The sequence below is a fragment of the Pseudomonas sp. JH-2 genome (assembly GCF_036231725.1).
In the GTDB taxonomy this organism is placed as follows: domain Bacteria; phylum Pseudomonadota; class Gammaproteobacteria; order Pseudomonadales; family Pseudomonadaceae; genus Pseudomonas; species Pseudomonas delhiensis.
Genome location: NZ_JAZAQP010000052.1, coordinates 1 through 46,758 on the forward strand (window position 1 = coordinate 1; position 46,758 = coordinate 46,758).

The following is a 46,758-nucleotide window of genomic DNA, read 5'->3' on the forward strand; positions in this document are numbered from 1 at the left end:
AACTGTCTATTGGGTTTGGGTGTAGCGCGCCGCTCCGAGTGCGTTGATGTTTCTTGTTTCGCCCCCTCGGGCGAGTCCCTTTTGTCAAACGGTGGAAGGCCACCCCCGCAAAAAGGAACCAAAAAGGCTTGCCCCGCATACGGGCCCGATGAAGCCGGGCTACCCTCACGAATTCCCCCGCCACGGAGGCCCGCCCCGACAGCACGTCCCTGTGCTGATCGGGGCTCTAGCGACATCCATGTCGCATGACCTCCTGAGCGCCGGTTTCGCTCGGCCTTCTGAAGGGGCGTTCCGGTGCGCGCGGTTGTTTCTCTGGAAGTCCCAAAACCAGAACAAGAGCCGCTGCTTTTCGTAGGAGCGAGCTTGCTCGCGAACCCTGACTCGGCCCCCTCCCTAACCCTCCCCCGCAAGCGGAAGAGGGGACTGTTCGGCGTGAAGCGAAATCCGAAGCTCCCGGGTTCCCACGTAGGGCGCATAACGCCTACGGCGTTATCCGCCGTTTTCAACGACGGATGATCGCGGACGGCTACCACGGCGCCCCCGTCAAAAAGGAAAAAGCCCCGACCAGCGGGGCTCCGTCCTGCACGCCGGCTCTTGGGGCCGTTACAGCGAATCCAGGTAGCGCTCCACGTCCAGCGCCGCCATGCAGCCGGCGCCGGCCGAGGTGATGGCCTGGCGGTAGACGTGGTCGGCCACGTCGCCGGCGGCGAACACGCCGGGGATGTTGGTGGCGGTGGCGTTGCCGTCGCGGCCGCCGTTGACCACCAGGTAGCCGTCCTTCAGTTGCAGCTGGTTCTCGAGCAGCGAGGTGTTCGGGGTATGCCCGATGGCCACGAACAGGCCGTCCACCTGCAGTTCCTCGGCGCCGCCATCGTTGTTGCGCAGGCGCACGCCGGTGACGCCCATGTCGTCACCCAGCACCTCTTCCACCTGGGCATTGAGCTTCAGGGCGATTTTCCCTTCGGCGATACGGGCACGCAGCTTGTCCTGCAGGATCTTCTCGGCGCGGAAGGTCTCGCGGCGGTGCACCAGGGTCACCTTGCTGGCGATGTTGGCCAGGTACAGCGTCTCCTCCACCGCCGTGTTGCCGCCACCGACCACCGCCACTTCGCGGTTGCGGTAGAAGAAGCCGTCGCAGGTGGCGCAGGCGGAAACGCCCTTGCCCATGAACGCCGCTTCCGAAGGCAGGCCCAGGTAGCGGGCGCTGGCGCCGGTGGCGATGATCAGCGCGTCGGCCGTGTAGGTGCCGCTGTCGCCCTTGAGCACCAGGGGCTTGCCGGCCAGGTCCACGGCGTTGATGTGGTCGAAGACGATCTCGGTCTCGAAGCGCTCGGCGTGCTCCTGCATGCGCTGCATCAGCGCAGGGCCGGTGAGGCCATGGGGGTCGCCGGGCCAGTTGTCCACCTCGGTGGTGGTGGTCAGTTGGCCGCCGGCCTGCAGGCCGGTGATCAGCAGCGGCTTGAGGTTGGCGCGGGCGGCATAGACGGCGGCCGAGTAACCGGCGGGGCCGGAACCCAGGATGATGACGCGGGCATGACGAACTTCAGGCATGGCTGACTCCTCGTCGAACAAGAAAAGGGAGCTGCCAAGGTACCTGGGGGAAGGTTGGGAGGCGCGGCAGCTCCCACAGAACGCACAGATCGCGAGGAAGGCAGGGCCGTCAGGAGCGAGCGGCGCTGCCGTGGAGTCACCCACGGCCTGAAGTCTGTCAGACGTTTCCCAAAGTCACTTTGAGATAAGTCAGGGACATTCCGCTTCGCCGGCCGATCCGTTCGCGACTGGGGATTGCCGCGCAGCGTAAGGCCCGCCACGCCGCGAACGAAATGCCCAATCTCAATGCCCCCGATAGAGGCCGGCTATCCCCCGCGGCAGGCCAACTAGACTCAGTATTCGTCCCCTCTCCCACCTGCGCGCCCGGCATGACCCTGAGAAAACGACTGCTCCTGCTGTTCCTGCCGCTGCTGGCCCTCAGCCTGCTGGGCATCTGGCTGCTGTCCGAGCACATCCTGCTCGAACGCTTCGACCGCGACGACCGCCAGCGCCTGTACGACGAGGTGCGCGTGCTCGACAACCGCCTGGCCTTCGAGAAGCAGCGCCACCTGGACCTGCTGCGCAGCTATGCCTGGTGGGACGCCAGCTACGGCTTCGTCTCGCACCCCACGCCGGGGTTCGTGCGGGAGAACCTGGACATCGACATGCTCGGCAACCTGGGCTTCGACTTCGCGCTCTACCTCGACCGCCGGGGCCGCGTGGTCACCCAGCGCTGGGACGAGGCACGGCTCGCCGCGCCCCAGGCGATAGCCGGCGCGCCCAGCCCCGAGCGACTGCGCCAGGACCTGCTGCGCCGCGCCCTGGAGCTGGGCGTGCTGGACCTGCAGGGCGATCCGTCGCGCAGCCTGGCGCAATGGCTGCTGGTGGACGGCACCCCGCTGCTGCTGCTCAGCCAGCCGATCAGCGACAACCTGGGCCGCGCCGAGCCGGTCGGCGCCATCGTCGCCGGCTACCTGCTCGACCAGCGCCACATGCGCGCCCTGCAGGAGCAGATGGACGCGCGCCTGCAGGTGCAACCCGGGGTGACGCCCGGCGACGGCTGGCGCACCCTGCACCTGCCGGGGCGCAACGGCGGCACCCTGCTGAGCCCGCGGCGGGTGCTCGACGCCGATACCCAGCAGGTCACCCTGCTGTTCCTGGACGCCACCGACACGCCGCAGTTCAGCCTGGCCATCGGCAAGTCGCGGGTCGCCTACCAGCAGGGCCAGGAGGCCATCCGCCTGTTCCTCGGCATGACCTTGCTGATCAGCCTCACCGCCCTGCTGCTGGCCTACCTGGTCCTGGAAATCTGGGTGATCCGCCGCGTGCAGCGGCTCAACCGCGGGGTGGCGAACATCGGCGCCGACACCGGCCCCGCCCGGCTGGCCGACATGGGCCGCGACGAAGTCGGCCAACTGGCCTGCGAAGTCAACCAGATGCTCGAACGCCTGGAGCGCAGCGAGGCCCGCGACCGCGCCATTCTCGACAGCATCCGCGACGGCTACTTCGAGATGGACGGCGACGGCTTGGTGCTCACGGTAAATGCCGCCTTCTGCCGCCTGCTCGGCTACACGGCCGAGGAAGTGGAAGGCCACTCCTACCGGGAACTGCTCGACGAACAGGACGTGGCGCGCGCCCGCGGCCTCTACCAGCAGGTGCGCGACGGCGAGCAGGAAACCACCTTCGCCGCGCCCTTCAAGCGCCGCGACGGCCAGCGCGTGATCTTCGAGACGAAGGTCTCGCCGATCACCGACGCCCAGGGGCAGTTCCGCGGCTTCCGCGGCATCCTCCGCGACATCAGCCTGCAGGTCGCCTACCAGCAGCGCCTGCTCGACCTCGCCTACCGCGACGCGCTGACCGGCCTGGGCAACCGCAAGGCCTTCGGCGAACAGTTGCCCCTGGCCCTGCAGCGCTGCGCGCAAGGCACCAGCGTGGCCCTGCTGTACGTAGACCTGGACCACTTCAAGCCGGTCAACGACCGCTTCGGCCACGCCGCCGGCGACGCCGTGCTGGTCGCCGTGGGCGAGCGCCTGCGCGGCAACCTGCGCCAGCCGGACATGGCCTTCCGCCTGGGCGGCGACGAGTTCGCGGTGGTCCTCGAAGGCGTGGACTGCGACAGCGCCGAGCGCCTGGCCGGGCGCCTGCTGGCCAGCCTCAACCAGGACTACCACGCCGGCGAGCAGCGCCTGGAGTTCCTCTCCGCCAGCATCGGCATCGCCCTCTACCCGGCCGACGCCGGCGACGCCGAAGGCCTGATCCACGCCGCCGACAGCGCCATGTACCGCGCCAAGCAACAGCGCAACCACTACAGCCGCTACCGCGCCTGAACCCCACACAACAGGCAAAACAGACGGCTCGCGAGCGTGCGCCGGCCCTGCTAAGGTCGCAAGCTGGTTTCCTACGGAGATGTTCCATGTCCACCCTGAGCGGCCCGCAATACCTCGGCGAAGGCCTGAAACTCATGATGCGCCCGGGACTGCGCCTGTTCGTGCTGCTGCCCCTGACGATCAACCTGCTGCTGTTCGTCGGCCTGATCGGCTTCGCGGTGAACCAGTTCAGCCACTGGGTCGACTGGCTGATGCCCAGCCTGCCGCAGTGGCTGGACTTCCTCCAGTACATCCTCTGGCCGCTGTTCGTCCTGCTGGTGCTGCTGATCCTGTTCTTCAGCTTTACCCTGGTGGCCAACCTGATCGCCTCGCCGTTCAACGGCTTCCTCGCCGAGAAGGTCGAGGTGGTGGTGCGCGGCCAGGACGACTTCCCGGCCTTCAGCTGGGCCGAACTGGCCGCCATGGTGCCGCGCACCGTCGCCCGCGAACTGCGCAAGCTCGGCTACTTCCTGCCACGGGCCATCGCCCTGTTCGTCCTCAGCCTGATCCCCGGCCTGAACATCATCGCCACCCCGCTGTGGCTGGTGTTCGGCGTGTGGATGATGGCCGTGCAGTACATCGACTATCCGGCGGACAACCACAAGCTGGGCTGGAACGAAATGCTCGCCTGGCTGCGCAGCAAGCGCTGGGCCTGCATGGGCTTCGGCGGCATCACCTACCTCGCGCTGCTGATCCCGGTGGTCAACCTGGTCGCCATGCCCGCCGCCGTGGCCGGCGCGGTGCTGTTCTGGGTGCGCGAGGAGGGGGAGAAGGCGCTGGTGAAATAACCCGGGCGCATCGTCCTTCCCTTCTCATCCTGCAGCGGCGCCCCCCGTTGCGGGATGCCCCTTCCTCCCCAGTCCATGCCTGCCACTTCTTCCCCTCCTCGTGGCGCCGCCTTGCGCTGAATCGCAACTTATTCGCAGCCGCTTTCGCGTTCCGTTCGCGCTCGATGTTTTTCTGGCGCCATAAAACTGCCCCTCATCAAAGAATTTCGAAAAGACGGGTTTCAAGCCGGACGGTCAAGAAAATCGGCTGACTTATATCAATTGGTTTTTTCCTCCTCGCTCCAAAGAATATTCCTACACCACCGCCTCACCAGAAGCCTCGTGGTGGCGCGGCACAGCTGCGCACCCAGCCTGCCTGGCCAGTCCAGGCCCCATCGTCCAACGCTGGCGGATCGGCATCGGCAGCCCGCAGCTGCCGCATTCCTTCTCCTCGTGCCCTGACGCGCGTTGGCTCAAGCCCCGCCCTTCCGCGAAGCGGCGGTGCAAGGAGGTGAACCATGCGATTCCAGAAGACAGCCCTGGCGCTTCACGTCGCCTTGGCCGCGGCCCTGTCATTGCCCATGCAGGGGGCCAACGCCGGCTGCACCGGCGATGCCGCCAGCAGCACCCTGACCTGCGACGTGCCCTTGTACTTCGGCAACCCCGCCGGCTACGACAACGTCGTGATCAACACCACCGCCAACGGCTCCACCGGCGGCAGCTCCGGCCTGGCCGGCTTCGGCATCTACGGCAACAGCTCGACCTACAACCTGAAGAACCTGCTGATCACCACCACCGGCTCCACCGCGGACGCCATCCAGGCCAACATCGGCACCAACAACATCCGCGCCGACTCGCTGACCATCGTCACCAGGGGCTCCTCGGCGGACGGCATCAATGTCACCGAGAACGCGATCAACTCGACGGTCACCATCGGCGACGGGGCCTCCATCACCGCCGAAGGCACGGGCATGGGCGTGCGCGCCAACACCTCGAAGAACGGCGGCAAGAACCAGATCGTGATCGGCAAGGATGCGCACGTCACCACCCATGGCGGCGCCTCCAACTGGCTCGACGGCACCGGCTACGCCGTGTACGCCGGCAACCGTGACCTGAGCGCGAGCAGCTACAAGGGTGACGCCGAAGTCACCCTGGGCGACGGCAGCGTGATCCTCACCAAGGGCAACGCGGCCCATGCCGTCTATGCCAACCGTGGCGGGGTGATCAACCTGGGCGACACCAGCATCGCCACCGAGAAGAACAACGCCTACGGCATCTACGCCCAGACACTCAGCGATGCCAATGGCCCCCGTGGCGGCGTGGTCAACCTCGACGGCGACACCCGCGTCAACGTGACCGACGGCAACCGGGCCCTCTACGCCAGCGGCGCCGGCTCGCGGATCAACAGCGGCCAGGCCGCCATCTACCACCTCGACAGCAGCGCGGCCAGCGACCAAGACGGTCGCCTGGGGGCCAGGCTGCTCGCCGACCAGGGCGGCGTCATCGACCTGAAGATGGCCGCCGGCTCCTACTTCAACGGCAGCACCGCCACCGCCAGCGCCGGGGAGATCCACCTGGCCATCGAGGGCGCCAGCCGCTGGGACCTGAGCGCCGACTCCAACCTCAGCTCGCTGAACCTGGGTAGCGGCGCCACCCTGGCCTACCTGCGCCAGGGGGACGCGAGCGACTACCAGTACAAGACCCTGACCGTGGACGGCGACTTCACCGGCGGTGGGCGCCTGGTGATGAACACCCACCTGGGCGACGACAACTCGGCCACCGACCGCCTGGTGGTCAATGGCGACACCTCCGGCGACACCCGGGTGACGGTGAACAACACCACCGGCACGGGCGAGCAGACCATCGAGGGCATCCGCATGATCGAGGTGGCCGGCTTGTCCGCCGGCGAGTTCCAGTCCGACCGGGTGACCGAAGGCGGCTACGAATACCTGCTGCGTCGTGGCGGCACCTTCGTCGGCTCCACCGGCTCGGACAAGGACTGGTACCTGACCTCCTACAAGCCCACCGTCGATCCCGAGCCGGAACCCGAGCCCGAACCTGAGCCGCAGCCGGAACCGGGGCCCGATCCCGAGCCCGGCATCCCGCCCATCCCGGAGCCCCCGGCACCGCCGGCCCCGCCCAGCGACGGGGACCGCATCCGCCAGCCGGAGGGCGGCGCCTACACCGCCAACCTGGCGGCAGCCAACACCCTGTTCCTGCACCGCCTGCACGACCGCACCGGCAACCTGACCTACGTCGATCCGGACACCGGCGAGGCCAGGACCTCGATGCTGTGGCTGCGCAGCGTCGACGGCGCCAGCCGCTGGAACGACAGCACCGGCCAGCTGAAGACCGAAAGCAACCGCTACGTCATCCAGCTCGGCAGCGACCTGCTGCGCTACAGCAACGACAAGGGCGACTGGGTGCTCGGGGTACTGGGCGGCTACGCCAACGGCAATTCCACCAGCCGCTCGCGGATCACCGGCTACAGCGCCAGGGGCGAGATCGATGGCTACAGCCTCGGCCTCTACGGCACCTGGTACGAGGACCGCGACGACGAGAATGGCGCCTATGTCGACACCTGGGTGCTGTACAACCGCTTCGACAACGAGGTGCATGGCGAGCAACTGGCCAAGGAGCACTACGACTCCGACGGCATCACCGCCTCCGTCGAGGCCGGCAAGACCTTCCGCGTGGCCCGCACCGAGAAGGCCAGCGTGTACGTGCAACCCCAGGCGCAAGTGGTCTACATGGGCGTCAAGGCCGACAGCCACCGCGAGGCCAACGGCACCCGCGTCACCGGACGCGGCGACGGCAACCTCATGACCCGCCTGGGCGCCCGCGCCGCACTGCGCAGCAATGACGCGCAGGGCTTCGCCGGCACCTATGGCGTCGAGCCCTACCTGGAGGCCAACTGGATCCACAACTCCGACGACTTCGGCGCGAAGATGGGCAACACCCGCTTCGACATGGACGGCGCCAACGACATCCTGGAGGTCAAGCTGGGCGCCACCAGCAAGCTCAACAGCCGGGTCAACGTCTGGGGCGAAGTGGCCCGCCAGCACGGCGACAACGGCTACCGCGACCAGGCCTTCACCCTGGGCCTGAAGGTCAACTTCTGAGCCGGCGGGTACAGGGGCAGGGCTCGCCCTGCCCTTCCGGCATCCCCCAGGCGGCGGGATGCCGGCCGCTACAACCCATCAGCCCTGAGGCAGTAGGTCTTGCCGTTCATGTCCTTGCAGGGCCAGTTGTCCTCGATGTAGCTGTCCGGACGGAAGCAGAAACCGTCGTTCTTCACCCAGAAGACCTGCCAGCCAGAACCGGACCTGCGTAGTTGGCTGCAGGTTTGGTAGTCCATGGCGGCAAGTGCAGCAGTGGTACCAATCGCCAATGCAGGCCCTACCACTATCATCAATACGGCACCAACCTTGAACAGCCATAACGCGATCTTGAACCAGACCGGACTTCGCGAGGTTAGAGGTTTTCTAAATAGCAGCCCGTGGAAACCACCAAGTAAGGTCACGGGGCCCAATAGCAGCCCAGCAATCATGAAGAAGGCCGGATAGACCGTTTCGACTATGGGAGCCTGTCGCCAGAGGCGAAGATAGATCGGAAACAACATTTCAATGCATATCAGCAAGCTCCCGACAATTATTGCCAGCCCAACCAATATCAGAGCGAAGCCGATAGGGCGTAGCCATCGTTCAGAAATGGGAGTCACCGCGTCTTCATTGAATCTCATGGGCTGGATTAGAGCTTTGGTAGATTGAGGTTTTCCAAGATACGCGTCCGAAAAGGCACCTCGGGCACCAAACCAGGTGGTACGCGTTTAAGCAACCAGTTCCTGGCCTCATCGACCGCCTGGTCCACAGCAGCATCGATCACTTCACCGACAGCACGTTCGGCATAAGTTCTGACGTTATTTACATCCAACGCCTCGAATCGAGCTGTAAGCGAGGAAGCATTGTCCACCGCGAAATGGAGAGAGTCTCTCACACGCCGTTTAATACCATAGCGTTGGTCCAGTAAATTCAACCCGACACCAACACCAAATACCACTAATGCCCCAACCAACACAGGAAGGACAGCAAATCCAAACATCACACTAATACCTGTAGCAACCGCATACCCAACCGCCGAAGCGATCCCCGCCTTGACCAACTCGACGCCAACGCCACCAAGCAAATCCAACATGCTCAACTGGTCGTTGAAGTACCACTCAAGGACCTCCAGCCCCACTGCCACGTAGCAGGAAAGCCTGAAGCCACTGAGGGAGCTGCCGCGAATGCCGTAACGTCCTACGCCCATCTGGACCAGCTTGGCATTGTCGACGGAATAGCGCGTGCCGGTCAGTATCCGGCGCAGCCCCGGGTAACCGGACAGGACGACGTACTGCCTGCCTTGGTAGAAGGTATATCTGATCCGAGTATTGAGGCCTCCGAGGTCCCGTACCAGCCGGACGAAGTTCACCGTGTCGAATGAACCCAGCGCAACCGGGACGCCCCAGGGGGTGCTCGCGAACGAATGAAACGGGCTGTCAAGATAGGCCCCTGAGCCATCGAACGGCCCGTTGGCTTGGCACAAGCCAGGCGCCCCGACCGGGGGCAAATGACTGGTCGCATGATCGCGGGCCAGTTGGTTGGCCTGTTCGACGGTGAGGAACAGGAGTTCGCGGTGGTTGGCGTCCAGCGAACGCCCCAGCTCGTCCAGTTGAGCGGTGGTCAGCCCCATGGGTGCTCCAGCGGGTGATTCGGCCTTCCCCGTTCGGCGGGTGAGGGAAGCACAACGAATTACTCGCTGGTGCCGGGCATCGGCTGCCGGGCGTTTCCTGCTGGACTGTAGGGTTTTGCGCTAAATGCGGCATCGGCCCCGGCGCGTACCGGGGCGCTCTTTCTTCATGCGCTGAAACGCAGTGCCGCGGTCAGGTCGCCCATGGGCTGCTGGCCGCGGGCGCGCATGGCGTCGTCGCGCAGTTTCAGGCCGTCGAGCTTCTCCAGGTCGAACACCCGGGTGATCAGGCGCAGGATGGAGCCGGTGTCGTAGACACTGTGGTCCACCGTGCCGTGGCGCGCGAAGGGCGACACCACCAGCGCCGGAATGCGCGAGCCGGGGCCCCAGCGGTCGCCCTGGGGCGGCGCCACGTGGTCCCACCAGCCGCCGTTCTCGTCCACGCTGATGACGATCACCATGTTCGGCCATTGCGGGCTTTCCATCAGGTGCTTCACCGCGCGCACGATGTGGCGGTCGCCGCTGGCCACGTCGGCGTAGCCGGCGTGCATGTTGAGGTTGCCCTGGGGCTTGTAGAAGGTCACCGCCGGCAGCGTGCCGGCGCGGGCGTCGGCGAAGAAGCGGTTGCTCGACGGGTCGTCGCCCAGGCCGCCGTCGCGCAGGCGCTTCGCGCGTTCCCCGGGGTGTTCCGGGCCCTGCTGGACGAAGTAGTTGAACGGCTGGTGGTGGTACTGGAAGTTGGGGATCTTCGGGATGCCGGCGGAGTTCCTGTACTGCTCCAGGGTGGCTTCCCAGGCGCCGGCGTACCAGGCCCAGTCGACGCCCTTCTTGCTCAGCTTGTCGCCGATGTGCTCGTGGCGCTGCGGCACCATCACGTTGGGCTGGCCGGGCAGCGCGTAGTCCGGGCGCTGGGGGTCGCGCTGCACGGTCGGCCAGAACGGCGGGAGCATGGTGTTGACGCCGTAGCCGTCGGGGGTCAGGGCGCTGGGGCCGAACTTCGGTGCGCCGCCGCTGACGCTGGCCGGCGAATCCTCCAGGGGTTGCAGGCGCGGGTCGGCGGGGTCGTCGCTCATCAGTTGGGCGATCTGTGTGCGGGCCGGCGAGTCTTGCACGTCCGGGTACACCGGCGGGGTGGCCGCCACCAGGTACTGGTGGTTGAGGAAGGAACCACCGAAGGCGCCCTGGAAGAAGTTGTCGCACAGCACGAAGTCCCGGGCCAGGTCCCACAGGCGCAGGCTGTAGGGGCTCTGCGCGTAGTAGCCCATGGGCAACGCGCCGGAGTCGGCCCAGGCGACGAACATGTCGTTGCGCCCGCCGTTGATCTGCATCTGGTTCTGGTAGAACACGTGCCAGAGGTCGCGGGTCACCAGGCCCAGGGGCAGGTCCTCGCCCTGCGGGCCCTTGAGCGCGAAGGGCGCGTTGGCCAGGTTCTCCTGGTACTGCACGCCCTCGGCGTAGCTCACCCCTTCCAGGCTCTGGCCGACCTGCAGCACGCCGCCGTACACCGGCGGCAGCTGGTCCAGCAGGCTGCCGTCGCGGTCGCGCTGCCGGTAGTCGGCCGGCTGCAGCGACGACAGCGGTTTCTCCACGCCGGGGAAGTCGCCGAACAGGTTGTTGAAGCTGCGGTTCTCGGCGTAGATCACCACTATGGTCTTCACCTGCTCGCGCAGCGCCCGGTCCAGCTCGGCGCCGCTCAGCTCGCGCCCGGTTTCGGTGGCCCGGGCCGTGCCCTCGCCCACCAGGCCGACCAGCGCCGCCCCGGCCCCCAGGGCCGCGGCACCGCCGAGGAAGCGGCGGCGGCCGGCGTCCGCCAGTGGCTGGGCAAGGTCCTGCCCGGGATTCTGGTCGCGCTTGTCGCTCATCGTCGGCTCCCTGTTATCGGAAATCGCGGCTATCGGAAATCGCGGCACTCTAGCAGCCCCGTGTGACAGCCGGGCGAAGGCTCTATGACAGGCCTTTCCCAAAACCTTGCGGGAAACGCCCGAATCGTCCGTCACATTTCCGCAATCCAGGCGTCACACCCGCTACACCGGCCAGGCGGAGACTGCCGTTCATGAGCACGACTCCCCTGCGCATCGCGCTGATCAGCGAAACCTTCCCGCCGGAGATCAACGGTGTGGCCAACACCCTCGGGCGCCTCGCCGCCGGGCTGCTGCAGCTCGGCCACCGGGTGCAGGTGGTGCGCCCGCGGCAGAGCGTCGACGACGGCCGCCACAGCGACGACGAGCTGCTGCTCACCCGCGGCTGGCCGCTGCCCGGCTACCCCGGCCTGCAATGGGGCCAGTCGTGCCTGCACAAGCTGCTGCGGCACTGGCGGCGGCTGCGCCCGGACGTGCTCTACATCGCCACCGAAGGCCCGCTCGGGCTGGCCGCCCTGCGCGCCGCCAGGCGCCTGCGGATCCCCGCCCTGAGCGGTTTCCACACCAACTTCCAGCAGTACGGCGCGCACTACGGCCTGGGCCCGCTGACGCGCCTGGTGACCGCCTACCTGCGCTGGTTCCACAACCGCACCCTGCGTACCCTGGTGCCCAGCGCCAGCCAGGCGCTGGAGCTGGAACGCCGCGGTTTCGCCCACCTCGCCCAGCTGGCGCGCGGCGTGGACGGCCAGCTGTTCCAGCCCGGCCGCCGCGACGACGCCTTGCGCCGCGAGTGGGGCCTGGGCGAGCAGGACATCGCCGTGCTGCACGTCGGCCGCCTGGCCGCGGAGAAGAACCTCGGCCTGCTCGGCCGTGCTTTCGATCAACTGCGGGCAGCCCACCCACAACTGAACCTGCGCCTGGTGATAGTCGGCGACGGCCCGCAGCGCGCGCAGCTCGCCCGCGAATTGCCCGGGGCGGTGTTCTGCGGCCTGCAGCGCGGCGAGGAACTGGCCCGGCACTACGCCAGCGGCGACCTGTTCCTCTTCCCCAGCCTCTCCGAGACCTTCGGCAACGTGGTCCTGGAGGCCCTGGCCTCGGGCCTGGCGGTGGTCGCCTACGACCAGGCCGCCGCGGCCCAGCACATCCGCCACGGGCACGACGGCGCCCTGGCGATTCCCGGCGACGAGGCCGCCTTCATCGATGCCGCCAGTTGGCTGCTGGAAGACCGCGAGCACCTGCGCCGGGTACGCCTGAACGCGCGCCAGCACGCCGGCCGCCTGGAATGGCGCGGCATCGTCGAACGCTTCGAGGGCTACCTGCTGGAGGCCGTCCGCCAGCCGCTGCCGGCGACGGCCGACGGCACCGGCGCGCTGGGCGCCGATACCGTGCGCAAGTGATCAGGCGAAGGGCTTGGGCTCGGCGGCGAAGGACAGGCTCATGGCCCCGGCGCCGAGGTTGATGCCCCCGGTCGGGCTGAGCATGCCCAGGTGCATGGCGATGCCGCGTTCGCCACAGGCCTTCTCCAGCGCCTCGAAGCCTGGCAGGTCGCGCAGCGCCGAAGGGTCGCCGGCGTAGCTCAGGCCGACGTGCGGGGCCAGCAGCTCGCCGGCCTCCACCCGCGCGCGGGCGAAGTTGAGCAGGCGCTCGGCGGATTTCTCGTAGTTCGGCGACACCGACACCGGCTTGTCCTCACCCTGCACCAGGCTCAGCACCGGCTTCATGTCGAGCATCGAGCCGATGCCGAGGAAGGCGCCGCGCAGGCGGTCGCCGATGCTGCTGCGGTCGCCCTTCTGGAAGCCGCGGCGGCGCACGTGGCCCAGGTCGTTGGCGACCAGGAAGGTGTTCATCTGCTGGCTCAGCTGTTCCAAGCGCGTGCGAATGGCGTTGGGGTGCTGGTCCTCGCCGAGCAGGCGCGCGCCTTCGGCGGCCAGTACCGCCAGGCCGGCGAACACCGTCTGGCTGTCCACCACGCGCAGCGCGAAGGGGCCGGCGATGCCGGCGGCGGCGCGGCGCTCGCGGTAGCTCTGCAGCAGGCCGAAGGAGGCCTGGGTGGCATTGTCGAAGATCGGGCTGCGCGCGCTGCTGACGGTCAGGCAGATGACGTAGTCGAAGTCGGTGACCAGTTGTTCGAGGAACCAGGCCTGGGTTTCCGCAGCGGTCAGCGGCTCGCTGCCGTCCTCCGGGGCGACCTTGGGCAGGTCCTCGGAATAGAAGCGCAGGGTGGTCTCGGGGTCGCGGTCATCGATGATCCGGCGCTGGCCCAACCGGATACCGATGGGCAGTACGCGGATATTGTTAGCGGCGAGGAATTCGGGGGGCAGGTCGCAGGTCGCATCCACCACCAGGCCAATCCGCATGGCTTAGCTCCTTTGGCCGTGTGCCGGCCTATTGTTGTGTTGGCGGCCCTACAATGCCCGTTTCCGACCTTCAAGTCAGCAGATCGGAAGGCCTGCTTCGGAAAAGATTTGTAAATACGGCAGAAATGCCCTTAGGAATCTGACGAAAGAAACCGCCCGGGGATGTCCCCGGGCGGTTTCGTCGATCCGTGGCGATCAGGCCAGGGACATCAGCGCATCGCGGCTGAACGGCTTGATGTCGGCCAGGCGGCCGTCGCGCACCTTCAGCGCCCAGTCCGGGTCCACCAGCAGCGCGCGGCCCACCGCCACCAGGTCGAACTCCTGCTTGCCCAGGCGCTCCAGCAGGCCTTCGATGCCCGAGGGCTGGGCCACTTCGTCGGTCTTGCCGAAGAAGGCGAGGAACTCGCTGCCGTCCAGGCCGACGTTGCCCACGGTGATGGTCGGCTTGCCGGTGAGCTGGCGCGTCCAGCCGGCCAGGTTGAGGTCCGAGCCTTCGAACTCGGGAATCCAGAAGCGGCGGGTCGAGCAGTGGAAGATGTCCACGCCGGCGTCCGACAGCGGCTCGAGGAAGGCCGCCAGTTCTTCCGGGGTCTGTACCAGGCGTGCGCCGTAGTCCTGCTGCTTCCACTGCGAGAAACGGAAGATGATCGGGTAGTCCGGGCCCACCGCCTCGCGTACGGCGCGGATCAGCTCAATGGCGAAGCGCGAACGGTTGGCCAGGCTGCCGCCGTATTCGTCGGTGCGCTTGTTGCTGCCGTCCCAGAAGAACTGGTCGATCAGGTAGCCGTGGGCGCCGTGGATCTCCACGCCGTCCATGCCGATGGCCTTGGCGTCGCGGGCGGCCTGGGCGAAGGCGGCGATGACTTCCCGGATGTCCTCTTTGGTCATCTCGTGGACCAGCTCCTGGCCGTCCTTCACCTTGCCGCTGGGGCCGTAGCCGGGGACGCTGGCGTCCGGCTCCACGCCCAGGCGGCGCACGGAACCGACGTGCCACAGCTGCGGGACGATCTTGCCGCCTTCGGCGTGCACCGCGTCGACCACCTGCTTCCAGCCGGCCAGGGCGTCCTCGCCGTAGAAGCGCGGCACGTTCGGGTAGCCGTTGGCGGCCTTGTGGCCGACGGTGGTGCCTTCGGTGACGATCAGGCCGACGCCGGCGGCGGCGCGGCGGCGGTAGTACTCCACCACCTGGGCGTGGGGCACGCCGCCCGGGCTGAAGTTGCGGGTCATCGGGGCCATGACCACGCGGGTCGGCAGCTCCAGGTTGCCGAGGCGGAAGGGTTCGAACAGGCTCTCTACGGATGCGCTCACGAAAGTTCTCCAGGGGCGGCCGGGTGGCCGGGCGTCCCGTCAGTGGGTTGCACGATGTTCAGGCCGCCAGCACCCGCTCCAGGCGGGCGATGAAGGCTTCCATGGGTTGCAGCGAGCCGCTGGTCTTCAGCCGCCCCAGCACGCCCTGCCAGGCGTTGGCGATGAAGGCGGCGAGGTTCTCGCAGTCCTCGTCCGCCGCCAGCTCGCCGGCGCGCTGCGCCTGGGCCAGGCAGTCGCGGAGGATGTCGGCGCCGCGCTGGAGGATGGCGTCGACCTTGGCGCCGATGGCCGGCGACAGTTCGGCCATCTCGAAGCTCAGGCTGCCGATGAAGCAGTGGTACTCGGCCTTTTCCTGGCGGGCGAAGTGCGCCATCAGCTCGGCGTAGTAGCCGAGGATGCGCGCCCGCGGGCCCAGCGCCGGGTTGCCCAGGGCTTGGGCGTAGCGCTGCAGGCGCGGGCCGTAGATCTGCTCCAGGGCCTGCAGGGCGAAGTCTTCCTTGCTGTCGAAGTAGTGGTAGAAGGAGCCCTTGGGGATGCCCGCGGCCTGGACGATGTCCTGCACCCCGGTGCCGTGGTAGCCGCAGCGGGTCATGACCGCCGAGCCCTTGGCCAGGATGAGGTCGCGCTTGTCGAGTCGGATGCGGGTGTTCATGGGGCGCAGGATATGACCGGTCGTCTCGCCCTGCCCAGCACTATTGATGGCGGTGATTCCGCGCCACAACCGGCGGCCTCAATGCCAGCTGACGTGCTGCTCCAGCGGGAAGCGCAGGCGCGGGTTGTACACCCCGCGCTCGCTGGCCCGGCCCACCGCCAGCAGCATGATCGGCACGGCCCGCGGCGGGATGTCCAGTACGCGGCGCAGGCGCACCTCGTCGAAGCCCTCCATGGGGCAGCTGGCGTAGCCGTGGCTCTGCACCGCGAGCATCAGGTTCTGCGCCGCCAGGGCCGTGGATTTTACCGCCCACAGGCGCATCTGCCCATGGCTGTTGGGCGTGCGCATCAATGGCCGGCGCAGGCCGGCCAGGCGCACCAGGCAACGCTTGAACAGGCCGCGCAGGCCAAAGGCGCCCTGGTCGTACTGGAAGGGCGCGGCTTTCGCGTAGAACTTGCGCACCTGTTCCGGCACCTGCGGCTCCGGCCACTGCTCGACCACCTGGCGGCAGGCCTCGCGCCAGGTGTCCGGGCGCGCCAGCACGGCGATCAGCACCGGCGCGGTGCGCGCGGCGTTCTGGTTCAGGCAGACCTCGTGCAGGCGCTGGCGCAGCGCCGGCTCGCGGATCACCTGGAAGCTCCAGGGCTGCAGGTTGCAGGAGTTGGGCGCGAGGGTCGCCAGTTCCAGGCAGTCGCGCAGCACCGCGTCCGGCACCGGCTCGTCGGTGAAGCGGCGCACCGAGCGGCGCTGCTCGATGAGCTGGCGCAGGGCGGCCGGCCCGCAGGCAAGGTCAGGGGTTTCGGCGACGAATCGGGTCATGGCGGCGTCCTCGGTCGGTCCGGGGATTAAACCCGGCCAGCGGCGCCGCGCACAGGCGTAGGAGAGAAATGCCGGCAGGATTGGCGCAAGCGCCCTCACCTGCCGGGGCGCGGGCTCAGCCCAGGGCCTTCTCGATGGCCTGCACCAGGGCCGGGTCGTCCGGCGTGGTGCGCGGGCTGAAGCGGGCCAGCACGCGGCCGTCGGGGGCGAGCAGGAACTTCTCGAAGTTCCAGGTGATGTCGCCGGGGAACTCGGCGCCCTCGCCCGCCAGCAGGCGGTACAGCGGATGGCGCTCGGAGCCGTTGACCTCGAGCTTGGCCGACATCGGGAAGCTGACGCCGTAGTTCAGCGAGCAGAACGACTGGATTTCCGTCTCGCTGCCCGGTTCCTGGCCGGCGAACTGGTTGCAGGGCAGGCCCAGGACCACGAAGCCGCGGTCGCGGTATTGCTGGTAGAGCTTCTCCAGCCCGGCGTACTGCGGGGTCAGACCACACCTGGAGGCGACGTTCACCACCAGCACCACCTTGCCCTTCAATGGGGAGAGCGGCAGATCCTGGCCGTCCAGGCCACGCAGAGTCAGATCGTGAAAAGCGCTCATTGGAGTACTCCTTGAATGAAATAGGCACACGAAGTGCCGTGCGCCCGGCCGGACAAGTCGTCCACGCAGCGCATCCCAGTCGGTTCGGGAAAAAGGCCCAGCATCCGTGCATGCGAAAGGCGCCCTCAGGCGCCTTTCACGGGTACAAGCTTAGCAGCTCCGACCGGGTGTCACCGGGCCATCAATCGGCCCGACGAAACACCTCAGTGGTGGTGGCCGCCTTCGCCATGGATGTGGCCGTGGGCGACTTCCTCGGCGGAAGCGTCGCGCACGTTGACCACCTTGACCTTGAAGTTCAGGCGCTGGCCGGCCAGCGGGTGGTTGCCGTCGACGGTCACGTCGTCGCCGTCGATGTCGCGGATGGTGACGATCTGCATGCCGCCGTCCGGCGCCGAAGCGTGGAACTGCATGCCGACCTGCAGCTCGTCGACGCCTTCGAACATCTCGCGGCTCAGGGTGGCGACCAATTCGGCGCTGTATTCGCCGTAGGCTTCGCCCGGCTCGATGGCGACGTCCAGCTCGTCACCGACCTGCTTGCCTTCCAGGGCCTTCTCCAGGCCGGAAATGATGTTGCCGGCACCATGCAGGTAAACCAGCGGAGCGCCGCCGGCGGAACTGTCGATGACCTCACCTGCGTCGTTGGTCAGGGTATAGTCGATGGAAACCGCCTTGTTGGCTGCGATCTGCATGGGGAAGAACCTTTCGGAAAAAGAAGTTGAGCGGGCAAGTTTACGCCGGGCCGGGGATGAAAGCGACCCGAAGGCGGACGGATGGCCCGTGCGCGAGCCGCCGCGCCTGCTTGACTTCCATCAGGACGAGGACGGCCACTGGGTGGCAGTGTTGTCCTGCGGCCATACCCAGCACCTGCGCCACCAGCCGCCCTGGCAGTCGCGCCTCTGGGTGCTGGACGCCGAGGCGCGCGCGGCGCTGCTCGGCCGGCCCTTCGCCTGCGGCTGGTGCGCGCGGGCATCCCTCCCCGACAAGGACTGACAAGCATGGCGGCACGCAACATCCTGGTAATCAACTGCGGCAGTTCCTCGATCAAGTTCGCCCTGGCCAGCGAGGACAGCGAGGGCTTCGTCCTCCACGGCCTGGCCGAGCGCCTGGGCGAGCCCGGGGCGGTGCTCGGCTGGGTCCGCGGCGGCCAGCGCGACAGCCTGGAGCTGGGCGACGGCGCCGGCCACGAAGCGGCCCTGGCGCGCCTGCTGCCGCTGGTGGAGCAGGCCGTGAAGGGCCCGCTGCACGCCATCGGCCACCGCGTGGTGCACGGCGGCGAGCGCTTCACCCAGGCCTGCCGGATCGACGCCGAGGTGCTCCAGGCGATCCGCGACACCGTGCCCCTGGCGCCGCTGCACAACCCGGCCAACCTGCTGGGCATCGAGGCGGCCATGGCGCTTTATCCACGGCTGCCCCACGTCGCCGTGTTCGACACCGCCTTCCACCAGAGCCTGCCGCCGCGCGCCTACCGCTACGCCCTGCCGGAGCCGCTGTACCGCGAGCAGCACGTGCGCCGCTACGGCTTCCACGGCACCAGCCACCGCTACGTCAGCCACCGCGCCGCCGAGATCAGCGGCCTGGCCCTGGGCGACAGCTACTGGATCTGCGCGCACCTGGGCAACGGCAGCTCCACCTGCGCCATCGCCGAGGGCCAGAGCCGCGACACCAGCATGGGCCTGACGCCGCTGGAAGGCCTGGTGATGGGCACCCGCAGCGGCGACGTCGACCCCAACCTGCACAGCCACCTGGCGCGCACCCTGGGCTGGAGCCTGGAGAAGATCGACCACATGCTCAACCACGACAGCGGCCTGCTCGGCCTGTCGGGGCTGTCCAACGACATGCGCACCCTGGAGCACGCCCGCGAGCAGGGCCACGCCAACGCGGCCCTGGCCATCGAGGTGTTCTGCTACCGCCTGGCCAAGTCCCTGGCGGCCATGAGCTGCGCCCTGCCGCGCCTGGACGGGCTGATCTTCACCGGCGGCATCGGCGAGAACTCGCCCCTGGTGCGCAACCTCACGGTGCAGCACCTGCACGTGATGAACCTGCAGCTCGACGGCGAGGCCAACGCCCGCTGCGTGCGCGGCGTCGAGGGGCCGATCCACGCGCAGGGCCACCCGCGGGTGCTGGTGATCCCGACCAACGAGGAACGCCAGATCGCCCTCGACACCCTGGCCGTGCTCGGCTGAAGATTGCTTCTCCGGCCCCACAAGGGCCGCAGCGAAACCGAACGGCTTAAGGAGCCCGGATGCACACCTTCTTCATCGCCCCCACCGGCTTCGGCGTGGGCCTCACGTCCATCAGCCTGGGCCTGATCCGCGCCCTGCAGCGCGCCGGCCTGAAGGTCGGCTTCTACAAACCCATCGCCCAGCCGCAGCCCGGCGACGACGGCCCGGAACGCTCCAGCGAGCTGGTGGCCCGCACCCACGGCCTCAAGCCGCCCACCCCGCTGCCCCTGGGCAAGGTCGAGCGGATGCTCGGCGACGGCCTGCTGGACGACCTGCTCGAAGGCATCATCCACGAGTACCGGGCCGCCGCCGAGGGCCAGGACGTGATGATCATCGAGGGCATGGTCCCCACCCGCCACGTCAGCTACGCCGCGCGCATCAACTTCCACCTGGCCAAGAGCACCGACGCCGAGGTGATCCTGGTCTCGGCGCCGGAGAACGAGACGCTCAACGAGCTGTGCGACCGCCTGGAGATCCAGGCCCAGCTGTTCGGCGGCGCCCACGACCCGAAACTGCTCGGGGTGATCCTCAACAAGGTCCGCGACGTCGACGGCGAAGGCCGCCCGCTGGAAGGCGAGGCCGCCGCCCAGCGCTTCGCCTCGCGCCTGAGCGAGCATTCGGCGCTGATGCGCGGCGGCGAGTTCCGCCTGCTCGGCTGCATCCCCTGGCAGGACGACCTCAACGCCCCGCGCACCCGCGACGTGGCCGACCTGCTCGACGCCAGCGTGCTCAACGCCGGCGACTACGAGCAGCGCCGCGTGCAGAAGATCATCCTCTGCGCGCCCTCGGCGCCGAACACCGTGCACCTGCTCAAGCCCGGCGTGCTGGTGGTGGTGCCGGGCGACCGCGACGACATCATCCTCGCCGCGTGCCTGGCGGCGATGAACGGCGTGCCCCTGGCCGGCCTGCTGCTGTGCAGCGGCCTGGCCCCGGACGCGCGGATCATGGAGCTGTGCCGCAGCGCCCTGCAGAGCGGGCTGCCGGTGCTGACGGTGAACACCGGCTCCTTCGACACCGCCGGCGACCTCACGCGGATGAACAAGGAAATCCCCATCGACGACCGCGAGCGCGCCGAGCGCGTCACCGAGTACGTCGCCGGGCACATCGACTTCGAATGGCTGCGCGAGCGCTGCGGCGCGCCCCACGAGCCGCGCCTGTCGCCGCCGGTGTTCCGCTACCAGCTGACCCAGCGCGCCGCCCACGCCGGCAAGCGCATCGTCCTGCCCGAGGGCAGCGAGCCGCGCACCGTGCAGGCGGCGGTGATCTGCCACGCCCGCGGCATCGCCCGCTGCGTGCTGCTGGCCAAGCCCGACGACGTCCAGGCGGTGGCGCAGATGCTCGGCATCGCCCTGCCCGCGGACCTCGAGGTCATCGACCCGGACCGGGTCCGCAGCCGCTACGTCGAACCCATGGTGGCGCTGCGCAAGGGCAAGAACCTCAACGCGCCCATGGCCGAGCAGCAGCTGGAGGACAACGTGGTGCTGGGCACCATGATGCTCGCCCTGGACGAGGTGGACGGCCTGGTCTCCGGGGCCATCCACACCACCGCCAACACCATCCGCCCGGCGCTGCAGCTGATCAAGACCGCGCCCGGCTACAACCTGGTGTCCTCGGTGTTCTTCATGCTGCTGCCCGACCAGGTGGTGGTCTACGGCGACTGCGCGGTGAATCCCGACCCTTCGGCCAGTGACCTGGCGGAAATCGCCCTGCAGAGTGCCGACTCGGCGCAGGCCTTCGGCATCACCCCGCGGGTGGCGATGATCAGCTACTCCACGGGGGACTCGGGAACCGGCGCGGATGTCGAGAAAGTGCGGGAAGCGACGCGCATCGCGCAGGAAAAACGCCCCGATCTGTTGATCGACGGGCCCTTGCAGTATGATGCCGCCGCCGTCGCCGGCGTCGGCCGCCAGAAGGCCCCCGACAGCCCGGTGGCCGGCCGCGCCACCGTGTACGTGTTCCCCGACCTGAACACCGGGAACACCACCTACAAGGCGGTGCAGCGCAGCGCCGACTGCATCAGCATCGGCCCCATGCTGCAAGGCTTGCGCAAGCCGGTGAACGACCTGTCGCGCGGCGCCCTGGTGGAAGACATCGTCTACACCATCGCGCTCACCGCGATCCAGGCCGACACGCAACAGACCTGACACCAGGAGGGCCGCCCGCGGGCGGCCCAGGCCAACGCCGGCACAGGAAGGTGCCACCGCCAACAGCGGGGCCGGAACCCCGACCACGCGCCGCCCCGTGCGTCGCCCATGTACAAGGAACGCCAATGCTCAACTTCCTTCCCCATGCCCTGCGCGGCTCGCTCGCCGGCCTGCTGCTGATCGTCAGCACCCTGTGCTGGTGCATCCCGCTGTTCGGCATGACGCTGTTCAAGCTGCTGCTGCCCTTCGCCCCCGCCCAGGCGCTGTGCCGGCGGATCATGGGGCTGATCGCCGAAGGCTGGATCAGCTGCAACAAGGGCTGGATGAACCTAGTGCAGCGCACCCGCTGGAACGTCGAAGGACTGGAGGGCCTGGAGTACGACCATTCCTACCTGGTCACCAGCAACCACCAGAGCTGGGTCGACATCCTCGTGCTGCAGTACCAGCTCAACCGCCGCCTCCCGCTGCTGCGTTTCTTCCTCAAGCAGCAGCTGATCTGGGTGCCCGTCATCGGCCTGTGCTGGTGGGCGCTGGATTTCCCCTTCATGAAGCGCTACAGCAAGGCCTACCTGGCCAGGCACCCGGAGAAGCAGGGCCAGGACCTGGCCACCACCCGCAAGGCCTGCGCCAAGTTCAAGCGCATCCCGGTGGCCATCTTCAACTTCCTCGAAGGCACCCGCTTCACCCGCGCCAAGCACGACGAGCAAGGCTCGCCCTTCCAGCACCTGCTCAAGCCCAAGGCCGGCGGCATCGCCTTCGTCCTCGACGCCATGGGCGAGCAGTTGCGCACCCTGGTCAACGTCACCATCCACTACCCCGACGGCAGCCCGACCTTCTGGTGCCTGCTGTCCGGGCGCCTGAAGCGCGTGGTGGTGCGCTTCGAGGAACTGGAGATCCCGCGGCAGTTCATCGGCAAGAGCTACGACCAGGACGCGGACTACCGCGCCGAATTCCAGCGCTGGGTGAACCAGCTGTGGGAGCGCAAGGACCAGTTGCTGGCGCAGCTGCACCGCGAGTATCCGGCTGGGGCCAAGGCTTGAGGGTGTGTGCTTTTCGTATTTGTAGGAGCGAGCTTGCCCGCGAAGGGTGACCGCGGCGCTGGAAACCCGTAGGGCGACTTCGGGTTCGACCTTGACGTGGGTTGTGGTGAAGGTGAAACGGCGGATAACCGCGAACGGTTATCCGCCCTACGTCACGGTCAAACCCGGCGTAGGGCGCATAACGCCTACGGCGTTATCCGCCGAATCGCGGACAGAGTCCGCTCCTACGGTTCAGGGAAGCACGGTCGTAGGAGCGGACTCCGTCCGCGATTGGAGTCACCGACCACGCCGGACGTCCCGGTGGCACGACCAATACCCCTGCCCCCAACAAAAAAAGCCCGCCAACCGGCGGGCTTTTTCATCCAGGCAACGCTTACTGATACTGCTGCCCACCCTGGGGCGCGGTGCCCTGGGCGCCCGGCAGGGCCTTCAGGTTGACCTCGACGCGGCGGTTCTGCGCGCGGCCGTCGACCGTGGAGTTGCTCGCGATCGGCTGGTCCGGGCCCATGCCGCGGGTGCTCACGCGGGTGCCGTCGACGCCTTGCGAGGTCAGGTAGGTGGCCACGCTCTGCGCACGGCGCTGCGACAGGTCCATGTTGTGCTGGCGGCTGCCGGTGCTGTCGGTGTAGCCGACGATCTCGATGCTGTTCTGGTTGAACTGCTTGAAGGAGTTCGCCAGGTTGTTCAGCGGCGCGTAGAAGGACGGGGCGATGTTCGCCGAGTCGGTGGCGAAGGTGATGTTGCCCGGCATGATCAGTTTGATGTCGTCGCCCTGGCGCTGCACCTGCACGCCGGTGCCCTGCATCTGCTGGCGCAGCTGGGCCTCCTGCTTGTCGGCGTAGTAGCCGTAGCCGGCGGCGGCCGCACCGGCCACCGCGGCGCCGATCAGCGCGCCCTTGCCACGGTTGTCGTGGTTGATGGCGGCACCGGCCACGGCACCGGCCAGCGCGCCCAGGCCACCGTACTTGGCGGTCTTGCTCACGCCGCCTTCCGGCGGGACCTGGGTGTTGGGGTCATAGGGGTTCTGCGAGGCGCAACCGGCCATGAGAGCGAAGGCGGTGACGGCCGCGACCATGGACAGACGACGTGCGGTGAACATGAAGGAAGACTCCTCGAATAGCGATACGCCCTTTCCCGGGCGGCAGGTTAGAGCTCAGGACGTGCAAAAGATTCCACAGCAACCTTAAGCACGGATGAACGGATTCTCGCGCATTTCATCGCCCAGGCGGGTATCCGGGCCGTGGCCGGTGACCACGGTGGCCTCCTCGTCCAGGCTGTACAGGCGCGTCTTGATCGAGCGCTCGATGGTGGCGTAGTCGCCACCCCACAGGTCGGTGCGGCCGATGCCGCGGCGGAACAGGGTGTCGCCGGCGATCAGCAGCCTGGCGCCGGGGAACCAGAAGCTCATCGAGCCGGGCGTGTGCCCCGGGGTGTGCAGCGCCACGCCGCAGCCGCAGGCCAGTTCCTCGTCGTCCTGCAGCCACTGGTCCGGCGAGGGCACCGGCTGGTAGGGCACGCCGAACATGCGGCACTGCATCTCAAGGTTGTCCCAGAGGAACTGGTCGCCCTGGTGCAGGTGCAGGGTGGCGCCGGTCTTCTCCTTCATCTGCCCGGAGGCGAGGAAGTGGTCCAGGTGCGCGTGGGTGTGGATGATGCTGACCACCTTCAGGCCCAGGGCGTCGAGGCGCTGCAGGATCAGCTCGTGGTCGCCGCCGGGGTCGACCACGATGGCCTTCTTCGTCAGCGGGTCGCCGATGATGGTGCAGTTGCACTGCAGGGGGCCGACGGGGAAGGTTTCGCGGATCAGCGCGGGCTGGGCGGCGTCCATGGGGCATGTCCTGGCAAGTTTCGACAAACGCCAAGGGTGACGGCAAAGCAGCTGCGCTTCAACTCCCCGCACTCAGTCGCTGCGGTAGTCGGTGGGCAACTTGCCGGTCCACTTGCGGAACGCCCGGCGGAAGTTCGACGGGTCGTTGAAGCCCAGCAGCAGGGCGATCTCGTACAGCGGCAGGTGGGTGGTGGTGAGGTACTGCAGGGCCAGGCGCTTGCGCACGTCGTCCAGCACCTGCTGGTAGGTGGTGCCCAGGCTCGACAGGTGCCGGCGCAGGCTGCGGCCGCTGGTGTGCAACTCGCGCGCCGCGGTGTCCAGGTCGGGGAACTCGCCGGGGCGCGCCAGCAGCAGGCGGCGGATGCGGGTGAGCAGGCCTTCCTGCACGTCCAGGCTGGCCAGCAGCGCCTCGCACTGCTGCTCGCACATCTGCACCGTGGCCGGGTTGGCCAGGGCCATGGGGCGGCCCAGGTATTCCCGCGGCAGGCTGATGTAGTGGAACGGCTGGTCGAAGGCCGCCGCCACGCCGAACACCTCGGTGTAGCGCCCGGCATAGGGCGGTTCGGGGAAGGCGAAGCCGACCTCCACGCCCTGCAGCGGCTCGCCGACGAGAAAGCGGGCGATGGTGTACAGGCTGGTCATCAGGCCCTCGCCGGCGAAGCGCTGCATGGGCCCCAGGGGGATCGACTCGCTGGCGCGCAGCTGCGAGCGGTCCTGCTCCTCGACCCGCTCCAGGTCGTAGGCCAGGCCGAGCACGCGGTAGTACTTGAGGGCGAAGTCGATGGCCTTTTCCAGGTTGGCGCTGGACAGCACCGCGTAGCCGAGGATGCCGTGGGTGGACACGTTCAGGCGCTGGCCCAGCAGCAGGCCGAAGGCCGGCTCGCCGCAGTTGGCCAGGGCGGCGCCGGCGAGCAGGTTGAAGTCGATGAAGGACAGGCGCCCGGCCGGGCTGTGCAGCACCTCGGGGCGCACCCGGGCCAGTTCGAACAGGCGCTGGCGCGGCACGCCGAGCTCCTCGGCGAGGTCGAGCAGGGCCTGGGCGTAAGCCACCGGGACCAGCTCGGCGGTGAAGTTGAGCGGTTGTTTCATGGGCTTCTTCTTGTTCTGACCGCTGGCCGGATATGACCGGAAAGTTGGCAGAAGATAACCTTGTGAGCCTTCCCTCGCAAGCCCAAGATCGGTTCCATGGAAACCCACACTAACGGAGCCGTCATGGCCAGCACGACCCCCGCAGGACTGGAAATCAAGCCACGGCACATGGACTTCGAGCTGCCCGACCCGCTGCCCCGCCACTGGCATGGTGGCGACGCCTTCAAGTCGCACCTGTTCGACGCCATGTCGGTGCTCTTCCCCGATGGCGAGCGCTTCTTCATCGACTCGGTGCGCAACTTCCGCGAGCAGATCGCCGACCCGGTGCTCAAGGAACAGATCCGCGGCTTCATCGGCCAGGAAGGCCACCACAGCCGCGAGCATCTGGTGTACAGCCAGCGCCTGAAAGACCTCGGCTACGACATCACGCGCATCGAGAAGCTGGCCCAGGCGCGCATCCGCTACACCCAGAAGAAATTCAGCACCCGCCGCCAGCTGGCGGCCACCGCGGCGCTGGAGCACATCACCGCGATCATGGCCAACGGCCTGCTCACCAACCCGCGCACCCTGGAGGGCGCCGAGCCGGTGATGCAGCGCCTGTGGCGCTGGCACGCCCTGGAAGAGACCGAGCACAAGGCGGTGGCCTTCGACGTCTACAACCAGGTCTGCGGCAGCCGCCGCCTGCTGCGCCGGGCGATGGTGATGGCGACCTTCTTCTTCGTCCTCGACACCTTCCGCGGCCTGGTGCACATGCTCAAGCGCGACGGCCTGCTGTGGAACTGGCGGGTGTGGCGCGACGGCCTGAAGTGGAGCTGGGGCAAGGAAGGCGTGTTCCGCCCGCTGCTGCGCGAGTACCGCGACTTCTTCCGCAAGGACTTCCACCCCTGGCAGCACGACAACCTCGACCTGCTGTACCAGGTGCGCAAGGAATACGATCCGCAGCCGATGGCTCACGCGGGCTGAACCAGCCCATGCCCCGCCGACGCCCCGCCCAGCCGGGGCGTTGGTGTTTCTGCAGGGGACGATTGTCCAAGCGTAGGGCGGATAACCGTTCGCGGTTATCCGCCGTTGGCCGGAACACCGGAGTCCGGCGACAACGGCACTGGGTTCCCGCGTTCGCGGGAATGACGAGGCGGAAGGATGATGCCGGAATTCCAGGCAGCTCCAGACAGCCCCCTCTCCCTTCAGGGCGGGGCGCGCAGCCGAGGGTTGGAGAGGGCGCTCTTGAACCCAACACCTACGTCACCGGTAACCACTGTTCGCGAGCAAGCTCGCTCCTACGAAAAGCCGCCTCCCAATGAAAAAACCCCGGCGAACCGGGGCTTTTTTCATCGCAACGCCCGATCAGGCATGCAGGAACCGCAACGCATCCGCCGCCGTCTGCTGCGGGATCTCCTCCATGGGGATATGCCCCACGCCGGGATAGGTCTTCACCTGCAGCCCCGGCAGGTCGCGCTGCCACAGCGGCACGTGCTTCGGCGAGATCCAGCGGTCGCGCTCGCCCCACATCAGCAGCGTCGGCACCTTGATCTGCGCCACCCGCGCCGGGGTGCCCGGCAGTTCCTCGCGGTTGGCCTTCACCAGCACGCGGAAGATGTCGATCATGGCGCGGCGGTTGCCCGGGCGGCGGCTGATGTCGTAGTAGCGGTCGACCACCCCGGGCTGGATGCGCTGCGGGTTGCCGTAGACCTCCCGGATGCCCTGGGCCACCAGGGCGCGCGGCATCCAGGCCGGCATCAGCAGGCCGGCGCCGGGCAGCGCGGCGCTGGCGATCATCAGCGGCACCTTCTTCATCGGGTAGCCGGCCGGGTCGACCAGGATCAGCCGCTCCACCTTGTGCGGCTGGGCCAGGGCGTAGTTCCAGGCGATGTAGCCGCCCAGGGAGTTGCCGGCGATGGACACCCTGTCCAGCCCCAGGCGCTCGAGGAACAGGCCGAACACCTTCACCAGGCGCTCGCCGCTGTAGTCGCGGTCGCGGCCGCCGCCGGTGAGGCCGAAGCCGGGCACGTCGAGGCGGACGATGCGGAAGTGCCGGCCCATCTCGGCCACCCAGCCGTCCCAGGTGTGCAGCGACGCCATCACCCCGTGCACCAGCACCAGCACCGGCTTGTCGCGGCCGCCCTCGTCGCGGTAGTGGATCGGGAAGCCGTCCACCTCGATGAAGCGCGAGCCGGCTTCGGCAGGCGCGTAGCGGTCGATCAGGGCTTCCAGCGGCAGGGCGCCGAAGCCCAGGCGGGCGAAGCCGGCCGCCAGCGGCGGCTGCAGGCTGTAGGTTGCGGACATGGGGCACTCCGGTGCGCGTTGTTGTCGATGCCTGATCAGAGCACAGCGCCCCAACGCGTTGCGCCCAACCTAGGTAGTGCGCTTGCAGAGGCTGTCGACCAGCAGGTCGCCCAGTACCCGCTTGACCTCCTCCAGGTCGGGCCGCACGGCGCCGCCGAGCAGCTCGTGGGAGGCCGCCTCCAGGGCCCAGAGCAGCGCCTGGTAGGTCAGCGGCGCGTGCCGCACGCCCTCGCCGACGAAGCGTTCCTCCAGCAGCGCCTGCAACTCGTGCAGCGCCTGGCGGCGGTGCGCGGCCAGGGGTGAGTCGGAGCGTAACGCTTCCTCGTGCATCAGGCGGATGATCGGCCCCACCGCCTGGTGGTAGTCGAAGAAGCGCGCGACCATGGCGCGCAGCCAGGCCTCGCTGCTGCCGGTGGCGGTGCGCATCTCGCGGAAGCGCATCAGCAGCAGCTGCACGGCGGTGCGGTAGATGCCCTCGAGCACGTCCAGCTTGCCGTCGAAGTACTTGTAGAAGGTGCGCCGCGAGACCTTGGCCGCCGCCAGCAGGTCGTTCACCGTGGTCTCGGCCAGGCCCCTGGCGACGAACACCGGGATGCTCGCCAGCTGGATGTTGGCGCGCTGCAGGTGGTTGACCAGCGGCCCCTCGCCGCTGCCCTCCTGGCGCGCCAGGGCGCCGTAGCCGCCAAGGTCCTCGAACACCGCCAGCACCGCGCCGGATTCCTGGATCGTCATGCCCCCTCCACCCAACCAAGGCGCGGGGTGACGCCGGCCCCGCCCGTCGCTAACCTAGGCCGACCGCTCCCGCGCAAGGAAAGCCCGTTCGTGCCGACCCTAACACGCCGCCTGCTGTGGCCGCTGGCCATCCTTTTGCTGGTCGTCTGCCGCCCCGCCGCGGCCGCCGGCAACGAGCTGTACTACCTCGGCCAGCGCATCCCGGACATCCAGCGCACCTGGACCAGCGAGGACTACCAGCAACTGATCGACGCCCTGAAGAAGATCGAGGAAACCCAGGCCAACAGCCTGCCGCGGCGCAGCGGCGAATTCACCGGGCCGATCTACCAGCGCATGGTCAGCGAGGAGAACTTCCGCCCGCAGATGAACATCTACGCGCCGCTGGAACTGCGCCAGAACGAGGCGCGCGAGGTGCTGTTCAAGCTCAAGGAGCTGATGCGCCTGTACTTCGACTTCCGCGCCGCCAAGCAACCCTACGGCGCCGAGGCCCTGGGCCTGATGAGCTACTCGCTGCGCGAGCAGGCCATCCTGTTCAACCTGACGGTGGAATTCTGGATGACCCTGGCCCAGAGCGAGCAGCGCAACCCGGTGCGCCTGAAGGGCATGCAGGAGGCCAAGGCCGCCGCGGCCATGCTGACCAGCAGCGCCCTGGACTACCTGGGCCTGACCGCGCAGTTCGAGCGCCAGGACCTGGTGCTGTACAGCGCCGAGCTGGCCAAGCAACTGCCGGAGCTGTTCATCCACCTGCCCGGCGAGACCCGCGGCCAGTTGCTGGCGCGGGTGCAGGCCTTCGCCGACAAGCATCCCTACCCGGAAGTGCGGGAGAACATGCGCGACCTGCTGCCGGTGCTGCAGGCCATCCAGGCCGACGTGCAGCGCCAGCTGGCCAAGCCGGCGAAGGGTGCGCCGGCGCCGAAGGCGCTGGATCTGAGCGCGCCGAAGGAATAGCGTGGGGTCGAGGCGCTCTTCGTAGGATGGGTTGAGCCTGCGAAACCCATGCGGTCGTGGTGATGGGTATCGCTTCGCTCAACACCATCCTACGACGGTGCTCCCCTGTAGGAGCGGACCTTGTCCGCGATCGCCGGCGGTTCCAGCGCGATTCGCGGATGAGATCCGCTCCTACGCCGCCCCACCACACAGTTCCCCTTTAGGAGCGCGCCCTGCGCGCGAAATCGCGGGCAGGGCCCGCTCCTACAGGACGGGGAAACGCCCTAACGCAACAACCCCAACACCTTCGCCCGGGCCACCGCCTGGGTACGCCGTTCGACCCCGAGCTTGTCGTTGATGTGCCGGGCGTGGCTCTTCACGGTATGCAACGAGATGAACAGGCGCTCGCTGATTTCCTGGTTGGACAGGCCCTGGGCGATCAGTTCCAGCACCGCCAGCTCGCGGCCGCTGAGGCCGTCGGCGAGGGTCGCCGGGCGTTCCGCCTGGGCCGGCAGGCGTTGCAGCAACAGGCGCTGCAGCGGACAGGGCGCGCGCAGTTCCAGTTGCTCGCGCAGCCAGTCCGGTTCGTGGACGAGCAGTTCCTGCAAGGGCAGCAGGGCCCCGCCGATGGCACCCTGCAGGCAGGCGTCCAGCGCCTCGCGGGCTTCGCGCTCGCGGCCTTGCTGCAGCAGCAGGCCGACCAGCTGCGCCTGGGCCAGGCGCGCCGGCATCTGCGCCGCGGCCGGCTGGGCCGCGGCGATCAGCGTGCGCAGGCGGCGCTCGGCTTCGCCCGCGCGTTCCTCGCGGCGGGCCAGCTGCGCCTGCAGCAGTTCGATGTAGTACGGCAGCTGCGGGTGGCACTCCGGCGGCGTCGCCGGGTTGGCCCCGGAGTAGGTTTCGCTCAGGCGCTCCAGCCAGGCCGAGGCCAGCTCCAGTTGCCCCTGGGCCAGCCACAGCTCGCATTTGACCAGGGTGATGACCGACAGGTAGTACACCGGCGGCACGTCCCACACGTGCATCAGGCGCTCGGCCTCGGCCAGTTGGGCGAAGGCCTGGGTGTAGTTGCCCTGGCGCCCTTCCAGGCCGGCCAGCGCGCAGTAGCCGATCACCAGGCTGACGTCGCGGCAGGCGCGCGCCTCCTCGATGCCGGCGCGCAGCTTCTGCCGCGCCTCGTCGGCCTGCAGGCCCAGGCCGCGCAGGTAGCCCTGGTAGATCAGCAGGCGGCCGCGCACGGCGTAGCGCCGGTGCGCCGGTTGCCCGGCCAGGCGCGCCAGGCCCTGTTCCAGTTCCTCGCTGGCGCGCAACACCTCGCCGCGGGCCTGCAGGCCGCGGGCGCGATCGTAGTGCACCAGCGCTTCCAGCAAGGGGTTGCCGAAGCGCTGCGCCAGCTCCAGGGCCTCGCGGTTGAGGCCGCGGGCGCCCCAGGAGTCGCCGCGGACGATGGCCAGGTTGGCCAGGCTCGACAGGCACATCAGGCGCGGCCCGGAGCGTTCCGCCGGGAGGTGCGCCAGGGCCTCGGCGCAATGCCGTTCGGCGCCTTCGATGTCGCCGCGGCCACGGGCGATGATGCCGGCCAGGGCCTGCCACTGGGCCAGCAGGTCGGCCTGGGTGGCGGCGTCGGCGGCCGGCAGGAAACGCGCCAGCTGGGCGCCCAGTTCCTCGGCGGCATCCAGTTGGCAGGCCAGGGCCAGGGCCCAGCTGTACAGCACGATCAGCCGCGGCGTGCTGGCCAGCAGGCTATCGGGCAGGTCCATCTTCCAGCGCAGCAGGGTGGCGACGTTCTGCTCGGCAAGCAGCTGTTCTTCCGACAGGCTCTGCACCAGGCTCGCAGCCACTTCCGGGTGGCCGGCGCGCAGGGCCTGGTCCACCGCCTCGTCGAGCAGCCCGCGGGAGCTGAACCAGCGGCAGGCGCGCAGGTGCAGCGAGCCCGCCGAGGGGCCGTCGGCGGGCAGCTCGCGGGCCAGCAACAGGTCGGAGAACAGGTGGTGGTAGCGGAACCACTGGCCCTGCTCGTCCAGCGGCACCAGGAACACCTGGTGGCGCTGCAGGTGGCGCAGGATGGCGGCGCTGTCGTGGCTGTCGCGCAGGGCGTCGCACAGCTCGCCGCAGAAGCGCTCGAAGCGCGCCGTGTGCAGCAGGAAGGCCTGGACCTCGGGCGGCTGCTTGTCGATCACCTCTTCCAGCAGGTAGTCGCGGATCAGTTCCTCGGTGCCGTTCAGCGGCGCGTCGGCAGCCTGCCCGCCAAGGCCCTCGGGGTGCGCCAGCAGCCACAGGCGCAGGCCGGCGATCCAGCCTTCGCTGCGTTCGATCAGGCGCTCGACCAGCGCCTCGCTGGCCGGGGTGCCGCTGGCCGAGACCAGGGCGGCGGTTTCCTCGGCGGTCAGGCGCAGGTCCTGCTCGCTGAGCTCCAGCAACTGGCGCGACAGGCGCAGGCGCGCCAGGTGCCAGTCTGGGCGCTGGCGGCTGGTGACCAACAGCACCAGGCCGGGCGGCTGGTGGTTGAGGAGGAATTGCAGGCAGCGGTCGAGCACCGCGCCCTGGGCCAGGTGGTAGTCGTCCAGCACCAGCAGCAGCGGCGCCTCGGGGGACAGGCGCTCGGCCAGTTCGTCGAGCAGGTCGTCGAGCCAGGCTTCGAAGGCGAACGGCTGGTGGCGCTGGCGCATCTTCAGCACCGCCATGGCGTCGTCGCCCAGGCCCGGGAGGTACAGGCGCAGCCCTTCCAGCAGGCGTTCGAGGAAGCGCCCCGGGTCGCTGTCCCGCGCGCTCAGGCCCAGCCACAGGCTGCGCCAGTGTGGCGCCAGGGATTCGCAGAACTCGATGGCCAGGGAACTCTTGCCGAACCCGGCCGGGGCGCTGAGCAGCAGCAGGCGCCCGCCCAGGCCCGCGCCCATGCGCTGGCACAGCCGCGCGCGGCTGACGTAGCCGGCGGGCAGCGGCGGGCGATAGAAGCGGCTGCCACCCGGCGGGCCGGCGGTTTCCGGCGGGAGTGGCAGCGTCGAGAAATCGGTCATGCCCTGGCTCTTTGCTCTAGCTCTTATTGGGGATCCGTCGTAGCCGAGCCTAGTAGCTCGACCGGGCTATTTGAAGCCGAATTTGTTACATAACCCGGCGTTTTGCCACTAAATAATTCAGCATTCTCAGATAAATACGACATATTCCGACGGAACATCCTCTTCTGTATCGACAGCGGATTCCGTATTCATAGCCGGAATATCCGCCAATCATCGGAAAGGTAACGGGGTTCGCGGTTTTCTGAGGGTTGGCATGCCTATGCGTTGGCCGTGCCGAGGTGACACGTAGGAGCGCGCCCTGCGCGCGAAATCGCGGACGGAGTCCGCTCCTACGGTTCCAGGGAAGCACGAGCGTAGGAGCAACTGTCTTGCAGGCTGCGCCGCCTCTTTCCAACCCGTAGGGCGCATAACGCCTACGGCGTTATCCGCCGCCGTCGGGCACCGGCGTTCCGGCCGGCGGCGGATAACCGCGAACGGTTATTCGCCCTACGGTCGAGCACGGACGTAGGACCTTGTCCGCGATAGCCGGACATTCCGGCGCGGTTCGCGAATGAGATCCGCTCCTGCGCTGCCCCACCTACGCCGTTCCCCTGTAGGAGCGCGCCCTGCGCGCGAAATCGCGGGCAGGGCCCGCTCCTACAGGTCCGCCACGGACAAAAAAAGGGCCGCACCGCGGCCCTGGAGGAAAGCCGGCCCGCGGGCCGGCGCGTGGGTTCAGCTGGCCCGGGCGAGGCCCACGGCCTGCAGCCGGGCGGCTATCTCGCCGAGGATGGCCGGGTCGTCGATGGTGGACGGCGGCGCGTAGTCCTCGCCGTCGGCGATCTTGCGCAGCACGGCGCGGAGGATCTTGCCCGAGCGCGTCTTGGGTAGGCGCTTGACCACCACCGCGCGCTGGAAGCAGGCCAGCGCGCCGATGCGCTCGCGGACCAGCGCCACCAGCTCGCGCTGCAGTTGTTCCTCGGTGATGCGCGCGTCGTCCTTGAGCACCACCAGGCCCAGCGGCACGTGGCCCTTGAGCGGGTCCTGCACGGCGACCACCGCGCACTCGGCCACCGCTTCGTGCAGCGCCAGCAGCTCCTCCATCTCGCCGGTGGACAGGCGGTGGCCGGAGACGTTTATCACGTCGTCGGTGCGGCCCATGATGTGGACGAAGCCATCCTCGTCGACGAAACCGCCGTCGCCGGTGTGGTAGTAGCCGGGGAAGGCCTGCAGGTAGGCGCTGAGGTAGCGCGGGTGGTCGTTCCACAGGGTCTGCGCGCAGCCGGGCGGCAGCGGCAGGCCGATGACGATCGAGCCGGTCTGCCCCGGCGCCAGCAGGCGCCCCTCCTCGTCCACCACCTGCACGGCGTAGCCGGGCACCGCCAGGTTGCTGGAACCTGCGCGCTGCTCCTGGCAGCCCAGCCCGGTGCAGGGCGCGGTCACCGGCCAGCCGGTCTCGGTCTGCCACCAGTGGTCGAACACCGGCTTGCCGGTCAGTTCCTCCAGCCACTGGTGGGTGCTGCTGTCGAGCTTCTCGCCGGCCAGGAACAGCTGGCGCAGCGAACCCAGGTCGTATTGCCCGAGCAGTTCGCCATTGGGGTCTTCCTTGCGGATCGCGCGGATCGCCGTGGGCGCGCAGAACAGCGCGTTGACCTGGTGCTCCTGGATCACCCGCCAGTAGCTGCCGGCGTCCGGCGTGCGCACCGGCTTGCCCTCGTAGAACACCGTAGTGCAGCCGTTCATCAGCGGGCCGTAGACGATCAGCGAGTGGCCGACCACCCAGCCGACGTCGGAGATGCCCCACCAGACGTCGCCCGGCTGCATGCCGAAGATGGTCGGCAGCGCATAGTGCAGGGCCACCGCGTGGCCGCCGTTGTCGCGCACTATGCCCTTGGGCTTACCGGTGGTGCCGGAGGTGTACATGATGTACAGGGGGTCGCCGCTGGCCACCTCCACCGGGTCGGCCGGCTCGGCGTGGGCCACCGTCTCGCGCCAGTCGAGGTCGCGCCCGGCGTGCAGCTCGGCCATCGCCTGCGGGCGCTGCCAGACCAGCACGTGGGCCGGCTGGTGCAGGGCCAGTTCCAGGGCCTTGTCCACCAGCGGCTTGTATTCGATGACGCGCTCGAACTCCAGCCCGCAGGAGGCGGTGAGAATCAGCTTGGGTTTGGCATCGTCGATGCGCAGCGCCAGCTCGTAGGGGGCGAAGCCGCCGAACACCACCGAGTGCACCGCGCCGATGCGCGCGCAGGCCAGCATGGCCATGGCCGCCTGCGGCACCATGGGCATGTAGATGATCACCCCGTCGCCCTTGCCCACGCCCAGGGCGCGCAGGGCGCCGGCCAGGCGCGCCACCTCGTCGCGCAGCTCGCGGAAGCTGAAGCGCTGCTGCACGCCGGTGACCGGGGAGTCGTAGATCAGCGCCGCCTGCTCGCCGCGGCCCAGGGCGATCTGCCGGTCCAGGGCCAGGTAGCAGCTGTTCAGGCGGCCATCGGCGAACCAGCGGTGGCTGCCGTCGGGGAGTGTTTCGAGGATGCTGCGCGGGCGCTGGTACCAGGCCACGGCCTCGGCCTGTTCGGCCCAGAAGGCGGCAGGGTCCGCAACGGAGCGGGCGTAGGATTGCCGGTAATTCATCATCTGACCCTCTGAATTGTTTTTATCGAGGTCGAATAACGAGTATGGACAGGCCGCGGGGGCCCGCCATCAACCTTTGGTCGTAAGCCGGCGGGACCTTCCTGCGAGACCACGCCCCTCGGCCTAACCGGCCTGCCCGCGGGGCAAACCGGCTTTTATTGCGGAAGGGCATCACATCTCCTTCCTCCCGGGCAAAGCTATCACCCGCACGCAGGCGCCAAGATCGACTAAATTGTGGTCTTGATGGATTAAATTGCTGAGCCCGCTACCCAGATGTCACGTACCTCGGACTGGCCGCTTCCCGCCGACAGCCTGCGCCTGCTGCTGCCGCCCACGCTGCTCGGCAAGCTGGCCGCGCACCCGCTCAGCCGCGACCTCTACCCCACGTCCCTGGGCCACTACCGGCGCGCCCGCGACCACCAGATGAGCCGCGACCGCCACGACGACCACCTGCTGATCTACTGCAGCGAAGGCATCGGCCACCTGCTGGTGGAGGGCCCAGGCGGCCCCCAGGCCATGACCGTCGGCTGCGGCGACCTGGTCTGGCTGCCGCCGGGCATGGCCCACGCCTACCGCGCCGACGCCGCGCAGCCCTGGACCATCTCCTGGGTGCACCTGCGCGGCGACGGCGCCGCCTGGTTGCGCCAGGCCGCCGGCTACGGGGCCTCGCCGGTGCGCCACTGGGGCGTGCAGCATGCCCTGTTCGGCGGCTTCGCCCAGTTGCTCGAGGCGCGCCACAGCGGCTACCGCTTCCAGCCCTTCCTGCTCGCCGCCAGCCGCCTGCGCGCCCTGCTCTGCCAGCTGCCGCTGCTGCGCCCGCTGCGCGAGGGCGGGCTGGACCTGGACGGCCTGCACGCCTACATGCGCGAGAACCTGCACCAGCGCCTGGACCTGGCCCGGCTGGCGGCCTTCTGCAACCTGTCGAAGTTCCACTTCGTCAACCGCTACCGCGCGCTCACCGGGCGCACGCCGGTGCAGCACTTCCTGCACCTGAAGATCGAATACGCCTGCCAGTTGCTGGACAGCAGCGGGCACAGCGTCGCCCAGGTCAGCGAGGCCCTGGGCTATGACGACAGCTATTATTTTTCAAGACTTTTCAGCAAGGTCATGGGGTTGTCGCCCAGCGCCTACCGGGCCCGCCTGGGCGAGGGCCGCGGCGGCGCCTGAGGGCCCGGCGCCGATTGTCGATTCGCCCCGGACAGCGCGGCAGGCGGAACTACACTCAGCTTCCCCCCCAACACAGACACGGGTGTCGCGCCATGCACATACTCGTTCGTCCGTCGGCCGGCGCCCAGGGCAAGCGCTGGCAGGTCTGCCTCGATCAGTTCGCCGTGGACTTCCGCAACGAGCAGGAGGCGCGGCTCTTCGTCAGCACCCTGGAGGCTCGCCTGCGCGCGCCCCACGCGCTGCCACGCACGGAGCAGCCAGTGGCCGGCTGAGCCGGTTCAGACGGTGCGCTCGCTGATCTGGCCGGTGAACCAGCCCAGCAGCGCCGCGCAGCCGCCGCATACCGTGATCACCACCGCCATGGGCAGCGCGCTGCCATCGTGCAGCACCCCGACCAGGGCCGAGGCCAGCGCCGCCACGCTGAACTGCAGGCTGCCCATCAGCGCCGAGGCGCTGCCGGCGTGACTGCCCTGCCCGGCCATGGCGCAGGCCGAGGAGTTGGGCAGCAGGAAGCCCAGGCTGGCGATGGCGCCGAACAGCGGCACCAGCAGGGCCAGCAGGTGCTCGGGGCGGTACAGGGTGATCGCCAGCAGCGCCAGGCCGCAGAGGAAGTACACCCACACCGCGCGGCGCAGCCAGAACCCCGGCCCGCGGTAGCGCAGCAGGCGCGCGTTGACCTGGGCCATGAGGATGAAGCCGGCGGCGTTGCTGCCGAAGATCCAGCCGTAGTGCTCCGCCGGCACCTGGTAGAGCTGGATGAAGACGAAGGGCGAGCCGGCGATGTAGGCGAACATCCCGGCGATGGCCACCCCACCGGTCAGCGCATAGCAGAGGAAGGAACGGTCGCCGAACAGCCGGCGGTACTCGCCCAGGGCGCCGGACAGCGGCGGCCGCGGGCCGGCGGGGATGGTCTCGGGCAGCCACAGGGCGATGGCGCTGCCGGCCACGGCGCTGAACGCCACCAGGCAGAGGAAGATCGACTGCCAGCCGAACAGCCCCAGCAGCGCACCGCCGCCCAGGGGTGCGAGGATCGGCGCCAGGCCCATCACCAGCATCAGCTGCGAGAAGGCCTTGGCCGCGGCTATCGGGTCGCACAGGTCGCGCACCACCGCCCGCGAGATGACCATGCCGGCGCAGCCGCCCAGGGCCTGGACGAAACGCGCGCCGATCAGCCATTCCAGGTTCGGCGCGAAGGCGCAGGCCAGCGAGGCCGCGGTGAAGATGCTCACCCCCAGCACCAGCGGCAGGCGCCGGCCGTAGCGGTCGGCCAGCGGGCCGTAGAGCAGCTGGCCGATGGCCAGGCCGGCGAAGTAGGCCGACAGGCTCATCTGCACGTGCTCGACGTCGGTGCCGAAGGCCGCGGCCAACGCCGGGAAGCTGGGCAGGTAGAAGTCGATGGCCATGGGGCCGAAGGCGCTCAGCGCGCCGAGGATCAGCAGGATGCGAAAGTTCATGGAGCACCGTGGGCGCCGCCGGTGCGGGACGGGGCCTGGAAGGTTCGGGCGGATTGATTGGAAGCAGGCTAACGAAACGCCGCCAAGCATAGCAATTCGCCGCCGCCGGGGCAGGGCCGAATAGAAAATCCACGAGGCTTCGACAGGCTGCGCGGGCACCGGCCAGGCGGCCGGCGCCCGCTGCCCGTCAGTGCGCCGGGCCTTCGCCCTGGGCCGCTGCGGCGGCCGGCTGGGCCTTGGCCTTGCGCTTGCCCAGGCGGTCGGCGGCCGACTCCACCAGCATGTAGAACATGGGGATGAGGAAGGTCGCCAGTACGGTGGCGGCGAGCATCCCGCCGATCACCCCGGTGCCGATCGAATGGCGGCTGGCCGAACCCGCGCCGCTGCTGATGGCCAGCGGCACGCAGCCGAGGATGAACGCCAGGGAGGTCATGACGATCGGCCGGAAGCGCAGCTTGGCCGCCTCCAGCGCCGCCTGCAGCGGCCCCAGGCCCTGCTCCTCGCGGATCATCACGGCGAACTCGATGATCAGGATGGCGTTCTTCGCCGCCAGGCCGATCAGCGTCACCAGGCCGACCTGGAAGTACACGTCGTTGCTCAGCCCGCGCATCCAGATGGCGAGTATGGCGCCGAACACCGCGAAGGGCACCGCAGTGACCACTGCCAGCGGCAGGGTCCAGCGCTCGTACTGGGCGGCGAGGATAAGGAATACCAGGATCAGGCCGAAGAGGAAGGCGGTGCTGCCCGAGCCCTGGGTCTCCAGTTCCTGGTAGGCCGAGCCGATCCAGGTGAGGAAGTAGCTGTCGCCGAGGGTCTGGTCGGCCACCGCCTGCATCGCCGCCAGGGCCTGGCCGGAGCTGTAGCCCGGCGCCGGGCCGCCGAGCAGCTTGGCCGCGGGGAACACGTTGAAGCGCGCGTAGGAATCCGGCCCCAGGGTGCGCTGCACGCTGACCAGGGCCGACAGCGGCACCAGGTCGCCGGTGGAGGAACGCACGTACACCTGGGTCAGGTCCTCGGGCTTGCGGCGGAAGTCCGCCTCGGACTGCAGGTTGACCTTCCAGGTGCGCCCGTAGAGGGTGAAGTCGTTGACGTAGTAGGCGCCGAAGGTCGCCTGCATGGCGGTGAACACGTCGTTGATCGCCACCCCCAGCGAGCGCGCCTTGGTGCGGTCGAGGTTGATGTAGTACTGCGGCACGTTGGCGTTGAAGGTACTGGTCACCCCGGCCAGTTCGGGACGCTTGGCCGCCGCTGCCATGAACTTCTGCACCATGGCCTGCAACTGCTCGGGGGTGCCGCCGCTACGGTCCTGGATGTAGGCCTCGAAGCCACCGGTGGTGCTCATGCCGGTGATCGGCGGTGGGTTGAAGGTCAGCACCACGCCGTCCTGCTGCCTGGCCCCCATGGCCATGAAGGTGTGCGTCAGGTTGCGCGCGTCCAGTTCGGGGGTCTGGCGTTCCTTCCAGTCCTTGAGGGTGATGAAGGACACCCCGGCGCTGGTGGTGTTGGCATTGGTCAGGATGTTCAGGCCGGCGAAGGTCACCACGTCCAGCACCGCCGGGTGCTTCTCCAGTTGCTGCGAGACGGCGTCGGTCAGCGCCTCGGTACGCGACAGCGAGGCCGCCGGCGGCAGCAGGTAGGCATTGATCACGTAGCCCTGGTCCTCGTCGGGCACCAGCGAGCCGGGCACCCGGCCGAACAGCACCAGCATCAGCGCGATCATCCCGCCGAACACCAGCAGGCCGATGAGCACGCGCTTGAGGAAGAACTGCACGCCGGCGCCATAGGCCGCGGTGGCCGCGTCGAACATGCGGTTGAACCAGCGGAACGGCGCCGCCGGTTCCTTGTGCTCGGGCTTGAGGATGAGCGCGCAGAGCGCCGGCGAGAGGGTCAGCGCGACTATCCCGGAGATCACCACCGAGACCGCGATGGTGATCGCGAACTGCTGGTACATCTGCCCGGCCAGGCCGCCGAGGAAGCCCACGGGGATGAATACCGCGCAGAGCACCAGGACGATGGCGACGATCGGCCCGGTCACCTCCTCCATGGCCTTGATCGCCGCCTCCCGCGGCGGCAGCTTCTCGGTGCGCATCACCCGCTCGACGTTCTCCAGCACCACGATGGCGTCGTCCACCACGATGCCGATGGCCAGCACCAGGCCGAACAGCGTCAGCAGGTTGATGGAGAACCCCAGCAGGTACATGCCGGCGAAGGTGCCGACCAGCGACACCGGGATGGCCAGCACCGGGATCAGGGTGGCGCGCAGGTTCTGCAGGAAGATGTAGACCACCAACATCACCAGCACCAGGGCCTCGAAGAAGGTGTGCACCACCTCTTCGATGGACACCTTGACGAACACGGTGGTGTCGTAGGGGATCTTGTAGGTGATGCCCTGCGGGAAGCGCTTGGCCAGGCGCTCCATGGTGCTGCGCACCGCGTCGGCGGTGTCCAGGGCGTTGGCCCCGGGTTGCAGGTAGACCCCGAAGGCGGCGTTGAGCTGGCCGTTCAGGGTGGTCTTCATCGAGTAGTCCTGGGCGCCCAGCTCGATGCGCGCGACGTCCTTCAGGCGCAGGCTGGCGCCGGTGCTGTCGGTGCGCAGGATGACGCTCTCGAACTCCTTCGGGTCGGTGAAGCGGCCCTGGGTGCTCACCGTGTAGGTGAAGTCCTGCGCGGTGTTCAGCGGCTCCTTGCCGAAGTTGCCGGCGGCGAACTGCGAGTTCTGCTCGCGGATGGCGTCGACCACGTCGCTGGGGGTGAGGTTGTACTGCGCCAGCTTGTCCGGGCGCAGCCAGATGCGCATGGAGTAGTCCTTGGAGCCGAACTGGGTGACGTCGCCGATGCCGGGGATGCGCTTGAGCTCGTCGATCACGTTGATCAGCGCGTAGTTGCTGATGAACACCGGGTCACGCGAGCCGTCCGGGGAATACAGCGTCACCATCTGGAGGATGTCGGAGGACTTCTTCTGCACCTTCACGCCCTGCCGGCGCACTTCCTCCGGCAGCTTGGCCAGGGCGGCCTGGACCTTGTTGTTGACGTTGATGGTGGCCTGGTCCGGGTCGGTGCCCACCTTGAAGTACACGGTCAGGCTCATGGCGCCGCTGCTGTCGGAGTTGGACAGCTGGTAGATCATGCCTTCGACGCCGTTGATTTCCTGCTCCAGGGGCGCGGCCACGGTCTCGGCGATCACCTGGGAACTGGCGCCGGGGTAGGAGGCGGTCACCGCGACCTGCGGCGGCAGGATCTCCGGGTACTGCGCCACCGGCAGCGCGCGCAGGGCGGCGAGGCCGGCGAGCAGGATGACGATGGAAATCACCATGGCGAACACGGGGCGGTCGATGAAGAAGCGCGAGATCACGATGGCCGCTCCTTCAGGACTGGGCTTGCGCGGCGGGGGCCTGCTGCGTCGGCGCGACGGGCGCCTCGACGGCCTTCACCGGCTGGTCCGGGCGGACCTTGGGCAGGCCGTCGACTATCACCCTGTCGCCATCGTCGACACCGGAGTCGATCACCCAGCGCTGGTTGACCATCTGCGAGGCCGTCACCTGGCGCATGCGGGCGAGGCCGTCCTTGTCCACCACGTAGACGAAGGTCCCGCGCGGGCCTTGGGCCAGGGCGCGCTCGGGTACGGTCACCGCGGCCTTGCGGGTGATGCCGGTGACCACCACGCGGACGAACTGGCCGGGGATCAGGTGGGTTTCCGGGTTGGGCACCACGGCGCGGGCGTTGATGGTGCCGGTGCCGGTGTTGACGAAGCTGTCGGTGAAATCCACCACGCCGTCGATGGGGTAGCGGCTGCCATCGCCGAAGAAGATCTGCGCCTGCAACTTGCCGTGCTCGGGCAGCACCAGGCGGCCCTGCTGCACGCCGTCGCGCAGGCGCGCGGCCTCGGTGTCGGAATAGGCGAAGTTGACGTAGATGGGGTCGAGCTGGGTCAGCTCGGTGAGCAGGCTGGTGTTGGGGTCGCTGGCGGTGACCAGGCTGCCCTCGGAACGGGTCTCCTTGCTGGCCATGCCGGAGATGGGCGCCTTCACCGTGGTGTAGTCCAGGTCGATCTGCTTGGCATCGACGTTGGCCTTGGCCGCCTCGACGTCAGCCTTGGCCTGCTCGTAGTCGGAGGTGTAGCGGTCCAGCTCGCTGGCGCTGGCGAAACCCTTGCGCTGCAGTTCGCGGATGCGCTTGAGGTCGCGGTCGGTCTGGCGGTAGCGCGCCTGGGCCTGGGCCAGGGCGCCCTTGGCCTGGCCCAGGGCGGCCTGGTAGGGGCGCGGGTCGATCTGGAACAGCACCTGGCCCTGCTTCACCGGCCGGCCTTCCTCATAGGTGCGTTTCTGCAGGATGCCGCTGACCTGGGCGCGCACCTCCACCTCGCGGTAGCCGGCCGCCCGCGCCGAGTATTCCAGGCTCAGCGGCAGGCTGGCGCTTTTGGCCACCTCCACAGTGACCTCCGGTGGCGGTGGCGCCGCGCCCGCCTCATCCGCCAGGGCTGGCAGTACGGGTTGCGCAGCAACCAGGGCACACAGGGCCAGGGCGGCGGACACGCGCGGGGTGAACGGCATATAACCTCTCCATGGAAATGTCGGCTGGGATGATTCGGTACGGTTGTCGGGGGAAAACTGCCATCCGCCAGTAACTCACGGTTCCCACTCGAAATTTCAGTAAACTGCGGGAACACTTAGTGAGCCTAGCCCGTATAGCAAGCCGCGCCATGAGAAGAACTAAAGAAGATTCGGAAAGGACCCGCCAGACGATCCTCGACTCGGCGGAGGCGCTTTTCCTGGAAAACGGCGTTTCCAGCACCAGCCTCGAGGAGATCGCCCGCAACGCCGGGGTCACGCGGGGCGCGGTGTACTGGCACTTCGAGAACAAGGCCCCCCTGTTCAACGAGCTGCTCGCCCAGGTGCGCCTGCCGCCGGAGCAACTGGCCTTGCGCCTGTCCGGCTGCGACGGGGTGGACCCGCTGCAGTCGCTGTTCGACCTCTGCGTGGAGGTGGTGCAGAGCCTGGCGCAGAACGCGCAGAAGCGCCGGGTGCTGACCATCCTGCTGCAGCGCTGCGAGTTCACCGAGGAGCTGCGCGAGGCGATCCTTCGCCACAACGCCTTCATCCGCCAGTTCATCGACCTCTGCGAGCAGCTCTTCGCCCGCGACAAATGCCGGGTGCGGCTGCTGCCCGGGGTGACGCCGAAGACCGCCTCGCGGGCGGTCCACGGCCTGATCCTGGGGTTGATCAACGACTGGCTGCGCGACCCGCAGCTGTTCGACCCGCTGCAGGACGCCGAGTCGCTCTTCGAGCCGCTGTTCCGCGGCCTGGTCCGCGACTGGAGCCAGGCCGGCGCGGCTCAGGCCAGCGCGGCCTCGTAGCCTTCCTCGCGGATCGCCGCCAGCACCTCCTCGGCCGCCAGGCGGCTGGCCACCCGCACCTCGCCGCCGGCCAGGTCCACCTGGACCTCGGCGGCGCCGTCGCGGGCCTGGATCGCCTGGGTGATGGCCCGCACGCAGTGGCCGCAGGACATGCCTTTCACACTGAACGCTTGCATGGTCGAACTCCTCGGGTTCGGTTGACGATGGGCGCAGTGTCGACCTTGCCACCGTGGCAAGGTCAAGCCCCCTGCGGCACCGCGCCGCGGGCTTGCCCCCGGCGCCGCCCTCGGCCAAGCTCTGCGCATCCGAGCCCTACCGGGAGCCCCCCATGCGCCGCCTGCTCCGCGCCCTGCCCTGCCTGCTCTGGCCCGCCCTGGCCCTGGCCGCCGACCCGCCCACGGTGCAGGCCTGGCCGCAGCAGGAACCGCCACCGCCCGGCTACGCCGTGCTCAACATCAGCCGCCAGGGCCTGCAGAGCGGCAGCGCCTGCGACATCGACCTCTACGTGCGCGGCGAACTGCTGACGCGCCTGCAGCCCGAAGGCGCGGTGGCGCTGAACCTGTCCCCCGGCGAGGTGCCCATCCGCCTCGCCGTCTCCTCCACCGGCGCCTGCCGCGACGGCATGCAGCAACAGCAGACGCAGACGCTGCGCCTGCGCGCCGGGGAGATCCGCAGCTACCGCATCGGCTACCGCGAGGGCGGGCTGTTCCTGACGCCGGTCAACCTTCCCTGAACCAGGGCTTGACCTTGCCCTCGTGGCAAGGTTCATCCTCTGGGCATCGTCGGATCGTGACCGCCGCCCCGCCGGAGCCGGGCCGCGGACATCAGGAGGAGCGTCCATGAACAGCCCCATCGAACTCGACCTGCCGGTGACCGGCATGACCTGCGCGTCCTGCGTCGGCCGCGTCGAACGGGCCCTGAAGAAGGTACCGGGGGTGCTGGCGGCCAGCGTCAACCTGGCCAGCGAGCAGGCGCGGGTGAGCCTCGACTCGCCCGAACAGCTGCCGGCCCTGGTGGCCGCGGTGGAGAACGCCGGCTACCAGGTGCCCAGCCACAGCCTGGAACTGGCCATCGACGGCATGACCTGCGCCAGCTGCGTGGGCCGCGTCGAGCGCGCGCTGAAGAAGGTCCCCGGGGTGCGCGAGGCCAGCGTCAACCTGGCCAGCGAGCGCGCCCGCCTGGACCTGCTCGGCCCGGTCGAGCCGGCCACGCTCATCGCCGCGGTGGAGAAGGCCGGCTACCACGCCCGCCTGCTGCAGCCCGAACGCCCCGCCGAGGACCCGGCCCTGGCGCGCCTGGCCCGCGAGCGCTGGTACCTGCTGGCGGCCATCGTCCTGGCCGTGCCCCTGGTGCTGCCGATGCTCGCCGAATGGGCCGGGCTGCACTGGATGCTGCCGGCCTGGGTGCAGTTCCTCCTGGCCACCCCGGTGCAATTCGTCATAGGCGCGCGCTTCTACGTCTCGGCCTGGAAGGCGGTGCGCGCCCGCAGCGGCAACATGGACCTGCTGGTGGCCCTGGGCACCAGCGCCGGCTACGGCCTGAGCCTGTACCTGTGGCTGAGCGCCGCCCCCGGCGCCATGCCGCACCTGTACTTCGAGGCCAGCGCCGTGGTGATCGCCCTGGTTCTCCTCGGCAAGTACCTGGAAAGCCGCGCCAAGCGCCAGACCGCCGCGGCCATCCGCGCCCTGGAGGCGCTGCGCCCGGAACGCGCCACGCGCATCCGCGACGGCCACGAGGAAGACGTCGCCATCGCCGAACTGAGCCTGGGCGACGAACTGCTGGTGCGCCCGGGCGAACGCTTCCCGGTGGACGGCAAGGTACTCGACGGCCGCAGCCACGCCGACGAGGCGCTGATCACCGGGGAAAGCCTGCCGGTGCCCAAGGGCCCGGGCGACGCGGTGACCGGCGGCGCCATCAACGGCGAGGGCCTGCTGACCCTCCGCGCCACCGCCCTGGGCGGGGAAACCGTGCTGGCGCGCATCATCCGCCTGGTGGAAGACGCCCAGGCGGCCAAGGCGCCGATCCAGAAGCTGGTGGACAAGGTAAGCAACGTCTTCGTCCCGGTGGTGATCGGCATCGCCCTGCTCACCCTGGCCGGCTGGCTGCTGGCCGGCGCCGGGGTGGAAACCGCGCTGATCAACGCGGTGGCCGTGCTGGTCATCGCCTGCCCCTGCGCCCTGGGCCTGGCCACGCCAGCGGCGATCATGGCCGGCACCGGCGTGGCCGCGCGCCACGGCATCCTGATCAAGGACGCCGAGGCCCTGGAGGTGGCCCACGCGGTGAGCGCGGTGGCCTTCGACAAGACCGGCACCCTCACCTCGGGCACGCCCAGCCTGGTGCACTTCGCCGTGGCCGAGGGCGAGCCAGACGCCGCCCTGGCCCTGGCCGGCGCCCTGCAGCGCGGCAGCGAGCACCCGCTGGCCAAGGCGGTGCTCGGCGCCTGCGCCGAGCAGCACCTGCGCGTTCCCATCGTGAGCCACAGCCAGGCCCTGGCCGGGCGCGGCATCCAGGGCCAGGTCGGCGAACGCCTGCTGGCCCTGGGCAACCGCCGCCTGCTCGACGAGCAGGGCCTGGCCGCCGGCGAGCTGCAAGGCAAGGCCGTCGAATGGGAAGGCCAGGGCCGCACCCTGTCCTGGCTGCTCGAACTGCAGCCGCAGCCGCGCCTGCTCGGCCTGTTCGCCTTCGGCGACAGCTTGAAGCCCGGCGCCGCCGAGGCGGTGCGGGCACTGCACGAACGCGGCATCGACAGCCACCTGATCACCGGCGACAACCGCGGCAGCGCGCGGGTTGTGGCCCAGGCCCTGGGCCTGGACGACGTCCACGCCGAAGTGCTGCCGGCGGACAAGGCCGCGGTGGTGGCGCAGCTGAAGGCCAGCGGCAAGGTGGTGGCCATGGTCGGCGACGGCATCAACGACGCCCCGGCGCTGGCCGCGGCGGACGTCGGCATCGCCATGGGCGGCGGCACCGACGTGGCCATGCACGCCGCCGGCATCACCCTGATGCGCGGCGACCCGCGGCTGGTCCCCGAAGCCCTGGACATCGCCCGGCGCACCTACGCGAAGATCCGCCAGAACCTGTTCTGGGCTTTCATCTACAACCTGGTCGGCGTGCCCCTGGCCGCCTTCGGCCTGCTCAACCCGATGGTCGCCGGCGCCGCCATGGCCGCCTCCAGCGTCAGCGTGGTGAGCAACGCCCTGCTGCTCAAGCGCTGGAAGCCGGCGCACGGCGCGAACGCAAGCGGAGGCGACGATGAACATAGGTGAAGCGGCGAAGAAGAGCGGCCTGTCGGCGAAGATGATCCGCTACTACGAATCCATCGGCCTGCTCGCCCCCGCCGGGCGCAGCGCCAGCGGCTACCGCCACTACAGCGAGCAGGACCTGCACCGCCTGGCCTTCATCCGCCGCGCGCGGGACTTCGGCTTCTCCCTGGAGGAAGTCGGCCGCCTGCTCGCCCTCTGGCAGGACCACGGCCGCGCCAGCGCCGACGTCAAGGCGCTGACCGGCCAGCACATCGCCGAGCTGGAACGCAAGATCGCCGAACTCACCGCCCTGCGCGACACCCTGCAGGAACTCCACGACCACTGCCAGGGCGACCACCGCCCGGACTGCCCGATCCTCAAGGACCTGGAGTCGGGGAGCTGCTGTCACTGAGCGATGCCATCGGCGGATAACGCCGTTGGCGTTATGCGCCCTACGGATCGAGGCACGGCGAGTCTTTCGTAGGAGCGAGCTTGCTCGCGAACGGACCTACCATCTGACGCCAGTGCCTTTCGTTCTGCCCAACGGCCCCCTCTCCCGCTTGCGGGGAGGGTTAGAGAGGGGGGACGGAGCCAAGCTCAGCGCCGGCGTGTCGTCGAAGTCCGCAACCCTCTCCCCAGCCCTCTCCCTGAAGGGAGAGGGGGCCGTTCGGAGCA

The 46,758-nt window shown here is 68.8% G+C and carries 37 protein-coding genes; 16 read left to right on the top strand and 21 right to left on the bottom strand.

The window, feature by feature from the left end:
- Positions 1-603: 603 nt before the first annotated feature.
- Complete coding sequence (gene trxB, locus VV867_RS25895; RefSeq protein ID WP_328567935.1) at positions 604-1,551, bottom strand: thioredoxin-disulfide reductase; 948 nt, start codon at positions 1,549-1,551, stop codon at positions 604-606.
- Between the two features lie 368 nt (positions 1,552-1,919).
- Between trxB and VV867_RS25900 the strand changes: the two genes are divergently transcribed.
- From VV867_RS25900 to VV867_RS25910, 3 genes are all read left to right on the top strand, one after another.
- A complete protein-coding gene (locus VV867_RS25900) occupies positions 1,920-3,857 on the top strand; it encodes a sensor domain-containing diguanylate cyclase (RefSeq protein ID WP_109934157.1) in 1,938 nt (645 codons plus the stop codon).
- Between the two features lie 86 nt (positions 3,858-3,943).
- Positions 3,944-4,684: a sulfate transporter CysZ gene (gene cysZ, locus VV867_RS25905; protein WP_328567936.1), complete on the top strand. Its 741-nt coding sequence runs from the start codon at positions 3,944-3,946 to the stop codon at positions 4,682-4,684.
- 497 nt (positions 4,685-5,181) lie between these two features.
- A complete protein-coding gene (locus tag VV867_RS25910) occupies positions 5,182-7,785 on the top strand; it encodes an autotransporter outer membrane beta-barrel domain-containing protein (RefSeq protein WP_328567937.1) in 2,604 nt (867 codons plus the stop codon).
- Positions 7,786-7,853: 68 nt separating this feature from the next.
- On the opposite strand, the gene VV867_RS25915 is transcribed toward VV867_RS25910, so the two are convergent.
- The 3 genes from VV867_RS25915 to acpA form a co-directional block, all read right to left on the bottom strand.
- Entirely contained in the window at positions 7,854-8,405 is a 552-nt protein-coding gene (locus VV867_RS25915) for a hypothetical protein (protein ID WP_328567938.1), read from the bottom strand.
- 8 nt (positions 8,406-8,413) lie between these two features.
- On the bottom strand, positions 8,414-9,394 hold the full coding sequence (locus VV867_RS25920; RefSeq protein ID WP_328567939.1) for a hypothetical protein: 981 nt from the start codon (positions 9,392-9,394) through the stop codon (positions 8,414-8,416).
- Between the two features lie 164 nt (positions 9,395-9,558).
- Positions 9,559-11,253, bottom strand: a complete 1,695-nt coding sequence (gene acpA / locus VV867_RS25925) for an acid phosphatase (RefSeq protein WP_328567940.1) — start codon at positions 11,251-11,253, stop codon at positions 9,559-9,561.
- A gap of 191 nt (positions 11,254-11,444) precedes the next feature.
- On the opposite strand from acpA, the gene VV867_RS25930 reads away from it, so the two are divergent.
- On the top strand, positions 11,445-12,647 hold the full coding sequence (locus VV867_RS25930; RefSeq protein ID WP_328567941.1) for a glycosyltransferase family 4 protein: 1,203 nt from the start codon (positions 11,445-11,447) through the stop codon (positions 12,645-12,647).
- Here the strand turns inward: VV867_RS25930 and VV867_RS25935 are convergent, their stop codons facing one another.
- The 6 genes from VV867_RS25935 to VV867_RS25960 form a co-directional block, all read right to left on the bottom strand.
- Positions 12,648-13,607 (bottom strand): DegV family protein, encoded by a 960-nt coding sequence (locus tag VV867_RS25935; protein ID WP_328567942.1) that lies wholly within the window; start codon positions 13,605-13,607, stop codon positions 12,648-12,650.
- A 195-nt stretch (positions 13,608-13,802) separates the two neighbouring features.
- Positions 13,803-14,915, bottom strand: coding sequence for an NADH:flavin oxidoreductase (locus tag VV867_RS25940; protein ID WP_328567943.1), 1,113 nt, complete (start codon positions 14,913-14,915; stop codon positions 13,803-13,805).
- Between the two features lie 58 nt (positions 14,916-14,973).
- The gene (locus VV867_RS25945; RefSeq protein WP_328567944.1) at positions 14,974-15,567 is read right to left on the bottom strand and encodes a TetR/AcrR family transcriptional regulator; all 594 of its coding nucleotides are present in this window, start codon (positions 15,565-15,567) and stop codon (positions 14,974-14,976) included.
- 78 nt (positions 15,568-15,645) lie between these two features.
- Complete coding sequence (locus VV867_RS25950; protein WP_109934168.1) at positions 15,646-16,386, bottom strand: nitroreductase family protein; 741 nt, start codon at positions 16,384-16,386, stop codon at positions 15,646-15,648.
- Between the two features lie 115 nt (positions 16,387-16,501).
- Entirely contained in the window at positions 16,502-16,984 is a 483-nt protein-coding gene (locus tag VV867_RS25955; RefSeq protein WP_089389632.1) for a glutathione peroxidase, read from the bottom strand.
- Positions 16,985-17,187: 203 nt separating this feature from the next.
- Positions 17,188-17,673, bottom strand: a complete 486-nt coding sequence (locus VV867_RS25960) for an FKBP-type peptidyl-prolyl cis-trans isomerase (RefSeq protein WP_109934169.1) — start codon at positions 17,671-17,673, stop codon at positions 17,188-17,190.
- On the opposite strand from VV867_RS25960, the gene VV867_RS25965 reads away from it, so the two are divergent.
- The 4 genes from VV867_RS25965 (at position 17,642) to VV867_RS25980 (ending at position 22,390) form a co-directional block, all read left to right on the top strand.
- Positions 17,642-17,974: a DUF3565 domain-containing protein gene (locus tag VV867_RS25965; protein WP_328567945.1), complete on the top strand. Its 333-nt coding sequence runs from the start codon at positions 17,642-17,644 to the stop codon at positions 17,972-17,974. The two genes, VV867_RS25960 and VV867_RS25965, sit on opposite strands and share 32 nt — an antisense overlap.
- A 5-nt stretch (positions 17,975-17,979) precedes the next feature.
- Positions 17,980-19,167 (top strand): acetate kinase, encoded by a 1,188-nt coding sequence (locus VV867_RS25970; protein ID WP_328567946.1) that lies wholly within the window; start codon positions 17,980-17,982, stop codon positions 19,165-19,167.
- A gap of 59 nt (positions 19,168-19,226) precedes the next feature.
- A complete protein-coding gene (gene pta, locus VV867_RS25975) occupies positions 19,227-21,350 on the top strand; it encodes a phosphate acetyltransferase (RefSeq protein WP_328567947.1) in 2,124 nt (707 codons plus the stop codon).
- A gap of 125 nt (positions 21,351-21,475) precedes the next feature.
- Positions 21,476-22,390: an acyltransferase gene (locus VV867_RS25980; protein WP_109934172.1), complete on the top strand. Its 915-nt coding sequence runs from the start codon at positions 21,476-21,478 to the stop codon at positions 22,388-22,390.
- A gap of 373 nt (positions 22,391-22,763) precedes the next feature.
- Here the strand turns inward: VV867_RS25980 and VV867_RS25985 are convergent, their stop codons facing one another.
- The 3 genes from VV867_RS25985 to VV867_RS25995 form a co-directional block, all read right to left on the bottom strand.
- On the bottom strand, positions 22,764-23,489 hold the full coding sequence (locus VV867_RS25985; protein ID WP_109934173.1) for an OmpA family protein: 726 nt from the start codon (positions 23,487-23,489) through the stop codon (positions 22,764-22,766).
- A gap of 84 nt (positions 23,490-23,573) precedes the next feature.
- Positions 23,574-24,218 (bottom strand): MBL fold metallo-hydrolase, encoded by a 645-nt coding sequence (locus VV867_RS25990; RefSeq protein ID WP_109934174.1) that lies wholly within the window; start codon positions 24,216-24,218, stop codon positions 23,574-23,576.
- Between the two features lie 72 nt (positions 24,219-24,290).
- Entirely contained in the window at positions 24,291-25,307 is a 1,017-nt protein-coding gene (locus VV867_RS25995; RefSeq protein ID WP_109934175.1) for an AraC family transcriptional regulator, read from the bottom strand.
- Positions 25,308-25,430: 123 nt separating this feature from the next.
- Here VV867_RS25995 and VV867_RS26000 point away from each other — a divergent pair, with 123 nt between their 5' ends.
- Positions 25,431-26,270, top strand: coding sequence for a metal-dependent hydrolase (locus tag VV867_RS26000; protein WP_109934176.1), 840 nt, complete (start codon positions 25,431-25,433; stop codon positions 26,268-26,270).
- A gap of 381 nt (positions 26,271-26,651) precedes the next feature.
- On the opposite strand, the gene VV867_RS26005 is transcribed toward VV867_RS26000, so the two are convergent.
- The gene (locus tag VV867_RS26005) at positions 26,652-27,590 is read right to left on the bottom strand and encodes an alpha/beta fold hydrolase (RefSeq protein ID WP_109934177.1); all 939 of its coding nucleotides are present in this window, start codon (positions 27,588-27,590) and stop codon (positions 26,652-26,654) included.
- Positions 27,591-27,659: 69 nt separating this feature from the next.
- The gene (locus VV867_RS26010) at positions 27,660-28,322 is read right to left on the bottom strand and encodes a TetR/AcrR family transcriptional regulator (protein ID WP_328567948.1); all 663 of its coding nucleotides are present in this window, start codon (positions 28,320-28,322) and stop codon (positions 27,660-27,662) included.
- Positions 28,323-28,412: 90 nt separating this feature from the next.
- Between VV867_RS26010 and VV867_RS26015 the strand changes: the two genes are divergently transcribed.
- Entirely contained in the window at positions 28,413-29,270 is an 858-nt protein-coding gene (locus tag VV867_RS26015) for a hypothetical protein (protein WP_109934179.1), read from the top strand.
- A 263-nt stretch (positions 29,271-29,533) separates the two neighbouring features.
- On the opposite strand, the gene VV867_RS26020 is transcribed toward VV867_RS26015, so the two are convergent.
- Positions 29,534-32,260 (bottom strand): LuxR C-terminal-related transcriptional regulator, encoded by a 2,727-nt coding sequence (locus VV867_RS26020; protein ID WP_328567949.1) that lies wholly within the window; start codon positions 32,258-32,260, stop codon positions 29,534-29,536.
- Between the two features lie 714 nt (positions 32,261-32,974).
- A complete protein-coding gene (locus tag VV867_RS26025) occupies positions 32,975-34,870 on the bottom strand; it encodes a propionyl-CoA synthetase (protein ID WP_328567950.1) in 1,896 nt (631 codons plus the stop codon).
- 273 nt (positions 34,871-35,143) lie between these two features.
- On the opposite strand from VV867_RS26025, the gene VV867_RS26030 reads away from it, so the two are divergent.
- Entirely contained in the window at positions 35,144-36,037 is an 894-nt protein-coding gene (locus tag VV867_RS26030; protein ID WP_328567951.1) for an AraC family transcriptional regulator, read from the top strand.
- A gap of 92 nt (positions 36,038-36,129) precedes the next feature.
- Positions 36,130-36,309: a hypothetical protein gene (locus VV867_RS26035; protein ID WP_109934182.1), complete on the top strand. Its 180-nt coding sequence runs from the start codon at positions 36,130-36,132 to the stop codon at positions 36,307-36,309.
- 6 nt (positions 36,310-36,315) lie between these two features.
- Here VV867_RS26035 and VV867_RS26040 read toward each other — a convergent pair whose 3' ends face one another.
- The 3 genes from VV867_RS26040 to VV867_RS26050 all read right to left on the bottom strand — a co-directional run bounded on the left by VV867_RS26040 (position 36,316) and on the right by VV867_RS26050 (position 42,041).
- Positions 36,316-37,491 (bottom strand): multidrug effflux MFS transporter, encoded by a 1,176-nt coding sequence (locus VV867_RS26040; RefSeq protein WP_328567952.1) that lies wholly within the window; start codon positions 37,489-37,491, stop codon positions 36,316-36,318.
- A 187-nt stretch (positions 37,492-37,678) separates the two neighbouring features.
- Positions 37,679-40,843, bottom strand: coding sequence for an efflux RND transporter permease subunit (locus tag VV867_RS26045; RefSeq protein WP_328567953.1), 3,165 nt, complete (start codon positions 40,841-40,843; stop codon positions 37,679-37,681).
- A 13-nt stretch (positions 40,844-40,856) separates the two neighbouring features.
- Positions 40,857-42,041, bottom strand: a complete 1,185-nt coding sequence (locus VV867_RS26050; protein WP_328567954.1) for an efflux RND transporter periplasmic adaptor subunit — start codon at positions 42,039-42,041, stop codon at positions 40,857-40,859.
- A 149-nt stretch (positions 42,042-42,190) separates the two neighbouring features.
- Here VV867_RS26050 and VV867_RS26055 point away from each other — a divergent pair, with 149 nt between their 5' ends.
- Positions 42,191-42,844, top strand: a complete 654-nt coding sequence (locus VV867_RS26055; RefSeq protein WP_328567955.1) for a TetR family transcriptional regulator — start codon at positions 42,191-42,193, stop codon at positions 42,842-42,844.
- Here the strand turns inward: VV867_RS26055 and VV867_RS26060 are convergent.
- A complete protein-coding gene (locus tag VV867_RS26060; protein WP_009616013.1) occupies positions 42,823-43,020 on the bottom strand; it encodes a heavy-metal-associated domain-containing protein in 198 nt (65 codons plus the stop codon). The two genes, VV867_RS26055 and VV867_RS26060, sit on opposite strands and share 22 nt — an antisense overlap.
- A gap of 152 nt (positions 43,021-43,172) precedes the next feature.
- Between VV867_RS26060 and VV867_RS26065 the strand changes: the two genes are divergently transcribed.
- The 3 genes from VV867_RS26065 to cueR all read left to right on the top strand — a co-directional run bounded on the left by VV867_RS26065 (position 43,173) and on the right by cueR (position 46,495).
- Positions 43,173-43,577 carry a hypothetical protein gene (locus VV867_RS26065; protein WP_109934186.1) on the top strand — a complete coding sequence of 135 codons (405 nt, stop codon included), beginning with the start codon at positions 43,173-43,175 and terminating at the stop codon, positions 43,575-43,577.
- A 106-nt stretch (positions 43,578-43,683) separates the two neighbouring features.
- Positions 43,684-46,107 carry a heavy metal translocating P-type ATPase gene (locus VV867_RS26070; protein WP_328567956.1) on the top strand — a complete coding sequence of 808 codons (2,424 nt, stop codon included), beginning with the start codon at positions 43,684-43,686 and terminating at the stop codon, positions 46,105-46,107.
- Positions 46,094-46,495, top strand: coding sequence for a Cu(I)-responsive transcriptional regulator (cueR, locus tag VV867_RS26075; protein WP_328567957.1), 402 nt, complete (start codon positions 46,094-46,096; stop codon positions 46,493-46,495). Before VV867_RS26070 ends, cueR begins: the two co-directional genes overlap by 14 nt.
- Positions 46,496-46,758: the final 263 nt, after the last annotated feature.

Excerpts from the sequence above, each read along its gene's own strand:
- trxB (WP_328567935.1), bottom strand. The coding sequence starts at position 1,551 with ATGCCTGAAGTTCGTCATGCCCGCGTCATCATCCTGGGTTCCGGCCCC.
- VV867_RS25900 (WP_109934157.1), top strand. The coding sequence starts at position 1,920 with ATGACCCTGAGAAAACGACTGCTCCTGCTGTTCCTGCCGCTGCTGGCC.
- cysZ (WP_328567936.1), top strand. The coding sequence starts at position 3,944 with ATGTCCACCCTGAGCGGCCCGCAATACCTCGGCGAAGGCCTGAAACTC.
- VV867_RS25910 (WP_328567937.1), top strand. The coding sequence starts at position 5,182 with ATGCGATTCCAGAAGACAGCCCTGGCGCTTCACGTCGCCTTGGCCGCG.
- VV867_RS25915 (WP_328567938.1), bottom strand. The coding sequence starts at position 8,405 with ATGAGATTCAATGAAGACGCGGTGACTCCCATTTCTGAACGATGGCTA.
- VV867_RS25920 (WP_328567939.1), bottom strand. The coding sequence starts at position 9,394 with ATGGGGCTGACCACCGCTCAACTGGACGAGCTGGGGCGTTCGCTGGAC.
- acpA (WP_328567940.1), bottom strand. The coding sequence starts at position 11,253 with ATGAGCGACAAGCGCGACCAGAATCCCGGGCAGGACCTTGCCCAGCCA.
- VV867_RS25930 (WP_328567941.1), top strand. The coding sequence starts at position 11,445 with ATGAGCACGACTCCCCTGCGCATCGCGCTGATCAGCGAAACCTTCCCG.
- VV867_RS25935 (WP_328567942.1), bottom strand. The coding sequence starts at position 13,607 with ATGCGGATTGGCCTGGTGGTGGATGCGACCTGCGACCTGCCCCCCGAA.
- VV867_RS25945 (WP_328567944.1), bottom strand. The coding sequence starts at position 15,567 with ATGAACACCCGCATCCGACTCGACAAGCGCGACCTCATCCTGGCCAAG.
- VV867_RS25950 (WP_109934168.1), bottom strand. The coding sequence starts at position 16,386 with ATGACCCGATTCGTCGCCGAAACCCCTGACCTTGCCTGCGGGCCGGCC.
- VV867_RS25955 (WP_089389632.1), bottom strand. The coding sequence starts at position 16,984 with ATGAGCGCTTTTCACGATCTGACTCTGCGTGGCCTGGACGGCCAGGAT.
- VV867_RS25965 (WP_328567945.1), top strand. The coding sequence starts at position 17,642 with ATGGAAACCGCCTTGTTGGCTGCGATCTGCATGGGGAAGAACCTTTCG.
- VV867_RS25960 (WP_109934169.1), bottom strand. The coding sequence starts at position 17,673 with ATGCAGATCGCAGCCAACAAGGCGGTTTCCATCGACTATACCCTGACC.
- VV867_RS25970 (WP_328567946.1), top strand. The coding sequence starts at position 17,980 with ATGGCGGCACGCAACATCCTGGTAATCAACTGCGGCAGTTCCTCGATC.
- pta (WP_328567947.1), top strand. The coding sequence starts at position 19,227 with ATGCACACCTTCTTCATCGCCCCCACCGGCTTCGGCGTGGGCCTCACG.
- VV867_RS25980 (WP_109934172.1), top strand. The coding sequence starts at position 21,476 with ATGCTCAACTTCCTTCCCCATGCCCTGCGCGGCTCGCTCGCCGGCCTG.
- VV867_RS25985 (WP_109934173.1), bottom strand. The coding sequence starts at position 23,489 with ATGTTCACCGCACGTCGTCTGTCCATGGTCGCGGCCGTCACCGCCTTC.
- VV867_RS25990 (WP_109934174.1), bottom strand. The coding sequence starts at position 24,218 with ATGGACGCCGCCCAGCCCGCGCTGATCCGCGAAACCTTCCCCGTCGGC.
- VV867_RS25995 (WP_109934175.1), bottom strand. The coding sequence starts at position 25,307 with ATGAAACAACCGCTCAACTTCACCGCCGAGCTGGTCCCGGTGGCTTAC.
- VV867_RS26000 (WP_109934176.1), top strand. The coding sequence starts at position 25,431 with ATGGCCAGCACGACCCCCGCAGGACTGGAAATCAAGCCACGGCACATG.
- VV867_RS26005 (WP_109934177.1), bottom strand. The coding sequence starts at position 27,590 with ATGTCCGCAACCTACAGCCTGCAGCCGCCGCTGGCGGCCGGCTTCGCC.
- VV867_RS26010 (WP_328567948.1), bottom strand. The coding sequence starts at position 28,322 with ATGACGATCCAGGAATCCGGCGCGGTGCTGGCGGTGTTCGAGGACCTT.
- VV867_RS26020 (WP_328567949.1), bottom strand. The coding sequence starts at position 32,260 with ATGACCGATTTCTCGACGCTGCCACTCCCGCCGGAAACCGCCGGCCCG.
- VV867_RS26025 (WP_328567950.1), bottom strand. The coding sequence starts at position 34,870 with ATGAATTACCGGCAATCCTACGCCCGCTCCGTTGCGGACCCTGCCGCC.
- VV867_RS26030 (WP_328567951.1), top strand. The coding sequence starts at position 35,144 with ATGTCACGTACCTCGGACTGGCCGCTTCCCGCCGACAGCCTGCGCCTG.
- VV867_RS26035 (WP_109934182.1), top strand. The coding sequence starts at position 36,130 with ATGCACATACTCGTTCGTCCGTCGGCCGGCGCCCAGGGCAAGCGCTGG.
- VV867_RS26040 (WP_328567952.1), bottom strand. The coding sequence starts at position 37,491 with ATGAACTTTCGCATCCTGCTGATCCTCGGCGCGCTGAGCGCCTTCGGC.
- VV867_RS26050 (WP_328567954.1), bottom strand. The coding sequence starts at position 42,041 with ATGCCGTTCACCCCGCGCGTGTCCGCCGCCCTGGCCCTGTGTGCCCTG.
- VV867_RS26055 (WP_328567955.1), top strand. The coding sequence starts at position 42,191 with ATGAGAAGAACTAAAGAAGATTCGGAAAGGACCCGCCAGACGATCCTC.
- VV867_RS26060 (WP_009616013.1), bottom strand. The coding sequence starts at position 43,020 with ATGCAAGCGTTCAGTGTGAAAGGCATGTCCTGCGGCCACTGCGTGCGG.
- VV867_RS26065 (WP_109934186.1), top strand. The coding sequence starts at position 43,173 with ATGCGCCGCCTGCTCCGCGCCCTGCCCTGCCTGCTCTGGCCCGCCCTG.
- VV867_RS26070 (WP_328567956.1), top strand. The coding sequence starts at position 43,684 with ATGAACAGCCCCATCGAACTCGACCTGCCGGTGACCGGCATGACCTGC.
- cueR (WP_328567957.1), top strand. The coding sequence starts at position 46,094 with ATGAACATAGGTGAAGCGGCGAAGAAGAGCGGCCTGTCGGCGAAGATG.